52 protein-coding genes and 1 pseudogene (2 of these 53 only partly in view) are annotated in these 57,671 nt (G+C 63.9%); 23 read left to right on the top strand and 30 right to left on the bottom strand.

Annotated features, from left to right (window positions below; translation table 11 throughout):
• The 3 genes from ACZ5IQ_RS07465 to ACZ5IQ_RS07475 form a co-directional block, all read right to left on the bottom strand.
• Positions 1-2,769, bottom strand: partial view of a DEAD/DEAH box helicase gene (locus ACZ5IQ_RS07465; RefSeq protein WP_464481054.1) — the 5' portion only. It extends 318 nt beyond the left edge of the window; only the first 2,769 of its 3,087 coding nucleotides appear in the window; it begins with the start codon at positions 2,767-2,769; its stop codon lies beyond the left edge, outside the window.
• A gap of 243 nt (positions 2,770-3,012) precedes the next feature.
• Positions 3,013-4,283, bottom strand: a protein-coding gene (locus ACZ5IQ_RS07470) for an IS3 family transposase (protein WP_464481055.1) whose coding sequence is annotated in 2 segments (ribosomal slippage) — positions 3,013-4,010 and positions 4,010-4,283 — 1,272 coding nt in all. Because the reading frame shifts where the segments join, the coding sequence is not laid out codon by codon here.
• The gene (locus tag ACZ5IQ_RS07475) at positions 4,228-5,418 is read right to left on the bottom strand and encodes an IS110 family RNA-guided transposase (RefSeq protein ID WP_464481056.1); all 1,191 of its coding nucleotides are present in this window, start codon (positions 5,416-5,418) and stop codon (positions 4,228-4,230) included. Before ACZ5IQ_RS07475 ends, ACZ5IQ_RS07470 begins: the two co-directional genes overlap by 56 nt.
• 795 nt (positions 5,419-6,213) lie before the next feature.
• On the opposite strand from ACZ5IQ_RS07475, the gene ACZ5IQ_RS07480 reads away from it, so the two are divergent.
• The 3 genes from ACZ5IQ_RS07480 (at position 6,214) to ACZ5IQ_RS07490 (ending at position 9,634) form a co-directional block, all read left to right on the top strand.
• Positions 6,214-6,399 (top strand): hypothetical protein, encoded by a 186-nt coding sequence (locus tag ACZ5IQ_RS07480; protein ID WP_464481057.1) that lies wholly within the window; start codon positions 6,214-6,216, stop codon positions 6,397-6,399.
• 122 nt (positions 6,400-6,521) lie between these two features.
• A complete protein-coding gene (locus tag ACZ5IQ_RS07485; protein ID WP_464481058.1) occupies positions 6,522-8,351 on the top strand; it encodes an McrB family protein in 1,830 nt (609 codons plus the stop codon).
• A 23-nt stretch (positions 8,352-8,374) separates the two neighbouring features.
• On the top strand, positions 8,375-9,634 hold the full coding sequence (locus ACZ5IQ_RS07490; RefSeq protein WP_464481059.1) for a 5-methylcytosine restriction system specificity protein McrC: 1,260 nt from the start codon (positions 8,375-8,377) through the stop codon (positions 9,632-9,634).
• A 29-nt stretch (positions 9,635-9,663) separates the two neighbouring features.
• Here the strand turns inward: ACZ5IQ_RS07490 and ACZ5IQ_RS07495 are convergent, their stop codons facing one another.
• Positions 9,664-10,740: an HNH endonuclease gene (locus tag ACZ5IQ_RS07495; protein ID WP_464481060.1), complete on the bottom strand. Its 1,077-nt coding sequence runs from the start codon at positions 10,738-10,740 to the stop codon at positions 9,664-9,666.
• A gap of 399 nt (positions 10,741-11,139) precedes the next feature.
• Positions 11,140-12,375 (bottom strand): IS256 family transposase, encoded by a 1,236-nt coding sequence (locus tag ACZ5IQ_RS07500; protein ID WP_464481061.1) that lies wholly within the window; start codon positions 12,373-12,375, stop codon positions 11,140-11,142.
• 64 nt (positions 12,376-12,439) lie between these two features.
• Between ACZ5IQ_RS07500 and ACZ5IQ_RS07505 the strand changes: the two genes are divergently transcribed.
• Both ACZ5IQ_RS07505 and istB read left to right on the top strand, forming a co-directional pair.
• On the top strand, positions 12,440-13,702 hold the full coding sequence (locus ACZ5IQ_RS07505) for an IS21/IS408/IS1162 family transposase (RefSeq protein ID WP_464481441.1): 1,263 nt from the start codon (positions 12,440-12,442) through the stop codon (positions 13,700-13,702).
• Positions 13,699-14,481 carry an IS21-like element helper ATPase IstB gene (gene istB / locus ACZ5IQ_RS07510; protein ID WP_212812412.1) on the top strand — a complete coding sequence of 261 codons (783 nt, stop codon included), beginning with the start codon at positions 13,699-13,701 and terminating at the stop codon, positions 14,479-14,481. The genes ACZ5IQ_RS07505 and istB overlap by 4 nt, the downstream gene beginning before the upstream one ends.
• Positions 14,482-14,496: 15 nt before the next feature.
• Here the strand turns inward: istB and ACZ5IQ_RS07515 are convergent, their stop codons facing one another.
• Together ACZ5IQ_RS07515 and ACZ5IQ_RS07520 are read right to left on the bottom strand one after the other, a co-directional pair.
• A complete protein-coding gene (locus ACZ5IQ_RS07515) occupies positions 14,497-15,036 on the bottom strand; it encodes a transposase (protein ID WP_464481062.1) in 540 nt (179 codons plus the stop codon).
• Between the two features lie 190 nt (positions 15,037-15,226).
• A pseudogene (locus ACZ5IQ_RS07520) lies at positions 15,227-15,553 on the bottom strand (IS110 family transposase); the annotation flags it as partial.
• 346 nt (positions 15,554-15,899) lie between these two features.
• Between ACZ5IQ_RS07520 and ACZ5IQ_RS07525 the strand changes: the two are divergent.
• A protein-coding gene (locus ACZ5IQ_RS07525) for an IS3 family transposase (protein WP_109557130.1) occupies positions 15,900-17,047 on the top strand; the annotation gives its coding sequence in 2 pieces (ribosomal slippage) (positions 15,900-16,167 and positions 16,167-17,047; 1,149 coding nt in all).
• Positions 17,048-17,321: 274 nt separating this feature from the next.
• On the opposite strand, the gene ACZ5IQ_RS07530 is transcribed toward ACZ5IQ_RS07525, so the two are convergent.
• Together ACZ5IQ_RS07530 and ACZ5IQ_RS07535 are read right to left on the bottom strand one after the other, a co-directional pair.
• Positions 17,322-18,125: an endonuclease/exonuclease/phosphatase family protein gene (locus ACZ5IQ_RS07530; RefSeq protein WP_464481063.1), complete on the bottom strand. Its 804-nt coding sequence runs from the start codon at positions 18,123-18,125 to the stop codon at positions 17,322-17,324.
• A gap of 114 nt (positions 18,126-18,239) precedes the next feature.
• A protein-coding gene (locus ACZ5IQ_RS07535; protein ID WP_109557130.1) for an IS3 family transposase occupies positions 18,240-19,387 on the bottom strand; the annotation gives its coding sequence in 2 pieces (ribosomal slippage) (positions 18,240-19,120 and positions 19,120-19,387; 1,149 coding nt in all).
• Between the two features lie 128 nt (positions 19,388-19,515).
• Between ACZ5IQ_RS07535 and ACZ5IQ_RS07540 the strand changes: the two genes are divergently transcribed.
• Together ACZ5IQ_RS07540 and ACZ5IQ_RS07545 are read left to right on the top strand one after the other, a co-directional pair.
• A complete protein-coding gene (locus ACZ5IQ_RS07540) occupies positions 19,516-21,498 on the top strand; it encodes a helicase HerA domain-containing protein (protein ID WP_464481064.1) in 1,983 nt (660 codons plus the stop codon).
• Between the two features lie 125 nt (positions 21,499-21,623).
• On the top strand, positions 21,624-22,922 hold the full coding sequence (locus ACZ5IQ_RS07545) for a hypothetical protein (protein WP_464481065.1): 1,299 nt from the start codon (positions 21,624-21,626) through the stop codon (positions 22,920-22,922).
• Here the strand turns inward: ACZ5IQ_RS07545 and ACZ5IQ_RS07550 are convergent.
• Complete coding sequence (locus ACZ5IQ_RS07550) at positions 22,919-23,812, bottom strand: DNA adenine methylase (RefSeq protein WP_464481066.1); 894 nt, start codon at positions 23,810-23,812, stop codon at positions 22,919-22,921. The two genes, ACZ5IQ_RS07545 and ACZ5IQ_RS07550, sit on opposite strands and share 4 nt — an antisense overlap.
• A 170-nt stretch (positions 23,813-23,982) precedes the next feature.
• Here ACZ5IQ_RS07550 and ACZ5IQ_RS07555 point away from each other — a divergent pair, with 170 nt between their 5' ends.
• Genes ACZ5IQ_RS07555 through ACZ5IQ_RS07570 form a run of 4 tightly spaced genes read left to right on the top strand, consistent with a single transcriptional unit; the run spans position 23,983 to position 28,114 of the window.
• Positions 23,983-24,333, top strand: coding sequence for a DUF732 domain-containing protein (locus ACZ5IQ_RS07555; RefSeq protein WP_464481067.1), 351 nt, complete (start codon positions 23,983-23,985; stop codon positions 24,331-24,333).
• 17 nt (positions 24,334-24,350) lie between these two features.
• Positions 24,351-25,304, top strand: coding sequence for a metallophosphoesterase (locus ACZ5IQ_RS07560; RefSeq protein ID WP_464481068.1), 954 nt, complete (start codon positions 24,351-24,353; stop codon positions 25,302-25,304).
• A gap of 60 nt (positions 25,305-25,364) precedes the next feature.
• Positions 25,365-27,779, top strand: coding sequence for an AAA family ATPase (locus ACZ5IQ_RS07565; protein ID WP_464481069.1), 2,415 nt, complete (start codon positions 25,365-25,367; stop codon positions 27,777-27,779).
• A complete protein-coding gene (locus ACZ5IQ_RS07570) occupies positions 27,776-28,114 on the top strand; it encodes a hypothetical protein (RefSeq protein WP_464481070.1) in 339 nt (112 codons plus the stop codon). Before ACZ5IQ_RS07565 ends, ACZ5IQ_RS07570 begins: the two co-directional genes overlap by 4 nt.
• Positions 28,115-28,122: 8 nt before the next feature.
• Here ACZ5IQ_RS07570 and ACZ5IQ_RS07575 read toward each other — a convergent pair whose 3' ends face one another.
• A complete protein-coding gene (locus ACZ5IQ_RS07575) occupies positions 28,123-28,521 on the bottom strand; it encodes a DUF4189 domain-containing protein (protein ID WP_464481442.1) in 399 nt (132 codons plus the stop codon).
• Positions 28,522-28,679: 158 nt separating this feature from the next.
• On the opposite strand from ACZ5IQ_RS07575, the gene ACZ5IQ_RS07580 reads away from it, so the two are divergent.
• Positions 28,680-29,300, top strand: coding sequence for a DUF2510 domain-containing protein (locus ACZ5IQ_RS07580; RefSeq protein ID WP_464481071.1), 621 nt, complete (start codon positions 28,680-28,682; stop codon positions 29,298-29,300).
• A 105-nt stretch (positions 29,301-29,405) separates the two neighbouring features.
• Entirely contained in the window at positions 29,406-30,425 is a 1,020-nt protein-coding gene (locus ACZ5IQ_RS07585; RefSeq protein WP_464481072.1) for a hypothetical protein, read from the top strand.
• Positions 30,426-30,618: 193 nt separating this feature from the next.
• Here ACZ5IQ_RS07585 and ACZ5IQ_RS07590 read toward each other — a convergent pair whose 3' ends face one another.
• The 11 genes from ACZ5IQ_RS07590 to ACZ5IQ_RS07640 form a co-directional block, all read right to left on the bottom strand.
• Positions 30,619-31,320 carry an SDR family oxidoreductase gene (locus ACZ5IQ_RS07590; protein ID WP_464481073.1) on the bottom strand — a complete coding sequence of 234 codons (702 nt, stop codon included), beginning with the start codon at positions 31,318-31,320 and terminating at the stop codon, positions 30,619-30,621.
• A gap of 187 nt (positions 31,321-31,507) precedes the next feature.
• Positions 31,508-31,771, bottom strand: a complete 264-nt coding sequence (locus ACZ5IQ_RS07595; protein ID WP_464481074.1) for a hypothetical protein — start codon at positions 31,769-31,771, stop codon at positions 31,508-31,510.
• Positions 31,768-32,190, bottom strand: coding sequence for a hypothetical protein (locus ACZ5IQ_RS07600; protein ID WP_464481075.1), 423 nt, complete (start codon positions 32,188-32,190; stop codon positions 31,768-31,770). Before ACZ5IQ_RS07600 ends, ACZ5IQ_RS07595 begins: the two co-directional genes overlap by 4 nt.
• Positions 32,187-32,663, bottom strand: a complete 477-nt coding sequence (locus ACZ5IQ_RS07605; protein WP_464481076.1) for a hypothetical protein — start codon at positions 32,661-32,663, stop codon at positions 32,187-32,189. Before ACZ5IQ_RS07605 ends, ACZ5IQ_RS07600 begins: the two co-directional genes overlap by 4 nt.
• Positions 32,664-32,703: 40 nt before the next feature.
• Positions 32,704-33,420: a hypothetical protein gene (locus ACZ5IQ_RS07610; RefSeq protein ID WP_464481077.1), complete on the bottom strand. Its 717-nt coding sequence runs from the start codon at positions 33,418-33,420 to the stop codon at positions 32,704-32,706.
• 128 nt (positions 33,421-33,548) lie between these two features.
• Positions 33,549-34,862, bottom strand: a complete 1,314-nt coding sequence (locus ACZ5IQ_RS07615) for an IS256 family transposase (RefSeq protein WP_052536990.1) — start codon at positions 34,860-34,862, stop codon at positions 33,549-33,551.
• Positions 34,863-35,094: 232 nt separating this feature from the next.
• On the bottom strand, positions 35,095-35,625 hold the full coding sequence (locus ACZ5IQ_RS07620) for an Imm61 family immunity protein (protein WP_212812433.1): 531 nt from the start codon (positions 35,623-35,625) through the stop codon (positions 35,095-35,097).
• Positions 35,626-35,647: 22 nt separating this feature from the next.
• Positions 35,648-36,211, bottom strand: a complete 564-nt coding sequence (locus ACZ5IQ_RS07625; protein ID WP_138158340.1) for a hypothetical protein — start codon at positions 36,209-36,211, stop codon at positions 35,648-35,650.
• 15 nt (positions 36,212-36,226) lie between these two features.
• Entirely contained in the window at positions 36,227-38,593 is a 2,367-nt protein-coding gene (locus ACZ5IQ_RS07630; RefSeq protein ID WP_464481078.1) for a TNT domain-containing protein, read from the bottom strand.
• Positions 38,594-38,596: 3 nt separating this feature from the next.
• Positions 38,597-38,884, bottom strand: a complete 288-nt coding sequence (locus tag ACZ5IQ_RS07635; protein WP_212812431.1) for a WXG100 family type VII secretion target — start codon at positions 38,882-38,884, stop codon at positions 38,597-38,599.
• Positions 38,884-39,186 carry a WXG100 family type VII secretion target gene (locus ACZ5IQ_RS07640; protein ID WP_212812430.1) on the bottom strand — a complete coding sequence of 101 codons (303 nt, stop codon included), beginning with the start codon at positions 39,184-39,186 and terminating at the stop codon, positions 38,884-38,886. Before ACZ5IQ_RS07640 ends, ACZ5IQ_RS07635 begins: the two co-directional genes overlap by 1 nt.
• A 274-nt stretch (positions 39,187-39,460) precedes the next feature.
• On the opposite strand from ACZ5IQ_RS07640, the gene ACZ5IQ_RS07645 reads away from it, so the two are divergent.
• Entirely contained in the window at positions 39,461-40,417 is a 957-nt protein-coding gene (locus ACZ5IQ_RS07645; RefSeq protein WP_464481079.1) for a mechanosensitive ion channel family protein, read from the top strand.
• 38 nt (positions 40,418-40,455) lie between these two features.
• On the opposite strand, the gene ACZ5IQ_RS07650 is transcribed toward ACZ5IQ_RS07645, so the two are convergent.
• Positions 40,456-40,761, bottom strand: a complete 306-nt coding sequence (locus ACZ5IQ_RS07650; protein ID WP_406775987.1) for a GreA/GreB family elongation factor — start codon at positions 40,759-40,761, stop codon at positions 40,456-40,458.
• Positions 40,762-41,022: 261 nt separating this feature from the next.
• Here ACZ5IQ_RS07650 and ACZ5IQ_RS07655 point away from each other — a divergent pair, with 261 nt between their 5' ends.
• The 3 genes from ACZ5IQ_RS07655 to ACZ5IQ_RS07665 all read left to right on the top strand — a co-directional run bounded on the left by ACZ5IQ_RS07655 (position 41,023) and on the right by ACZ5IQ_RS07665 (position 43,454).
• Positions 41,023-41,496, top strand: coding sequence for a hypothetical protein (locus tag ACZ5IQ_RS07655; RefSeq protein WP_464481080.1), 474 nt, complete (start codon positions 41,023-41,025; stop codon positions 41,494-41,496).
• Positions 41,441-42,711, top strand: a protein-coding gene (locus ACZ5IQ_RS07660) for an IS3 family transposase (RefSeq protein ID WP_464481055.1) whose coding sequence is annotated in 2 segments (ribosomal slippage) — positions 41,441-41,714 and positions 41,714-42,711 — 1,272 coding nt in all. Because the reading frame shifts where the segments join, the coding sequence is not laid out codon by codon here. Before ACZ5IQ_RS07655 ends, ACZ5IQ_RS07660 begins: the two co-directional genes overlap by 56 nt.
• A gap of 347 nt (positions 42,712-43,058) precedes the next feature.
• Entirely contained in the window at positions 43,059-43,454 is a 396-nt protein-coding gene (locus ACZ5IQ_RS07665; protein ID WP_464481081.1) for a hypothetical protein, read from the top strand.
• Here the strand turns inward: ACZ5IQ_RS07665 and ACZ5IQ_RS07670 are convergent.
• Positions 43,427-44,740, bottom strand: coding sequence for an IS256 family transposase (locus ACZ5IQ_RS07670; protein WP_024455803.1), 1,314 nt, complete (start codon positions 44,738-44,740; stop codon positions 43,427-43,429). The two genes, ACZ5IQ_RS07665 and ACZ5IQ_RS07670, sit on opposite strands and share 28 nt — an antisense overlap.
• A 129-nt stretch (positions 44,741-44,869) precedes the next feature.
• Here ACZ5IQ_RS07670 and ACZ5IQ_RS07675 point away from each other — a divergent pair, with 129 nt between their 5' ends.
• From ACZ5IQ_RS07675 to ACZ5IQ_RS07685, 3 genes are all read left to right on the top strand, one after another.
• Complete coding sequence (locus ACZ5IQ_RS07675; protein WP_464481082.1) at positions 44,870-45,082, top strand: hypothetical protein; 213 nt, start codon at positions 44,870-44,872, stop codon at positions 45,080-45,082.
• A gap of 76 nt (positions 45,083-45,158) precedes the next feature.
• Positions 45,159-45,374, top strand: a complete 216-nt coding sequence (locus ACZ5IQ_RS07680) for a hypothetical protein (protein ID WP_053854134.1) — start codon at positions 45,159-45,161, stop codon at positions 45,372-45,374.
• Positions 45,371-45,754 (top strand): type II toxin-antitoxin system VapC family toxin, encoded by a 384-nt coding sequence (locus tag ACZ5IQ_RS07685; protein WP_212812426.1) that lies wholly within the window; start codon positions 45,371-45,373, stop codon positions 45,752-45,754. Before ACZ5IQ_RS07680 ends, ACZ5IQ_RS07685 begins: the two co-directional genes overlap by 4 nt.
• Before the next feature lie 149 nt (positions 45,755-45,903).
• Here ACZ5IQ_RS07685 and ACZ5IQ_RS07690 read toward each other — a convergent pair whose 3' ends face one another.
• The 4 genes from ACZ5IQ_RS07690 to ACZ5IQ_RS07705 form a co-directional block, all read right to left on the bottom strand.
• On the bottom strand, positions 45,904-47,892 hold the full coding sequence (locus ACZ5IQ_RS07690) for an OPT family oligopeptide transporter (protein ID WP_464481083.1): 1,989 nt from the start codon (positions 47,890-47,892) through the stop codon (positions 45,904-45,906).
• Positions 47,893-47,968: 76 nt separating this feature from the next.
• Positions 47,969-49,585, bottom strand: a complete 1,617-nt coding sequence (locus tag ACZ5IQ_RS07695; protein ID WP_464481084.1) for a peptide chain release factor 3 — start codon at positions 49,583-49,585, stop codon at positions 47,969-47,971.
• 69 nt (positions 49,586-49,654) lie between these two features.
• Positions 49,655-51,466, bottom strand: a complete 1,812-nt coding sequence (locus ACZ5IQ_RS07700; protein WP_464481085.1) for a sulfatase-like hydrolase/transferase — start codon at positions 51,464-51,466, stop codon at positions 49,655-49,657.
• A gap of 191 nt (positions 51,467-51,657) precedes the next feature.
• Entirely contained in the window at positions 51,658-53,481 is a 1,824-nt protein-coding gene (locus ACZ5IQ_RS07705; RefSeq protein WP_464481086.1) for a fatty acyl-AMP ligase, read from the bottom strand.
• Positions 53,482-53,686: 205 nt separating this feature from the next.
• Here ACZ5IQ_RS07705 and ACZ5IQ_RS07710 point away from each other — a divergent pair, with 205 nt between their 5' ends.
• Together ACZ5IQ_RS07710 and ACZ5IQ_RS07715 are read left to right on the top strand one after the other, a co-directional pair.
• The gene (locus tag ACZ5IQ_RS07710) at positions 53,687-54,070 is read left to right on the top strand and encodes a DUF6153 family protein (RefSeq protein ID WP_061004332.1); all 384 of its coding nucleotides are present in this window, start codon (positions 53,687-53,689) and stop codon (positions 54,068-54,070) included.
• 47 nt (positions 54,071-54,117) lie between these two features.
• On the top strand, positions 54,118-54,762 hold the full coding sequence (locus ACZ5IQ_RS07715; RefSeq protein WP_464481087.1) for a DUF305 domain-containing protein: 645 nt from the start codon (positions 54,118-54,120) through the stop codon (positions 54,760-54,762).
• Between the two features lie 152 nt (positions 54,763-54,914).
• Here ACZ5IQ_RS07715 and ACZ5IQ_RS07720 read toward each other — a convergent pair whose 3' ends face one another.
• The gene (locus tag ACZ5IQ_RS07720; RefSeq protein ID WP_464481088.1) at positions 54,915-57,278 is read right to left on the bottom strand and encodes a lysylphosphatidylglycerol synthase domain-containing protein; all 2,364 of its coding nucleotides are present in this window, start codon (positions 57,276-57,278) and stop codon (positions 54,915-54,917) included.
• Between the two features lie 48 nt (positions 57,279-57,326).
• A protein-coding gene (locus ACZ5IQ_RS07725; RefSeq protein ID WP_406775979.1) for a penicillin-binding transpeptidase domain-containing protein crosses the window boundary here: on the bottom strand, positions 57,327-57,671 show its final stretch. It continues 1,437 nt past the right edge of the window; 345 of the gene's 1,782 nt are visible here — the last part of the coding sequence; its start codon lies off the right edge, out of view — the gene reads right to left on this strand; the stop codon is at positions 57,327-57,329.

A 57,671-nucleotide genomic window follows, 5' to 3' on the forward strand; every position in this document is an offset into this window, starting at 1 on the left:
GTCCTTGTGAAGATTGACAAACAGCGCCTCAGTGTTGCCGCTAGCCAGTGCTCCGCCCGCTTGCCCGCGGGGCTTTCGCTCCATAGTCGCGAAACCGATTGCTGCAAGTACTTCTTCGCGTCGGTAGTGGGCGTGACTGAAGAGCGGGCAGTCGTCTGTCAGCCCGGCGACGGCCGTCGGAACATGAGCGATGTTGTCAGTGGCGATGTCGAGGAGCTGGCCGATTTCGGCGCACACTGCGGGGTGGTTGCGCAGATGGCGAAGGCCCGCGTCGTAGGAGTCGAATCCGCCGAGGTCGGACCAGATCGTGAAGAACAGCATCCGTGCAAATGCCTGCTGTCTCGGTGTGAGTTCTTCGTACGGCGGGCAGTCGGGTGCAACGAGTAGTCGGTAGACGGCAATGCGTTCAATGTCATCGATGTGGGCGAGCGACCTAATCCGCTTCAGTAGGGGTTCCTCGTCGGGGCCAGCTTGCGGGGCAGACAAGCCGGCGTCACGAACCAATGGGGTCCAAGCTCGCGTTCCGCTGCCCGCATAGATGTCGGACAGCTCGCCTCGCGTTTCAGCGAGGTATGCGGCGAGGACGGGTTTGCCGACAGCCCGAATATCCGCGACGAGCGCTTTGCGCCTGTTGCTCGGTAGCTGCCGACGGATGGATTCGACCACAATCTCCTGCGACTGCCGGTCCAGAATGAGCCGACTGCCGCCAGGCAGGAAGGGGAATCCGCCTTCGATTTCATCAATGAGGACCTTGCCGCGGCCACCCGTTAACGCGGAAAAGCGTGGCGCAAAATTGAATTCGGCGCGTTGGTGACCAATGAAGTCGAGGACAGTCAGCACGGACTTGGCAGAACTGCGACGTAGGCCTCGCCCCAACTGTTGCAGAAACACGGTGGCGCTTTGCGTGGGTCGGAGCATAAGCAGAGTGTCTACGTCAGGGACGTCAATACCTTCGTTGAAGATATCCACGGCGAACAGGCACTGGATGGTGCCATTCCGCAGGTCGGCAAACGCTTGGGCGCGAGCCGTACCACCAGTGTTGGCATCGATAGATGCTGCGGCGATCCCTTGCGCATTGAACGAATGTGCCATGTAGCTCGCATGTGCGATCGAGACGCAGAATCCCAGCGCGCGCATTCGATGTGGGTACGAGACTCTGTCCCGAATCGCGTTGAGTACGAGTCGTGTCCGAGCATCGTTGCCCGTGTACAAGCGCTCGAGGTCGTTGATTCGGTAGTCGCCCCTCGACCAAGTGATGTTGCGAAGGTCGGTGTTGTCGGCGATACCGTAGTAGTGGAAGGGACACAGCAGATCTTGCTCGAGCGCGTCCCACAGCCGGAGCTCGTAGGTGGCGCGGCCCCCAAACCATCCGAGGATGTCTGTGCCGTCGGACCGCTCGGGTGTCGCAGTCAATCCAAGAAGTTCTTGGTTGGGACCCACGCGCTCGAGCAGAGATCGGTATGTCGCGGCCGCGGCATGATGGAACTCGTCGATGACTACGACGTCGAAATCTTCGGGATGGACTGAGCTGATGCCTTCGGCGCCGGCAAGCGACTGGACGCTGGCGAACACATGAAGCCAATCTGTGGGCCGTCGGCCGTCGACGTAGAGTTCACCAAAATTACCGTCACCCATAACTTCTCGGTACTTGCGCAGCGACTGCTCAAGGATCTCTTTGCGGTGCGCCACGAACAGCAACCGCAACCTCTTGTTCGCCCTGGCGCATAGGTCCTTGTAGTCAAGCGCTGCGATGACGGTCTTGCCTGTGCCGGTCGCCGCGACTACTAGGTTGCGATGTCGACCGTGGACGATGCGCGCCACGTTGAGTGCTTCGAGGATTCGCTCCTGGTGCGGGTATGGGCGTACCTCAAGACCAGAGACGGTGATTGTGTCTCGTGCTGAGCCGGAGCCGCCTGCCTCGGTTAGTGCGCGGTCGAGGAGAGCAGCATCGGTGCTCGGGTTGTAGGGCTTGAACGCGCTGTCACCCCAGTAAGTGTCGAATGTTGCCTCGAACTTGCGGGTAAGGGCCGGCGTTGCGACGCTCGAGATTCGGACGTTCCATTCAAGGCCGTCAACCATGGCTGACCGCGAAAGATTAGAGCTGCCAACGTAACCGGTGTCGAAGCCAGAGTCGCGCCGGAACAGCCACGCCTTGGCGTGCAAGCGCGTCGATGCTGTCTCGTAGCGGATGCGCACGTCGGCGCCGTACTTGTTCACAAGGTCATCGATGGCGCGCCGCTCCGTGGCGCCTCGGTACGTCGTCGTCACGACACGCAGGGGTACCCCTCGGGCCCGTAGTCGTTCGAGTTCTCGGCTAATGACGGCGATGCCGGCAAAGCGAATAAACGCGCATAGCAGGTCGACCCGGTCGGCGCTCGCGAGTTCACGGGCGATCTCGCTCGCCATATTCGGCTCGTCGCGTGTGTTGGTCAGCAGCGCTACGTCCGACAGCGGTGTTGCTGGACGCCGGGGAGCTTCTTGGCCAGCAAGCCGAAGGGATGCGAGGAGGTCGGGTCTCACAAGATCGTCGCCGTCAGCGTCCTGCAGAACGGACAGAAATGAATTGACGGCGGCGACCCGTGATTCGGAATCGCGGATGCCTGTCAGGTGACGTTCGACAGCACTTGCGACATGTCGGGCGAAGATGTGTGGTTCGTCCTCGAGCAGAATCTTGCGGTACTCCGGCTGCAGGTGGCTGCGTTCAATCGCCTTGGAGACGCGCCGAGAGTGCAGTGTTTCGTAGATTCCTGACGGGAGGGGTTCATCCACGAGCTGAGTAGATCATGGCCGGGCGACAGCAATCGCGCCCAGCGCGTTGGCGCGTCATCAGGAATCGCCAGCCTGATGCTCCTATTGGTGTCAAGCAGCTTGGAGCCATGATCTGTATTGATCAGCCAGGGCGTCGTCGCGTTGTAGTCCGCGTTCGATGCGGGAGATGACGGTGGGCCAGACGCCGAAGTGGTTCGCAGCGGCGGTGACGGTGAACCGCCCCGGGTTTGATGCACACCGGTTTTATTGGTGTGCAGCCTCTGATTGGGCTGTCGCTGCAGCGTAGTAGATGGTCTCGTATTCGATCGGCGGGATGCGTCCGAGACGGTGCATGAGCCGGTCAGTGTTGTACCAGTGCACCCAGTCGGCGGTGAGCAGTTCCACGTCGGTGAGCCTGTTCAGTGGCCCTCGCCGAAACGGTGAGTCATCACGGACAGCTTCGGTCTTGTACAGGCCGATGGTGGTCTCGGCCAAGGCGTTGTCGAAGGCATCGCCGACGGATCCGATCGACGGCAACAGCCCGGAGAGCAACAGCGTTTCACCAAACCGCACCGATGTGTACTGCGAACCTGCATCGGAGTGATGAATAGTGTTGCCCGACAATGGGTTACCTTCACGGCGCCGGAGTTCAGCGGCGTGCCGGATCGCCTGGCGCACGAACAGATCTGCCTTGCTGGTCGAGCAGGTCCAGCCCACGATCCGCCCGGCGTACGCGTCGATGGCGAATGCGGTGTAGACGAACACCCCGGTGGCCAGCGGCACGTAGGTGAAATCAGCCACCAACAGCATGTTGGGGGCGGGGACTCGGAATTGGCGGTCCACCAGATCCGGGGCACGCCCGGCGGCCGGATCGGCGATGGTGGTGCGGACCTTCTTGCGCCGGCGCACGCCCTGCCAGCCGTTGGCGCGCATCAAGCGTTCCACTGTGCAGCGGGCTACCGTGATGCCGTGGCGCTGCAGGTGCGCCCACATCTTGACCGCGCCGTACAACGACTCGGGCTTGCGGCGACCGTGCTCATCGGGCTCGTAGTAGCCGGCCAGCACCTCGGTGATGACGGTGTCCCACAAGGCCCGCGCCGACGGCGGTCGAGCCAGCCAGGCGTAGAAGGTTCTCGGGGCGATCTGGCAGCCATGCTCAGAGAGCACGCGGCAGATCGAAGCGACCCCGAACCGAGCACGATGCTCGGCGATGAACGCACAGATCAGCGGCGTCGCGGGTCGCTCTCCCGCGCGAAGAAACTTGTTGCCGCCTTGAGGATTTCGATAGTTTCCTCAAGCTCACGATTCTTGCGTTTGAGCTCCCGTAACTCCCGTGCGGTATCGGACGGGACACCCTCGCGGACCCCAGTATCGACCTCGCCCTGGTTGACCCACCGGCGCAGCGATTCGTAGGACACCCCCAACCGCTTGGCCACCGCGGTGATGCAGGCCGTACGGGTGTCGTACTCCTCGGCATGGTCACCGACCAACCGCACCGCCCGGGCCTTGAACTCCTCGTCGTACTTCTTCGGCATGATGCGAACTACCTTCCCTCGAAAGAAGGTGTGCATCAAACCCGGGGTGATTCACGGTGATGTTTTTGGATTGCCGGGCTGGCCGTAGGTCGTTGTATTCAGGTACTGCGATCTGGCGGGTCAGGAGTTTGAAGACTTCGCGGGCGATGGCCCGTTTGAGTTTGCGCAGGATCTCCATTTTGTTGTGGCCCTTGGCGAGCTGTCGTTGCACGTAGTCCTTGGTCGACTGGTGACTGGACATGCGCACCAGGGCGATGCGGTGCAGCGCGTTGTTGGCGGCGCGGTCACCGCCGCGCGATAGGCGGTGCCGGTTGGTCTTACCCGAGGACGCCGGCACTGGCGCGGTGCCGCACAGAGCGGCGAACGCGGCTTCACTGTGCAGCCGGTGCGGGTTGGCTCCGGCGGTGATCAATAGCTGGGCGGCGGTGTCCGGGCCGACACCGTAGGCAGCGCGCAGGCCGGGGTTGGCCTTGGCGACAAGGGCATCGATCTGCGTTTGCAGGGTTTCGGCTTGGGTTTCGAGGAATTGCACGCGTTGGGCGAGCATCTTGGCCGCGGTGAGCAGCGACTGTGCCCACGTGTCGGCCAGAGTGTCGGGGCGGCAGCGGGCGATGGCCTCGATCAACTTCAATGTTGTTAAGCCACGGTACTTTTCACGCACCGCATCCGGCGCCGATATCAGCATGGCTTTGATCTGGTTGATCACCGCGGTGCGGTGCTTGACCGCCGAACGACGAGCGATGTGCAGGGCACGCAATCCGGTGGTGGCATCGTCTTTGGGGGTGGCCAGGCCCTCGCCGGCCAACACGGTGCGGGCGGCGCTGTACGCGTCGAGCGGGTCGGATTTTCCTTTGAGTCGGCGGGTGGACTTGACCGCTCTCGTCACCTCCACCACCTCGATCCCCGCGGCGGTTAAGGCCCGGGTGAACCCGGCGCCGTAGCTGGCGGTGCCTTCCACACCGATGCGCACAATGTGGCCCAGTGTCATGAGGAATGCGATCGCCGCGGCGTACCCGGCGCCGGTGGTGGGGAACTCCTTGTCGCCGAGGGTGGCGCCGGTCGTGGTGATCGCGGCGACGTGGATGGTGTCGAGGTGGGTGTCCGCACCGGCGACGATGAGCGCAGATTCTGTCAAGATGATGGTGTCCCTTCTGACCAGCGTTGGGCGGGGCACACACCGGCCAGGGCGGGCAGACAAGACATTGATGAGGAACGGCCAGGCTCCTGATTAAGTCATGTCCGTCCTGTCCGGTGTGAACAAGACGCGCACCACACGGGCCGGGCAAATCAGGTTAAAGACAACCCAGTAGGGCGTCAGTCAGTGCCAGAGCCACGACCCGCGCGGTAACGCTCTTCCATCATCAATGTCGGTGCCCTCTGTCATTCTGACCGGCTCGCGCAAAAGCGCCAGCGCCAGGCGACCTGGCCAAGCACAGCTCGGAAGGCGATGCCCCGATGCACTCAATACGAGGCCTTTGCTGGGTTGTTAGGCCGGTGGGCCATAATCGTCAGAAATTAACGTTCCGGGCGGCTAGCATCCGAACCGTGCTCTGTCAGCGTGGGGGAGAGGGGCAGAACATGACTGCCGTGCATGATGCCGACAATGATCGGTTGGTCCGCCGAGCAGTCGACTTGTTCACGTTCTCCGGGCACAGCGCGACGAATTGGATGCTTGATCGTGTCGCCGTGCCCGGACGCGGGTGCGAACCGTTGAACGTTTATTCAGTGGAGCGTGAAATCGATTGACCGGCAAGGAACTTGACGACAAGCTATTTGACTTGATCACAGATGCGGTAGAAGCTGGCACGGTGTTTCTGACGTTGAGCACCAAGAAGCTCAACAGGATCACTGGCGTTGACCGCCAAGGAGTCTTGGTGGAGACCGAACGCTCGCTAGCGCTCGGATCAGGCCCCAAAGGGTGCCCGCGTGGATGATTGCTGCTGCGTGGGACCGTCTGCGGGACAAGGGCGAATTGAGTCAGCAGGAGCTGCTCAACGATCTGAATGTGAAGCGGTCCGCCTTCGTGTGTGCCCTGATTGCGAAGTTCCCCGAGGTTCGCATTCGGTCGACGCGCCCTACTGTTCTCGAACTGCGGGAAGCTTCCGTACAAGGTTGATTTCGAAGGAGTATGTGATTGCGGACTCGCTTATCGCTTGACTTGACGCATAGGGCGAAGACAACAAGCGGATATGTACGATCGTCAATCCGACGCCTCATTGACGCGCTTAGAATGCCTTCGTGGCTCGTTACGTAGATCCAGGTTCATCGCGCAAACTGATCGACTCCGTCGTTGACGAGTGGAAGCAATCGTGCCTGGTCGAGTCGAGGTCGCTGATCTTTCCGGACCGTGCGGTATGGACGGCGGCGCACCTCGAGGAACTCCGGCAGCGCTTGGTCGTTAACCCGATCGTCGGGGCGGATCAGAATTTCGGACAGAAACTTGCTCAGCAACTCGATGCGGCCGACGACGATGTGAAGTGGCTGGCAGTCGAACTTCTGGTCATCTACTTCTTGATATCACGCGGTGGAATCAGCTCCTCGCTGAAGAAGTCCACACTGAAAGCGGTTGCGCCAGAGGGGCAGCCGAATACTCCTGGGTGGCAGCGAGTTGTCGGCGCCATGGATGAGGGGATCGCTAATCCTGGCGTCGGTTACAACATCAATCGGGATCAGCAGCTCGGCTACCTCATCGATTTTGGCCTGAGGTTCAAGGCCGTCGGCGACGATGACAAGAGACGTGAACTGCTTGACGACCCGTGGAAGCTTCGTGACTTCGCAGACGCTGTCAGCGAAGGCATCGCTATCCGCGAGATGCGCAATGTCGTGCTGCACTTGCTACGACCGGACGAATTCGAGCGAATCTCGAGTCGCACGCACAAGAGAAACATTGTCGACGCCTTCGCCAAGGAATTCCTGAGCGAGGATGCAGCCGACGATGTCGATGAACAACTTCTCATGATCCGGACGCGCTTGGTCGAACTGGGGGTGAAGACTGAAAACTCGGGTGGCATCGTCGATTTCTACCGCGCACCGCTGCGTGCGATCTGGGATCCGGGTGCAGAACAGGGTGATGGATCCAGTGATCTCGACCTGTTTCTGTACAAGAAGCAGATGGTGCTCTTCGGCGCGCCGGGCACAGGCAAGACCTATCGGACCCGGCAGCTCGCTGATCGGGTCATTCGGAGGGTGGCTCTGGAAAAATGGGGTGCCGCGAGATTTTTCACCGAGCAAGAGCAGCTCGACATGTATGTGGAAGCCAACACCCACTGGGTGCAGCTGCACCCCGGGTACGGTTACGAGGACTTTATTCGCGGCCTGAGGCTCGCCGGCGACGGCAGCACTGTATTCGTGGAGGGGCTGCTGCCACGGCTGGTCGCCCAGATGTCGGCAGTGCCCGAGGCAGAAAGGCTTCCGGTTGTGCTGGTGCTCGACGAGATCAACCGGTGTGATGTCAGCAGGCTGTTCGGGGAAGCATTCAGCTTGCTGGAGAACCGCGGTGCCTCGGTGCTGCTGCCGGGCATCGACGAGACCAGCGAGCCAGTCGAACTTGCGTTGCCTGACAATCTCTATGTGATCGGGACGATGAACCTGATTGATCAATCTGTGGAAGAGCTCGACTTCGCCCTGCGGCGGAGATTCTTTTGGCGGCCAGTCACGTTCGATTCCACCGCGATCATTACCGTCAACGAACAGCGGTGGTCTTCTCAGGTGCCCAAAAAGTGGGGTTGGGACAGAGCGGCGGAAGATATGGCCAAGCTGGCCCTCCATGCTGAGCTTCTGAACAGGGCGATCAGCTCTTCTCCGCATCTGGGACCCCAGTACGAGCTCGGGCAGTCCTACTTTTTCGACACCGCGTTCTTCGTCGGGAACTGGCTGCGTGGCCGGAAATCACTGACCGGTGGTGTGCTGTGGAAGAAGTCAGGCCCACCGCAGCCCCCGCTGATGGACTTGTGGAGATTTTCGCTGGAGCCTTTGGTGATGCAGTATCTGGCCGGTCTGGATGTCGATGTCGCGACCGCGGAATGTGGTCGACTGAAGGCGGTCCTGATGACCGGCAAAGAGACATGAATTGCCCAGTAGTCCTTCAGGATTTGTCGTCGTACGCCGCCGCTGATAGTGACGAGGATCAATGGCTTGCACGGCTGGCGGACCATCTGATTAACGATGAGCACGTGATCCGGCTGAGCGATGCCATCGGCCGACGTGCCGATGACGAAGACGACCCCGCGCTGTCACGCGGTGCAGACGGCATGTGGTGGACGGGGCGGTATATCGGGGAGCTCCGATTCGAAGACCGTGAACTGAGGATAGAGCCCCGCCTCGGCATCGACGTGATCGGTGCCTGGCTCGCTTATGCAATCAATGTGACTGCGGTGCCAAATACGGCGACGAAAGCATCCGATGGACCGCTGATCGTTCAGATCATCGACCGGGTGTGGGCATCGGCTGTCGCCGACGCGGCCCGGCACGGGACACCCCGGCTGCGCCGCGCTACTCGGCACGACCACCTGTTCGTTCGTGGCCGTCTCGACATCGCCGGCACGGTACGTCATCGAGCGGCAGGCCGCCCGCTGGTAGCGATGGAGCGCCGCGAACGAGACCTGCACAACCCGGTGTCGCGGGTGCTGGTGCTGGCAGACCAGGCACTGAGGTCGCTCCTCGCGAGTAAGCCAACATGGCGTCCGGCGCTCACAGAGAACGTGCTGGCACAGCTCCGTGGAGCGGTTGGCGCACACCCCCAATTGCCAGATCGCGCGGACCTTCGGGCAGTGCGATACATGCCCATCAGCCGCCGCTATCAGCGTGTCGCCGAGCTGTCCTACGAGATTGCCCGCCATCGTGGTCACTTCACCTCGGCGAAGAGTTCCGACGTATCTGGCGTGCTGATCGATGTGGCGGAGTTATGGGAACTATTTCTCGTGCACTGCGCCCGGACCGCTTTCGGCCCGAATCACGTTGAGCACGGCACCGCGGAGCGTGAAGGTTCGTACCTACTGCGATCGAGCTCTGGCGCAGCGTCTTTAGGACGGCTCAAACCCGACATTCTGGTCCGCGATCCGGACGGCAGCCTACGCGCCGTGATCGATGCCAAGTACAAGCGACTTCGCTCTTGGGTGGGTAGCCCCAGCGGAGTCGATCGGGGCGATTTGTACCAGCTCGCAGCATATTTGGCCGGCCACGATGTCCCGCTGGGGGTCTTGGCATATCCGCTCAATGACGCCGATGAAGCGACTGCCCATAGTGCGGGTCCGTGGCTAACGCGTGACGGTCAAACGGCCCGGTTTGAACGGATCGCAGTAACCGCCGCTGAAGCTGGCGAGGATCTGCGTTCAGTTCTTCGTATGGGATAGAACAGCGTCGATGTAGGAGGTCGGCGAATTTAGCCCGATAAAAGACCAATCCAACTCGACGCAAACGCGATGTCGAGCCGCGTGCTTGACTTGTATCCCGACCACGTTGCGACCCCTGCCGGCTGACCTCGGTAGATTCCCCGCGCAGCCGCCGCTACGCGGTTGTATTCAGTGGGCCAACGGATTTCGTCGGCGATCTGCTCCAGCACGCCTCGGTCGCGGCTGAGGACTCGATCCACGATGGTGATCGACGGGAGCGCGTGGCGCTTATCGGTGTTGCACCGCGTGCACGCGAGCACCAGATTGGCCAAACCGTCGATCCCGACCAGTGACCACGGTAGCACGTGGTCGATCGGGTTGTCGGCGGGCAGGTGGGTTTTGCAATAGAAGCAGTGCGGACCGAACGCGTCCTTGAACGGCTCTCGCACTGCGGCCAGTGCGGTGCGATCCCGGCCGAACAGGTGTCCCGCGATATCGGGGACGTCGGCGGTGAGGAACCTGCTCATGCGTCGGACATCGTCAACCCACATGATCTCCAGCGCCGGCTTGAGCAATCCGGCGAGGCGAGCGAGCCCGGTGGCGACTCCCGGCATCAGCTCGATGGAATCACCATGCTCGCGGAGGGCACGACGGGAGACATTCGAGTGCAGAAATCCGTCGTCGTAAAGGAACGGCTCGCTCGTCTCGGCGCCGGGCAGTCGCTGCAGTCGGTAGAGCGGCTGTTGTGCCAGGCACAGACCGATCTCGTCGATACTTGCGCGGTAGATGCCAGGTGCTGACGTCATTGCAATCGCTAACGTCGACCCAGACGAGGCATCTCGTAACGCCCTGACAGCGCGCGGAATTCGCTCGCGTTCCTGGGTTGACTGGCGGAGGTCGTGTCCCTCAAACGGCCGGACCTGTCGCCAGTACAACTCCATGACCCTGTGTGCGAGCGCGGGGATCGGTACCGGAAGCGGGTCGGCGGGGTGCTCCGGCAGGTTCTCGATGCAGTGATCGATCAGTGCCATCAACGTCGCCAACTTGTAGGTTGCGACCCGCACGCCCGTTTCCAAGATCGCGACCACACGCTGCCCAAGCAGCAGAGGATCGATCGGGTCGGGCATGCACTCTTGTTACCACCTCCCATGCGGTCCCGTGCTCAGCTCTCGAGGGCTGCCGTACTTGATGCTCCTATTGATGTCAAGCAGCTCGAAGCCATGATCTGTATTGATCGGCCAGGGCGTCATCGCGTTGTTGTCCGCGTTCGATGCGGGAGATGACGGTGGGCCAGACGCCGAAGTGGTTGACTGCGGCGGTGACGGTGATTGTTGACGACGCCTGAAAACTGACCCCCTGTCGACGGGTGAATTTTGACCCCCGTCATTGATAGGAGGGTGATTTCAGTGGAGCAGTGGGCGGAGATCCGCCGTTTGCATCGCACGGAGCAGGTGCCGATTAAGGAGATCGGTCAAGTCCACGGACGTGGTGTACGACGTCGTCGTGTGATTCTTCGATGTGATGGTTCAGGCGGTCAGTGCCGCTGGGGTGGCCTCCTGTTCGGTCGGGGTGTCGTTGACGGTGCGTGATTTGCTCAGGACGTCGAGTCCGAGGTAGCGCCGGGATTCGGCCCATTCGTCGTGTTGTTCGGCCAGCACTGCTCCGACGAGGCGGATCAGGGCGTCACGGTCGGGGAAGATACCCACGACGTCGGTGCGCCGGCGGATCTCCTTGTTGAGCCGTTCCTGAGGGTTGTTGGACCAGATCTGGCGCCAGATCTGCTTGGGGAACGCGGTGAACGCGAGTAGGTCTGGCCGGGCTGCCTCCAAGTGATCAGCGACCTTGGGCAGTTTGTCGGCGAGCGCGTCGATGATCCGGTCATATTGTGCAGCAACGGATTCCGCGTCAGGTTGATCGAACACCGAGTGCAGCAGCGTGCGTACCCACGGCCACGACGCTTTCGGGGTGATGGCCATCAGGTTGGTCGTGTAGTGCGTTCTGCATCGCTGCCACGTCGCGCCGGGCAGGGTGGCGCCGATCGCGGCCACCAGGCCGGCGTGGGCGTCACTGGTGACCAGTTTGACCCCAGACAGCCCGCGGGCGGTCAGCGACCGCCAGAACGTCAACCAGCCCGCGCCGTCCTCAGCGGTCGTGACGTCGATGCCGAGGATCTCCCGGTAGCCCTCCTTGTTGACCCCGACCGCGATCAGGGCGTGCACGTTGACCACCCGGCCAGCCTCGCGGACTTTGAGCACCAGGGCGTCAGCGGCCACGAACGTGTACGGGCCGGCATCCAGCGGCCGGGTGCGGAACGCCTCGACGGCGGCGTCGAGTTCCTTGGCCATGACGCTGACCTGCGACTTCGATAGCGACGTGATGCCGAGGGTCTCGACGAGCTTGTCCATCCGCCGCGTCGAGACCCCGAGCAGGTAGCAGGTGGCCACCACGGTCGTCAGCGCCCGCTCAGCCCGTTTGCGGCGCTCCAGCAGCCAGTCCGGGAAGTAGGAGCCGTGGCGCAGTTTGGGGATCGCCAGGTCCAAGGTGCCCGCGCGGGTGTCGAATTCGCGGTGCCGGTAGCCGTTGCGGGAGTTGGTGCGCTCAGCGGAGCGCTGGCCGTACCCGGCGCCGCACAGGGCATCGGCCTCGGCACCCATCAGGGTGTGGATGAACGTGGCGAGCAGCTCGCGCAGCACGTCGGGATGTGCGGTGGTGAGTCGTTCGGCCAGCACGGTGGGCAGGTCGATACTGTGGGCAGTGGTCATCGCGTCGATTCCTTTGCTCGAGTGACTTTGGACGGTCTCTCGAAGAATCACGCGATGACCTTCAATCACTCGGCTACGACACGCCGGCACCGCTGATCAGGTCCGACTCGTACACCACTCTGCTGGACGCAACCAGGAGATCGCGCGTCAGCTCGGTGTGGCCCGTAATACGGTGCGGTCGGCGTTGGCGGCCGATGCGCCGCCGCAGTACTCGCGGGCACCGCGGGGTTCGGCAGTGGATGCGTTCGAACCGCAGATCCGGGCGTTGCTCAAGGACCATCCGCGGATGCCAGCGACGGTGATCGCACAGCGGATCGGGTGGACCAGGTCGATCACGGTGCTCAAAGACCGGGTGCGGGTGATCCGCCCGGAGTACCGCGGCCTCGATCCGGCTGATCGAGTGATCTACGAGCCGGGGGCCTGTTCGCAGTGGGACCTGTGGTTCCCCGACTACCGTATCCCGTTGGGCCACAACCAGTTAGCGATCTTGCCGGTGTTGGTGATGACGTTGGCGTATTCGAGGTTCCGGGCCGGGTTGATGATCCCCTCGCGCCAGGGCGGCGACATTCTGGCCGGGATGTGGCAGCTGCTGAGCCGGATCGGCGCGGTGACCGCCAAACTGGTGTGGGACCGCGAGTCTGCGATCGGCGGCACGGGCCGGCCCACGGTGGTGGCCACGTCGTTTGTTGGGACGTTGGGCACCCGCCTGGAGCTGGCTCCACCGGCGGACCCTGAGTACAAGGGCATGGTTGAACGCAACAACAGGTTCTTTGAGACCTCGTTCCTGCCAGGCAGGGTGTTCGGTTCGCCGGCCGATTTCAACACCCAGTTCGAGGCGTGGCTGACCGAGCACGCCAACACCACTCGGGTGCGTTCGATCCGGGCCCGTCCGATCGATCTGCTGGCCGAGGACCTGGCCGGGATGACACTGCTGCCGCCGGTACCCCCGGCGACCGGCATCTGCCATCGGGTGCGCCTGGCGCGGGACTACTACGTGCGGGTCGCCGGTAACGACTACTCGGTGCATCCGGCGGTCATCGGTCGGCTTGTTGATATCACCGCCACCCTCGATCGCGTGATCGTCACCTGCGAAGGGCAGGTAGTCGCCACCCATCAGCGGTGCTGGGCCCGGCACATGACGCTCACCGACCCGCAGCACGTGGCCGCCGCCGCGCTGCTGCGCCGCCACTACCACCAACAACGCACCACCGGCGATAGCGGTCGGGTGCGCACCCACCGTGACGGGCACCTGGTGCCGATCCGTTCCCTGCCCGATTACGACGACCTGTTCGGCGTTGATTTCACCGTCCTGGGAGAACCATCATGAACGACCCAAACATGCACGGCCACAGCGAGATTGGTAAACAGATCGAGTATCTGGCCCGGGTGTTGAAAACCCCGACGATCCGGCGGATGTGGGCTGAGCTGGCTGAGCGGGCTCGCGCCGAAACGTGGAGCCACGAACAATATTTGGCCGCGGTCCTGGAGCGCCAAGTCAACGAACGCGAAGCCAACGGCACCGCATTACGTATTGCCGGTGCCCGGTTCCCGGCGACAAAAACGTTGGAAGACTTCACCTTTGACCATGTACCGTCATTGCCGCGGGATGTGATCGCACACTTGGCGACAAGCACATGGATCGCCAAGGGCGACAACGTGATTCTGCTCGGACCACCCGGGGTCGGCAAAACTCATCTGGGCATCGCTCTGGGCATCAAGGCCGCCCAGAGCAGCTACCCGGTGCTCTTTGATACCGCGACCGGCTGGGCGGCCCGGCTCACCGACGCCCACAACAGCGGCCGCCTGCCACAAGAGCTCAAACGGCTGCGCCGCTACCGACTGCTGATCATCGACGAGATCGGCTACCTGCCGTTCGATTCGGACACCGCCAACCTGTTCTTCCAACTGATCGCCAGCCGCTACGAACAGGGATCGATCCTGATCACCTCGAACATGCCGTTCGGCCGCTGGGGCGAAGTCTTCGCCGACGAGATCGTCGCCGCCGCCCTGATCGACCGACTGGTCCACCACGCCGAAGTCATCACCATCAACGGCGACTCCTACCGGACCAAAACACGCCGAGAACTGGTCAGAACCAGCAAGTAACCACAACCAAGGGGGTCAAAATTCAACCGACGCTACGGGGTCAATTTTCGACCGTCGTTGACAGGTGATGTTTTTGGCTTGCCGGGCTGGCCGTACGTCGGCGTAGTCGGGGACCGCGATCTGGCGGGTGAGCAGTTTGAAGATTTCGCGGGCGATGGCCCGTTTGAGCTTGCGCAGGATCTCCATTTTGTTGTGGCCCTTGGCGACTTGGCGTTGCACGTAGTTCTTGGTCGGCTGGTGGCTGCACATGCGGACCAGGGCGATGCGGTGCAGTGCGTTGTTGGCGGCGCGGTCCTCGCCACGGGAAAGGCGGTGCCGGTTGGTCTTACCCGAGGACGCCGGCACTGGTGCGGTGCCCGACAGCGCGGCGAACGCGGCTTCACTGTGCAGCCGGTGCGGGTTGGCTCCGGCGGTGATCAGCAACTGGGCGGTGGTGTCCGGGCCGACGCCGTTGGCCGCCCGAAGGCCCGGGTTGGCCTCGGTGACCAAGGCATCGATCTGGGCTTCGAGGGTTTCGGCTTGGGTTTGGAGGAACTGCACGCGCTGGGCGAGCATCTTGGCTGCGGTGAGCAGCGACTGTGCCCACGTGTCGGCCAGGGTGGCCGGGGCGGCAGCGGGCGAGTGCCTCGATCAGCTTCAATGCTGTTAAACCACGGTACTTTTCGCGCACCGCGTCTGGTGCGGATACCAGCATGGCTTTGATCTGGTTGATCACCGCGGTGCGGTGCTTGACCGCTGAACGACGAGCAATGTGCCAGGCCCTCAGCTCGGCGGTCGCGTCGTCTTTGGGTGTGGCCGGACTGTCGCCGGCCAGCGCGGTGCGGGTGGCGCTGTAGGCATCAAGCGGATCGGATTTGCCTTTGAGGCGCCGGGTGGACTTGACCGCACGGGTCACCTCAACGACTTCGATTCCCGCGGCGGTCAAGGCTCGGGTGAACCCGGCGCCGTAGCTGGCGGTGCCTTCCACACCGACACGCACAATGTGACCCAGCGCCATGAGGAATGAGATCGCTGCGGCGTACCCGGCGCGGGTGGTGGGGAACTCCTTGTCGCCGAGCGTAGCGCCGGTCATGGTGATCGCGGTGACGTGGATGGTGTCGGCGTGGGTGTCCGCACCGGCAACGACCCCAGTGGATTCTGTCAAGATGATGGTGTCCCTTCTGACCAGCGTTAGGTGGGCACACCGGCCAGGGCGGGCAGACAAGACATTGGTGAGGAACGGCCAGGCTCCTGATTAAGTCATGTCTGTCCTATCCGGCGTGAACAAGACGCGCACCACACAGGCCGGGCAGATCAAGTGATGGACAACCCAGCAGGGCGCCAGTCGGTGGCGGAGCTGGCGTGTTCCCTGTGAATGAGTCCAGCGTGTTTTAGAGTCCCGTGGCCCGGTTTCGGGCCGAGAAGGGACGATGAGATACATGGCTGGACGCAAGCGGCATTCCGCGGAGGACATCGTGCGCAAGTTGCGCCGCGCGGACGAGTTGGCTGCCGAGGGCAAGACTGGCGAGGAGATCGCCGCCGAGCTGGGCGTATCGCCGGCGACGTTGTACAACTGGCGCCGCGCCTACGGCGGGATGGACACCGACGCCGCCCGCGAGCTCAAGGAGCTGCGCGAGCAGAACGCCCGCCTCAAGCGGCTGTTGGCCGAGGCTGAGCTGGAGAAGGACGCGTTGCGGGAGGTTGCGAAGGGAAAATTCTGAGCCCAGCTGCCAAGCGCCGCGCCGTGGACATGCTCAAGGACACCTTGAGCATGTCGGAACGGTTGGCGTGCAAGGCCGTTGGGCTGGCCCGCTCCACTTACAGAAACCTGCCGATGGCGCTGACCCCGTCCGATCCGGACGCCGATATGCGGGTTTGGTTGCGCTCGTACGCCACCAAACACCCGTGTCATGGGTTCCGGCGTGCCTGGGCGGCGTTGCGGTACGACGAGCGCCGTGAGGTGAACAAGAAGAAGATCCACCGGCTTTGGCGCGAGGAAGGTCTGCAGGTGAAGGTCACCTCGCCGCGCAAGCGGTCGGGGGTGTCATCGTGCCCACCGGAGGTCATCGCGGATGCGCCGAAGGTGGTGTGGGCCATCGATTTTCAGTTCGACTCCACCGTCGACGGCAAGGCCATCAAGATCGCGTCGATGCTTGACGAGCACACCCGTGAGTCGCTGCTGAACATCGTCGAGCGGTCGATCACCGCGCAGCGACTGGTGGCCGAGTTGGAGAAGGTGTTCGCCGCGGCCGGCGGGCCGCCGATGGTGTTGCGGATGGACAACGGCCCTGAGTTCATTTCGGCTGCGCTGCAACAGTTTTGCGACGGCAAGGTCGGGTTGTCCTACATCCCGCCGGGCACGCCGTGGAACAACGGCTACATCGAATCGTTCAACAACCGACTACGCAAGGAGTGCCTCAACCGCAATCACTGGAACACCCTGATGGAGGCCCGAGTGGTGATCGGGGACTTCAAGGCTGACCACAACCTGCGGCACCGGCACTCGGCGCTGGGCTACCGAACACCCGCCGAGTACGCTGCCGTCTGTACGTGCAGTCACACCCCGATGGCCTGCGAAATCAACTGAATCTGGATCAACAAACCCGACTCTAATTCCGGGTGGACTCAGAATCGGGGACTCGCCAGAGCCACGACCTGTGCGGTAACGCTCTTCCATCATCAATGTCGGTGGCGGCTGTCATTCTGTAGGGCTCGCAGCCAGCGGGCGCTTTGTAGAAGGACGGAGACCCTGATGACTACTCAGATAAAGCCTTGTGCTAATTCAGGTGAGAGGTATGCGAGCACGTTGTTGACTTGAACATCGCACCCAGGGCAACAGCAAGGAGCTAAGGGGGCCCAGTTCAAGCGAGTTTTGCCGTGAAGGTGAGGACGGCGTGGTCACTCAGCGGCAGCGTTGAGCCGAGGCCAGCGAGCTGGATGCCCTCCGCTTCGTAGCGATAGCGGGCTTCGCAAATCTGCACCCGCGGAGTGTGCAGCACATGATCTATCCTGCTCCGGCTGGTCTCCCTGTGGTTGTTTATATAGCTCCACGGACCTTGCGGCCTCTCAACGCGGAGCTGTTCCGAGCCGTGAAACCTGCGTGATGTGAAGGATTCCGAGACTCCCTTGAATGGGTCTTCATTAAAGTCGCCAGCCATAACAAGGGCGCGGTCACGGACACCGTGAAGTATGCCATCGACTTCACTCCAGTAGGAGCTCTTTTCCGCCGCGGTCTTATAGGCCGGCGCTCGAATGCCGATCAACTCCATCTCAGAGTCATGTAGTCGTAAGTGGAGAAAATTCGCCGTCGCGTGGGAGTCTTTCGCCGGTGGGGCGATATCGCCGATATCAAAGCGAAGCTGGCTCGCAACGAGAACTTGGTTATGTCTGGGTAGTCGCTCAGTTGTCTGGACATAGCCGTAACCGGCAACATCGAGCCTCTTCCGAAGATGCTCCCGACCTTCTCCTTCATCGACGAACTCGGTCAAGAACAGAACGTCTGCTCCGATGTGCTCAAGCGCGTCGCAGAGTGCAGGCGGGAGCGGCTTGCGAGTGGTGCGATGGCCTACGTTCCACGCGGCGACGCTCACGCGATCAATCACACCGTGATTCAACCAGACGGGGTTTTCATCGCCTAGATATCGACGGCTCGATTGGCCGAGCATTGAGCGAATCTCTGGTGGGCCAGCAACTGGGACCGCAAGCAGCAGACCGGGGGCAGTGGCGAGTCCCCGATTCTGAGTCCACCCGGAATTAGAGTCGGGTTTGTTGATCCAGATTCAGTTGATTTCGCAGGCCATCGGGGTGTGACTGCACGTACAGACGGCAGCGTACTCGGCGGGTGTTCGGTAGCCCAGCGCCGAGTGCCGGTGCCGCAGGTTGTGGTCAGCCTTGAAGTCCCCGATCACCACTCGGGCCTCCATCAGGGTGTTCCAGTGATTGCGGTTGAGGCACTCCTTGCGTAGTCGGTTGTTGAACGATTCGATGTAGCCGTTGTTCCACGGCGTGCCCGGCGGGATGTAGGACAACCCGACCTTGCCGTCGCAAAACTGTTGCAGCGCAGCCGAAATGAACTCAGGGCCGTTGTCCATCCGCAACACCATCGGCGGCCCGCCGGCCGCGGCGAACACCTTCTCCAACTCGGCCACCAGTCGCTGCGCGGTGATCGACCGCTCGACGATGTTCAGCAGCGACTCACGGGTGTGCTCGTCAAGCATCGACGCGATCTTGATGGCCTTGCCGTCGACGGTGGAGTCGAACTGAAAATCGATGGCCCACACCACCTTCGGCGCATCCGCGATGACCTCCGGTGGGCACGATGACACCCCCGACCGCTTGCGCGGCGAGGTGACCTTCACCTGCAGACCTTCCTCGCGCCAAAGCCGGTGGATCTTCTTCTTGTTCACCTCACGGCGCTCGTCGTACCGCAACGCCGCCCAGGCACGCCGGAACCCATGACACGGGTGTTTGGTGGCGTACGAGCGCAACCAAACCCGCATATCGGCGTCCGGATCGGACGGGGTCAGCGCCATCGGCAGGTTTCTGTAAGTGGAGCGGGCCAGCCCAACGGCCTTGCACGCCAACCGTTCCGACATGCTCAAGGTGTCCTTGAGCATGTCCACGGCGCGGCGCTTGGCAGCTGGGCTCAGAATTTTCCCTTCGCAACCTCCCGCAACGCGTCCTTCTCCAGCTCAGCCTCGGCCAACAGCCGCTTGAGGCGGGCGTTCTGCTCGCGCAGCTCCTTGAGCTCGCGGGCGGCGTCGGTGTCCATCCCGCCGTAGGCGCGGCGCCAGTTGTACAACGTCGCCGGCGATACGCCCAGCTCGGCGGCGATCTCCTCGCCAGTCTTGCCCTCGGCAGCCAACTCGTCCGCGCGGCGCAACTTGCGCACGATGTCCTCCGCGGAATGCCGCTTGCGTCCAGCCATGTATCTCATCGTCCCTTCTCGGCCCGAAACCGGGCCACGGGACTCTAAAACACGCTGGACTCATTCACAGGGAACACGCCAGCAGGATTTCCCGATTTTGTCGGATGTCGATACTAGGGTTCCAAGTCATGAGTATCACTTCCACCATCCTGGAGTCCTCGCGCGCGTCAACCCCTTTGGCGACGTTGGTCAACGCGGGCTGCAACGCGGTGGGTGGCATCTTCCGGCTGGACTACGCACGCGCGATCGTCCTAACCGATGACTGGCGCAAGACCCAGGCTGGCGGCGTTCCGCACGGCGCCTTCTTGCTCGCAGCAGCTGGTGTGCAGACCGACCAAGGTTTCGCGCTGGACGATGAGGAGCTGATTCTGCTGCGTGTCAGTGGGACCGCCCCGCTTCCGAACGAGTCTGACCTCGTCCAGACGCGACTAGCTGTCGTGCGTGACGCCGGAGACTCAGGTAAGGGATTCGATGAGGTCACCGATGAGCTCACTCGAAACGAGCTCCAGCAGTCTGCCTTTGACTGCGAAGTCATTGGGACCTTTTACACAGAGCCTAACTCAACGCGGATGGAGTTCGGCTCCGATATCGACAATGTGGTCTCATCGGCGAGATATCAGGTTTTCCTTCCTTCGCCTGAGGTCTTGTCATGGATCGCGTCCTACCCGGAGCCGGATGGTGACGACCTGCTAACACTGGGGACTGTCAGGTTCTCCTCGACGCGCCGGCGTGCGCGCGAGTCGGGAACTGATAACGCTGCAGTTCACGTCCACATCGGCGACTTCGTGTCCCGCAAAACGGCTGTCTTCGGCATGACACGCACGGGTAAATCGAACACCATCAAGACCCTCGTCACAGCGATCGCGACCCAGGCGGCTCGTTCCGGTACTTCCGTCGGACAGCTAATCTTCGACCCGCAGGGCGAGTACGCCAACGTCAACGAGCAAGACCAGACTGGATTGCGGCTGCTCGGTGACGAGCGCAGGGTGCGTATCTATCGGTTAGGTGCCGAAGGATCCGATCCGCAGGTGCTTCCGCTGGCCATGAACTTCTTCGATCCGGCGAACTTTGAAGCCGTCGTCGATTTCGTCAACTCCGTGGTCAACAATCAGTTTGGAACCTACGCATACGTCAAGTCCTTCACATCAATTAACTGGACGGAACCCGATCGCGTTGCTGATTGGGGAGATTGGATCACCTGGACCAAGGCGGTTCTGGGCCTTTACGGGCTGCTGGTCGAGTGCGGCTTCTCGGCGCCTTCTTTCGCAGGCCGCGGTCTCGAGTTTGGATGGACGGACTCACTTTTTCAGGCATTCGACACCGCCAACCCTGGCCTCGTGGTGAAGGCGGGACGCGTTTACCGTGCCACGACACCCGAAGCGGCGAAGCGCGTCATGCTTCACATGGCGAACGATGCAGGATGGAATCAACGCTCGACCGGCGGTGACACACCGTTCAAGTTCATCGCTGACTTCAACAACCGTGCCAGCGGAAAGTCAGCGATCCGTCAGTTGCGCGAGTTCCACTCGACCAGTGCTGCCCAGCGCGTTGAGGAGCAGATCTGGGAAGACATGCAGGCCGGACGTTTGGCTATCGTCGACCTCGCCCACGGTACAGGCGACGTCTCGAAGACCATCTCCGAGAATACGGTGAATTACCTTCTCTCTCGAGCCAACGAGCGATTCCGTTCAGGTGACGATGCGGTTGCCTTCCAAATCGTGGTTGAAGAAGCACACAATCTATTCGAACGGGGAGCGAAGGACGTAGCTGGCAATCCGTGGGTGCGGCTGTCGAAAGAGGCGGCGAAGTACCGTATCGGCCTCGTCTACGCGACGCAGGAAGTGTCGAGTGTTGACCAGCGCATCCTGTCGAATACCTCAAACTGGCTGGTGGCACATCTGAACTCTGACAACGAAACCCGCGAGCTCTCTCACTACTATGACTTCAAAACTTGGGCCGACAGCATCCGTAGGGTGGAGGACCAAGGCTTCGTGCGGATGAAGACTTACTCAGGCAAATACATTGTGCCCGTGCAGGTGTCGAAGTTTGACCACGCGATGATTAACGCGGCGCGTGTCGCCTCAGGCCTCCAGCCAGTTGAGGTTGGGTAAGCGTGCCGTACCCTTCCGAGCGAGCCTCGCGGCTCGGACATGTACCTGTCGTCAACAGCCAAGCCGTTCACGACGCGTTCTCGCGTTGGGAAGTCGCGCAAGCCACTCCTGCAGACGAGAACAGGGTGACGTCGCTCTGTCGTCGCCTCGACGCGCTCGATTACCCGGGCATCTCAAGCGCGGTCCGTTTCGCAATCACTGTTGACGGATCAGATTCCGAGGTCGAAGCAACACGTGAGCACCCAACGATCAAAGTCGGCTACGTGCGCGTCGCGGCGTCCTTCATCGACTTCGAGAAGCTGCATGCAGCTGGGGCAGGCGAGTTCGTCAACCCGCGACTTCTCCGTGAGTCGCATCAGCACGCGGCATTCGACAGAGCGTTACCTGGTTCTGGCCTCGTGATCCCAGGGTCGACTGGAGTGGACACCTGGCGGCAGGAACTTGATCGGTTCCTCCAAGAGACGAAGTTTGATCAGGCGTCTGATCAAACGCTCGCAGATATGCTCCTGGCGTTGCACGGGTCCCCAAGTACCCCCTCAACTACCGCACCACTGCGGCGTTGTCCCTCGTGTGGCGCGAAGGATACGCAACTTTCGGGCGGTCAGATCGACGTTCCGAAGGCGGGCGCCACCTGCCCTGTATGCCTAGCCAAGGTCTACCTCGGCGACGTTCTTCGGACTGAAGAGGAGTACATGCCGGAGGGCTCGAATCGCAGTGCGCTGACGCGGATGATGCTGGTCGCCGAACGGTTGACGTTGCTTGGGTACATGCAGTTGCTGTTCGAAGATGTGCATAGTTACGAGGTCCTAGAAAGGACGCTGTTCATCACTGATGGACCTCTAGCTCTGCATGGTACGGTCGCCCCCCTCAAGCGCCGATTCCAGGACTATCTAGGCGAATTCGCCAACGAATGCGCCGCCAACAAACGCCCGGCCGCCCCCCTTGTTGTCGGCGTTGAGAAGTCAGGTGCGTTCGTCGAACATGCACGACTCATCGCGCATCTAATTGAGCCGGGCCAGGTCATGATCCTGACGACGGAGTACATCAATCGGGTGACAGGGCGGCCGCTCAGCAATCCCTACGGATCGGACGAGTTTTACGGGAGGAGGTTCATCTACCGCACAAGGAATGGGGGCATTCTGGTGTTGACGGTTCCTCCCAGGCCGGGCGTTACGCCTTATGGCGACCCGGATGGAGAGCTCTGGTCCAGCTATCCGACACTCCGTCCGATCTGCGAGGTGCTTGACCACGTGCAGACACGGCTCTACGAAAACGCTGTGATCCCTGTTGCTTTGGCGCACTCTGCCGCTGCGTTGCCGTTGGGCGTGGGACAATCCGTCCTGCGGGCACTGGTCCAACAGTCTCTAGGTCTGCCGACGCGGAGTCAGGTTCGTCAGACCGGGCCGTTCGCAGGCCCGCGCTAGAAACCCGAGGTGAGTGCGTCGGAAACCGGATTCGACAGCACTATAAGTTCGCTTGCCGAGGCACGCTTGAGATTGTCCTTTGTGCCGCGCAAGTGCGCCGAGTACAACAGCCGAAACTCAGATGTGTCCCGTGCTTTGTACAAGCTCCGGATTAGGTCGGAGACGTCATAGGTCAGTACCCAGTTGGTGTTGGCGTAGCCATTCAGCACGACCGCCAGCGCCACGTGATCCTCCTCTCCAAAGGAGCTCATGTAGAGAGAGCTGCCCTTCTCGACGTATGGAGGGTCGACGTAGGCGAAGACGTTTTCCTTGGGGAGGTACTCGCGGAGTCGTGCTGCTCCGTCCTGTTTCGTAATCCGGATTTTCCCGCTGAGTTCCGCGAGCTTCTCTATCCGGCCTTTCAAAACCTTCTTGTCGTAGCGGGCGTCGATCTTGTACGCACCCGCTTGCGCAAATCCTCCGATTACCCCGGCCCCGAGGACTCCCGAGCGGCTGGTGCGGTTGAGGAAAAAGGTGGCGAAGCCGAGAGCGAGTGGGTCGACGGTGATGTCGTGACGGCGCCGGTAAATCTCGCGCTGCTGTTTCCATTCATCGACAGTGAGAGGAGTTCGTTCCAGCAACTTGAGAAACGCGTCCGAGTCTTTCACCATCGCCTTCCAGCAAGCGTGAATCGCAGGGTCCAGGTCGTTGATAACGACCATGCCGACTACGCCTTTAAGCAGGAGTTCCAGGCCGGCGCCAGCGCCACCAGCGTAGGGTTCGATATAGGTCGGCTTGCTGAGGCCAAGGGCATCGATCGTCGATTCGAAGAAGTCGGCGAGTGTGGCTTTTCCGCCTGGATACCGCAACGGGCTGGCATGGGAGCCACGGCGCGCGATGACGTCAACCACTGGAGCCAGCCCCCTTTGTCTAATCGGCGACACTCGTTGGGACCATCCTAGGAAGCGCCTACGACAGGATCTAAAGGGGTCTTGTTCGCGATTTTCTGCGACGTCGGTGGCCACTGTCATTCTGTAGGGCTCGCAGGCAGCGAGCACTTTGCAGAAGGACGGAGATTCTGATGACCACTCACCTCAACCGGCTGCTCGCCACCTGCGGCCTGGCCGTCGTCGGGCTCTTAGCCGCAGCGCCGGCTCACGCCGACCAATACGACTTCGTCGCGGACCTAGACAGCAACGGTGTCTTCTACTCGTCGATTACCGATGTCATCGACCAGTGCAAGCTCGCCTGCCGCTTGATGCGATCCGGTGCCGGGGTGCCGGCGGCGCTGAACTTCGTGGCGCGGGGTGGATATTCCGACTACGAGACCGGGATCATTGTCGCCGCCGCGTCGTTCAATATGTGCCCCGACACTCAGCCAGTGGTGCGGGCATTTCTGCACCCCACCGGTAACGGGAATACAAGGACATGAAGTGCGATGATCGGCCCATGCCCGGTTACGACGTCATCGGCGACATCCACGGCTGCGCCGATCCGCTGGAGTCGCTGCTCGACGCCATGGGGTACCGCAACGCTGACGGCGCCTACCAGCACCCGAGCCGACACGCGGTATTCGTCGGTGACCTCATCGACCGCGGGCCCCAGCAGCTACGGGTCCTGAAAACCGTCAAGGCCATGGTCGACGCCGGAAGCGCACAGATCACCATGGGCAACCACGAGTTCAATGCGATCTGCTACGGCATCCCTGCGCCAGACGGCGACTACCTGCGTCCGCACTCGGCCAAGAACGCTCGCCAGCATCAGGCGTTCCTGGAGCAGCTGACCGCCGAGCAGCAGCGGTTCTACCTCGACTGGTTCCGCACGATCCCGCTGTGGCTGGACCTGGGCGGACTCCGGGTTGTCCACGCCTGCTGGCACGAACCCTCGATGAAAATCGTTGAGCAGGAGCTGGGTTCGAATATTTTCACCAGCGACGAGCAGTTCGCGGCCGCGTCGACGAAGGGCCGTCCGCTGTACGACGCCGTCGAGACGCTCATCAAGGGACCCGAGTTGAGCCTCACCGATCACGGCCAGCAGCCCTACCTGGACAAGGACGGTCACGAGCGCGAACAGGCACGGCTGCGGTGGTGGAGCACCGGTTCGACGCTGAACGAGTTGACCGAGATGACAAGCACTTTCACCACACCGGACGGAGCGCCATACCCGGAGCTGCCGTCATTCCCTATTGCCAATGATGACCACGTCTACCGCGGCGACGTACCGGTGGTCTACGGCCACTACTGGCGAACGGGAACGCCCGAACACGGTCTGGATTGGACCGACCGCACGGCCTGCGTCGACTTCAGCGCAGTCAAGGGCGGGAATTTGGCGGCATACCGATGGTCAGGGGAATCGACTGTGCGGCTGGACAATTACTTCCAATCCCCGCATCCATCCGCCTGAGCACACGTCAGCTATGCCAAATTGCTTCTGACTGTCGGTAGCACGTAGTTCAATCACTACGTGGAGGAGATATCACAAAATAAGCCGGGGGCTAGTGAGGAGTCGGTTCAGGACGTCATATTCCGGCTTCTGGACGACGACGAAAAGCTCGACAAGGCAGCCAAGGCGGTCGTGCTGGATGCGCTCGAGTCCGTCGTTGACCAGAGCAGTGGCACCGCCGATCCCGATCGGTCGCCCACGTTCCTCAGCACTATCAAGGTGTCTGGGTTTCGGGGGATCGGGTCGACGGCCAACCTTGATCTGCACCCAGCCCCGGGCTTGACGGTGGTGAGCGGCCGCAACGGCTCCGGTAAATCGAGTTTCGCCGAGGCACTGGAACTGGCACTCACCGGAACCAGCTACCGGTGGGAAGAGCGGCAGTCGCTGTGGTCAGAGTCCTGGCGCAACCTGCACAAGCCCAATCCCTGCGCGGTACGTGTCGAATTCATTCGTGAGGGCACCGGCGCGGTCACGGTCGGTGTGGACTGGGCCGATGACGCTCAACTCGACCACCGTGATCTGTGGACACGGTCGGGCGGAGGCGAGCCGACCAAAGGTATCGACAGCCTCGGCTGGTCGAACCCGCTGGAACTGTATCGGCCGGTGCTGTCCTACGAGGAACTCGGGCGTTTGTTCGACGGCGGTCCCTCGGTGCTGTATGACGCGCTCGCCAAACTGCTCGGTCTTGATGTCCTGACCGCGGTGGAGAAGAAGCTCGCCGCTGATCTGAAGGTGGCCAAGGAATCCCGCGAAGCCGCCGACAGCGAGCGGCGGAAGTTGTTGGCGGCGTTAGGTGAGGTCACCGATGAACGGGCTGTACAGATGGTGACGCTGCTGAGGAAACGGCCGCCGCCGTTGGACGATGTCGTTGCGGGCATTACGGGCGCCGGTTCGCCTGAGCTGAATGTGGTCGCAGCTCTGCGTGATTTGTCCGAGTTCACGGTTCCGTCCATCGATGACATCGCGTCGGCGGCCTCGGAGTTGCGGACCGCTGTCGCCGAACTGCAACGGGCATCAGTGGACGCCGTTGCATTGGTGGACAAGCGCGTCGGGGTTCTGCAAGCGGCTCTGGACTTCCACCAGCATGCCGGGGACACGAGTTGTCCGGTCTGTGGTGGCGGTCAACTTGATGCGGACTGGGTTGCCCGGACCCGGGGAGCTGTCACCGAAGCAGAAACCGTACTCGCGGAATACCGTTCTGCGAGTGCGAAACTCAGGGTCGCCCGACAGTCGGTTGCGGGTGTGATTGGTCAATTTCGACAGGTAGCCTCAGTTTCCGGCGTCGAGTTGGCGGGGCTTGAGGGCTACAACGAAGCAGCAATCAAGGCCGGCGAGGTGCCGACGGACGACCTGGAGCTCGCCGCGCATATGGAATCAGTGCTTGTCGATGCGGTCGGCGCCGCGGAGGTCCTACGGGACCAGGCGGCTTCGGAGTTGTCCCGCCGCGAGGACGTCTGGGCACCTCTGGCGGAGCAGGTTGCCGCCTGGGTACCCAACGAACGGCATGCCCGGGAATCCGACGACCAGCTCAAGGCGCTGACCGCCGCTAAGAAGTGGGTCACCGACAACGGCACCAAGTTTCGGAACTTGAGGCTGAAACCCATTGCGGCCCAAGCACGCCAGATTTGGGGACAGCTTCGGCAGGAGAGCAACGTCGACCTCGCCGAGATCACGCTGACCGGTACCGCTACGAAACGCAAGGCGGTTCTCGGGGGATCCGTCGATGGTCATGACACGCAGGCGCTATCGGTCATGAGTCAGGGGGAGCAGAACGCCGTCGCCCTGGCGCTGTTCCTGCCGCGTGCGACATCAGTCAAGAGCCCGTTTCGGTTCGTGGTGCTCGATGACCCGATTCAGGCCATGGATCCAGCGAAGATCGACGGTTTCGTTCGTATCCTCACGGACATTGCCCGGACCCACCAGGTGGTCGTGTTCTCGCATGACGACAGGCTGGCGTCGGTCGTGCGGCAGACCGGGGTCAATGCCCGGCTGATCGAAGTCATCCGTGAGGCAGGGTCGAGAGTGGCGATTCGTCCGAACGTAGACCCAGCGAGCCGTCTTGTGAGCGATGCGCACGCGATGATTAAGGACGAGAAGCTACCGCCGGCGGTAAAGGATCGGATCGCCCCGAGTCTGTTCCGTATGGCGCTGGAATCGGTTGCGTCGCAAGTGCATTATGCGAAAGAGTCGATCGCAGGGGAGTCGCGCGTTGATGCGGAGGCAAAATGGGAGTCGGCGAAGTCGACGAGAACGCGGCTGGCATTGGCCATTCTGGGTGACCCAGCAGCAGACCTGACCAACTGGCTGAAGGCAAAGTCACATCGCAAGAACGCGCTCGACGTCGGCAACGCCGGTGCACATGGTGTTCGCGGCGTCTCCGACCTCGACGTCAGCGATTTACGGCGGACCGTCAAAGACGTTCTGGCGGAGCAATGAGCGCCGTCGAGCTCCTCGCACAGGCGCAGACTGTCCTGAAAGGCGCGAGGGCGGACGGGCTTTCAGCGCGCATGGCTGCATTCCTGGCCCGCCAGGCTCTTGAGGAGATCATCGACCAGCGCTGCACAAATCTGGACGCGCCGGCGTCGTGGGCGACAACGCGGAGCCAATTGGCTGTGTTGCGCGCCTTGGACACTCAGGATGCAGCGGATCGGGCCGCAATCGCGTGGAGCCGGCTCAGCGTGGCTTGCCATGTGCATGCGTTCGAGCTGCAACCGTCGACCGCTGAGGTCGAGCATCTCTGCGGGATGGTGGCGTCGCTGTTGCCAGCTTGACGAGCTAGCTATCCACGACCAAGGTAATTGCACCGCACTTCTGGGCCATTGGCGAATGGGCCGGCAGCGGCTTCGGCAGCGCTGAGTGCTGCGGCCGGGGTCAATCCGACTGCGCCGTAAGCATTGTTGAGCGGTTCAGCCACATCCCACGCTACGGCTGCGCAACTCGGACCACTGGCGACCAGGTAGCAGTCGGTGGCCCGCTGCAACCGAGCACATTGCTGAAGCGCTGCCACTTCGGCCTCAGCCTTGGATCGGTCGGGGCCGCCGGCCCAGTCCAACGACTCTCGCGATGGTGATTTCGCGACAGCCACCCATCCGCCATCTGCCCGGGCGGGCCTCGCGGCGCCTACCGCCGTGACCGTGAGCAGTCCAGTAACGAGTAGAGACATATGGCAACGGCTCATCACGATTTCCCCCGCTCGTTGGACAAACGTCGCTGGCTGTTAGGCGGAGACTAGCGCGAGGTCCCGACAGGTATTCCTGTGTTGCTCCGACTGCTGCTACTTGTCGGTGGTCGCTGTCATTCTGTTCGGCTGCTTGAAATGCGCCGAGAGGAACCGACATGCCGAATCATAACTATCCGACCCCCGCGCCGGGTTGGTACCAAGACCCGAGCGGCCAGCCCGGCCAGCGCTATCACGACGGCCGACGCTGGACCGAGCACTTCGTACCCACCGCGCCCGCGACGCCGGCACCCGCGGTCGCTGTCGCAGTATCAACCGGCGGCGGACCCAACCACGCGCTGCACGCCATTCTGACCTTCCTGTCTTGTGGGCTGTGGCTGCCGGTCTGGATCCTGGTCGCGATCTTCGGCGGTAGTTCGTCGTCGTCGGTCGCTATTGCGAACGGAGGTAATGGTCTTGGCGCCATGGCCCGGACCCGCAGACGTTCCGGGGTCGGCGTCGCAGCCGTCTTCGGCGGGCTGTTCCTGCTTGGACTGGCTCATGAGCATCCGTGGCTGTACGTCGTGTTGATCGCTTTCGCGGTGCTTTCCGCGTTCGCTGCCTGGACGCTCAAGTCGGCCCAGGCGCGCGACGCTGAGCTGCGCCGGGAACAGTTCGAGCGCGACATGATCGCCAACCGCGCCGACCGCGAGGACCGGTTCTATGTCCAGGGCGATCCGCGCGGCACCTACGGGGGCTATATGCCTCCCGAGTTCCGAAAGGACAACGGAAATGCATGACATGCAACGTGATTGCCCCTTTCGCCGCCACTGTGTGGTCGGTGAGTTGAGGTGAAGAGGTCTTCAGTCCCAGGTGACGGCAATGCGTTGTGCCACGATGGCCGCATGCCGTCCACCAACTGGTTTGAGCGTCTAACCGGCTTCAATGAGGCTGACTACGAAAGCACCCGCTCGCGCCTGAGTGTCGACGGCAACCAGCTCGTCTCCTCGGTGAACGGCGCGAGGTACGGCATCGGGACGCTGCGGACTCCGACCTTGGCGGAGTTGCGAGCGACGGTCACGATTCCGGACCGCGGGCGTACCACCGTCACGTGCACGGTCGGCGACGTCGGCGCCATGCACGGCGCGTCGGAGTTCGAGGGCGCGCTGTTCCAGGTGGCCTCGCAGTTCAATCTGCTGGAGATGACGCATTACATCGTCACTCCCGAGGACGGCGTCACCCGCTACGCCCACGACCACACGCAAGGCCCCGCGTGTGCGATCGCGGCCGGCGCCGGGACCATCTACTGGAACTACTTCGCGCCCGTGAACGGAGTGCCCGGGCAGACCGCGGATCGGCAGCTGAACATGCTCGAGCGCGTCGGGCTTTGGCTGTCCACGCACCTCGGGCGGCCCATCTCGTCGTTGTGGCGGATGGAGAATGGTTACGCCTTGTGCACGGCCGATGGGCTGGCGGCGATCAGCGACTACCTCGCCGCAGCCTCTCCCCAGGCCCGTGACTCCTTGGTGCGTGAGCTGGCGATCGGTCTGCACCTTGGTGTGGAGGTCACAGGGGTCGAGCCGCTTCCGCGAGGGGCCGTGTCGCAGGCGTACTGCTCGGCGTTGCCGGTTGCCTACTCGGATGTGCCGAAACGGTACTGGGAAGGATTCGCTCGCCTGGTACTGGAGTCTGCCTATGAAGCAACTCTGCTGGCGGCTGCCGAATTGGCGGCCAACGGTGGGTCGAACATCGTTCTGCTCACGCGGTTGGGCGGGGGAGTGTTCGGCAACGACGACGAGTGGATCGACACTGCCATCCTCAGGGCACTGAAGATCGTGGAGCCCGCGGGCCTCGACGTACGACTGGTGAGCTACGGCAGTGTCCACCCCAATATGCGTGGCATCGCCGATCACTGGGCGAGCTAGCCCTCTTATGGACGCCCCTGCGGTGTCAAGGTCCGGCAGGTCAACGTCACCACTTCGGCGCCGCGCGTGGAGCGCGTGCCGGCGCGGTGGACGGTGGTCGTCACTCATGTCCGGTGTTGAGCAGACTGTCGATACCGTCGGCGCCGGTGATTCCAGTTCCACCAGCGATGAGAACCGGCGGCACGCCGGCTTTTCACCTCGACCGGGTGAAGGCCAGTTTTTCGACCGGCCCGGACAGCGCCGCTTTGACCTGAACCGAGAGGTCGTCGACCAGCACCTCGGCCGCGCCGGCTTCCAGGCCGTCGATGATGCGTCGGGCCACCTCGGCCGGTGCGAGCTTGGGCGCGTTGATGCCGTCGGTCATGTCGGTGTCGATGTACCCGACATGCACCCCGACTACCTGGGTGTGCTGGGCCTGCAGCTCCTGGCGCAGCGAGTTGGTGATCGACCAGATCGCGGCCTTCGAGGCGCCGTAGGCGCCGGCGCCGCCGAGCCACGACAACACCGAGTGCACGTTGACCAGGGCGCCGCCGCCGTTGGCGGCGAGGATCGGTGCGAACGCGCGCGTCACATGCAGTGGCCCGAACACATTGGTGGCGAAGGTGTCGGTGATGTCATCCCAGCTGCCGGTGAGCAGATCATCCAGGTGGGATACGCCCGCATTGTTGATCACGATGTCGACGTCAGTGGCAACATCCGCCAGTGCGGCAACTGAATCCGCGGAGCTAACCTCTAGGCCGTACGTGGCCACCTCGGGACGGTCGTCGGTGAAGGCCGTTCGCGCGGTCGAGTAGACCTTGCGGGCGCCCCGGGCCAGCACCTCGTCGACCAGGGCTGCGCCCAGGCCCCGTTGACCACCCGTTACCAGAACCACCTTGTCTGCTACGTCGGTCATGTCTCATTCCTCTCCATCTGAATAACGATCTCGTTACTGAGATAGAACCACTGGCACTGGCGAATGTGACCGCTGGCGATGTGTGGTGTTCATGACATGAGCGCTGGGGAATGGCAGTGCGGGGTGCGGTGTTCAGCGGCGCCGCGGCACGACGAGCGCCAGGGGGAGGGGACTTCCGTTCCTCGCCTCAGACAGGCGTCCCGCGGTTGGTACCGGGCTTCAGGATCAACAGATCGTCATGCTGGTGCTGCCGGCAGGCCTCGACAAACTCGATTGCGGCAGTCCTGTCAGCCAGGAACACGTCGGACTGCTCAGCTGAAATCGAGTAGTACTCTTCGTAATCCACCACGCCATTGCTGACCGGAATCGAGACGTAGAGCCGCCCCGAGTCGAGCTCGGCGCCGATCGAGTAGCGGTCTTCTCTCGAGACGAACGTGTCGCTGAATTTCATGGCATGCGCTCGCGGAGTGCCCAACCCGAAATGTCAATCGAGCTGGTTCGGACGTACTCGACGAGGAGCTGCCCGACTTCGTCCGGCATCAGCACTTCGTTCTGGTTCACTTCGACCGCGGTGCCGCCCTTTCGAGCAAGCGAAACCATTGGCCCCTTGCCGCCTAGATGCCCGAGCGTGAACAGCGTCCCATTCTCCATCAGTTCCACGGTCAGGCCGGCCTGAGTGCCGGTTGTCTGGACGAAATTGTCAGCCGGTTCGACGTAGTCCGACGTCTCGTAGTTCTCGGGCAGCTCAAACACGAGCATGAAGAGCTTTCGCTCACCGATGAGCCTGACGAGATGGTTGAGCTGCATCTCCGCTCGTGCCGGCTCGTCTGAGAGCGCGACCGTGGCGAATTCTCTGACTGCGTACGTCACGGCAGCCTCGTCTCCGGTGGACACCGCTCACCTTCGCCGTATTGTTCCGCGACCGCGGTGTCGGAGAACTCGGGCTGTTCGCGCAGACTCCAGCCTTGGGGGACAGTGTGGGTGTCGTAGTAGTGCTGGAACAAGGCGATGGCATCGGTGGCAGTGAGTGCCTCGGAGGGACACACCAGATATGTGTTGTCGCCGTTCTGAATTGGCTCGGTCTCGGCCGATTCGCCTGCACCGCCGGGTGTGCCGATCATGTATAGCCGATGCACGCCTTTTGCGTCGACTTGCTTGATCTCAACCGTGAGCCGATCGGGCGCGACACCAGTGGCCTGCATCCACTCGGTCGGGTGGACATCGTCGTAGATACCTGCGTCTGCGGGCAGGGGATAGATCGACATGTACGTGTACCGGCCGTCACCCAGGCGGTTGATGATCGCGGCGATCTGCCCGGGTATCTCCTCGGGGAAATCGCTCATCCATCCCGACGAACGATTCGTCGCCTGCACGTGAGTGGGTCTATCGAGCCTCATTTGACTCATCCGCGCTCGGAACCCACTGGTTCTCCACCCCACGCACGTCGGCCAAGCGACCGGCGGCGACCACAGCCTCCAACACTCCAGCCTCGACCAGTCCAGCGCCGACGCGCTCGGCATCTGCGGGGTCATCGCTCAGCAGCAGCACCTCGGCGGTTTCACCCGTGCGACGCAGTATGCGTACGGGGACACCGTCGACCTGAGCCGTGAACACCCGTTCGAACACTTCGCATTCCGACAACGGGACGGTCTTGGACCATGCATGGGGGCGAACTGGCTCGAAACCCGTTGGGCCATTCTGGGCGATCGCGGTCAACAACACGGTCTCTGCAATGACGTCGGCGAAGAACTCCCGGCCCTGCCATCGCGCCAACGTGCCCACTATCGGGCTTGGCGGCCGCCAGCGTTTGGCGCGCACCCAGCCGCGGCCCGCCCCCGCGTAGTGCGACAAGCACCTCTGCTCGCCGTCGGAACGGATTCGCCAATACTCGGCACCGTGGGAGTAGCGGGTTCGGCTCATGCTCCATACCGGTGTTAGCGAGTCGCCGAGTAAGAAGCCATGGGGAAAGGTGGGCCACGGACGCTTCGCCTGGCTCGGCCTGGTCAATGTCGCCGCGCGCGGTTGCTCAAATCGGACTACATCGACGAACTCGGGCGCGGCGTCAACGCCATACGCGGCCAACAGTTCTGCGGGCGTCATCAGTCCGAGGGCTCTTGAGGCCTCGGCGACCATTCCGCCGACTTGGTCGAGTCCGGATTCGACTATGGCGTGAGACATCGGCGCCGCGAGGAGTTGAGGAATTGTCAATACCTGTGGATCGGCTTGTTTCAGGCGACCTCCGTTCCAGTTGATTCGGTCGGTGCCGAGTCCGCCGACGGGGTGATGTCGGTGGGTCGCTCGAGCAGTTTGCCTTTGTGGAAGATCGCGCCGGCCCGGACCAGAGCGACCAGGTGCGGTGCGTTGACGGCTCGCCAGCGGGCTTGCGCGGCGTCGATCAGCTTGTAAGCCATGGCCATTCCGGCGACGCGTGAACCCGGCCCCTTGGTCACCTTGGTCCTCAAACGTACCGTGGCAAACGTTGATTCGATCGGGTTGGTAGTGCGCAGATGGACCCAGTGCTCGGCCGGGTACTTATAGAACTCCAGCAGCACATCGGCGTCATCGACGATCTTGGCGACCGCCTTGGGGTACTTGGCGCCGTAGTCCACCTCGAACGCCTTGATCGCCACCTGCGCGTGGTCGATATCCTCGGCGTTGTAGATCTCCCGCATCGCCGCGATCGCCCCCGGATGAGCCGACTTTGGCAGGCAGGCAAGAACATTGGCCTGCTTGTGAAACCAGCACCGCTGCTCGCCGGTGGCCGGGAACACCTCACGCACGGCCTTCCAGAACCCCAGGGCCCCATCGCCGACGGCCAGCACCGGTGCGGTCATCCCGCGACGTCGGCACGACCGCAACAGATCAGCCCACGACTCGGCCGACTCCCGGTACCCGTCGGTGAGCGCGACCAGCTCCTTGCGGCCGTCAGCGCGCACACCGATCATCACCAGCAAACAGAGCTTCTCCTGCTCCAGGCGCACCTTGAGATGGATGCCGTCGACCCACAGGTAGACGTAGTCGGTGCCCGACAGATCACGGGCCTCGAAGGCCTTGGCCTCGTCCTGCCACTGCGTGGTGAGTCGGGTGATCGTCGTGGCCGACAAGCCGGCACCCGAGCCCAGGAACTGCTCCAACGCCGGACCGAAATCACTGGTCGACAAGCCATGCAGATACAGCAACGGCAACACCTCGGTCATCTGCGGCGACTTGCGCACCCACGCCGGCAGGATCGCCGAGGAAAACCGTTGCCGCTCACCAGTGTCCGGGTCAACACGTTTGTCATTGACCCGCGGCGCGGTCACACTCACCGCGCCCGCCGCGGTGAGCACCTCGCGCTCGCGGTGATAGCCATTGCGCACCACCAGCCGGTGCCCGTTCTCATCAAGCTCACCGGCATGAGCCTCGATGTAGGCGGCGACCTCAGCCCGCAACGCTGCGGCCAGCATCTGGCGGGCACCGTCGCGGACAATCTCATCGAGCAACGACCGCGACGAGCCAGCATCCTCGTTGGATGAATCCGCATCGTGAACTACCGTGAGCATGGGCGTACCTTCCCGAACCAGCGCGCCAACGCCGGCTCTTGATCAGACCTTCGACATTCAGATCATCCTCGGGAAGGTGCGCCCTTTCCTACGCCGCCTCGCCGAGGCTCATCCACAGGTTCTGATCATTGCTCCGAGGAGTTTCTGCAGCACCAGACGTCGATGTACTTGTGTGCGAGTCGCTTGTCTGTCGTTCAATGCGTCGGCCGCCATTCGACGTCTAGGAGGTGCGCTATAACTGGTCACGGATCTTGAGCAGTGGTCTTCCGTCTTCCCGTCGAAACGACTCTTCGATCTCATAGACGGGGGCATGGAGAAGCACGGACAAAAGGGTGAGTCGATCGGGCGCCATGAGACGACCGCCGCTGCTTACCGCAATAATCCGATAGGTCGCATCGATCAGCGTATATCGATCGACCCCTTCGAACTCTTGCGAAACTATGCGATAGCCATTGCTCGCTTCTTGGACTGCTACAGGTGTTGCCAAGCTCGGCAACGCGCTGATGCTTCTATAGGTGTTTCCAAACCAACCGAATAGAAATCGCTCTACGACCGCAAGAGAAGCGCCTGAGAATTCAAATTCCTCAGGTGCCATTCTGTCCGAACAGGTGACCTGCGTCCATCCGTCTGCCATCTCGCGGACAAAATATCGGAGTTCGCCGCCCAGATTCCAGAAAATATCGGCGCCGCTACCTGCCGTGTTCCTCGTCAACGAAAACTTGGCAAGGTTCGCCCAGTCTTCCAGTTCTTGAGAAATAGGCATTGGTATCAACTGTCCGTGTCGACTACAGATGGGAAAGGACAGAGTCCGGCATCCCGGCGAGCAACTGGGCGTCCAGCTCGCCGTAGGTCAGTGGCAGTAGATGGTTTACAGGTTGAACGCCGCCGGCCTGCAATATGAAGTACCTGCTGGGATCTGACTTCAGTGAGTACTTCGAAACGTACTTCTCGAGTGATGTCTGTTGTACGCGTGGGTCTAATCCGGCGTCCTCCCACGCCCACATGATTGGGTCCAGTCGACACGACATTCGGAGGGATTCTCCGACGTTCCAAATGACGTACTTCCCAGCATCGTCGGCATCGGTGAAGAATCCAGATAGGCTTTCAAGCGGTTCGTTTCGGCGTTCGGTCGTTGCAGTGAGGACGTTGTATCCGCCGTCGGTCGGCTCGACTATGTATGACGTCCAGTCCGGGTACGGGTATCCCCGCCGTAGGTGCAGACGACCCGCTTCCCATACAGGTGCATCGCGCGCGGGTTGGTCGGCATATGCGTAGATCTGCCGCCACTTGTCATACCGATTGATCAGCTCCTCCAGTTGCGAGTCGGAGCTAGATTCAGTTCCTGTCATGTTCATCCCGTGGCTTCACTCTCCAGTTGTTTCACGAATCAGACGCCAGAGTTTCAGCTCTTCGACTGACACGGGTCGACCAGTGTCCAAGTTGATTACTGCCCATTGCTCGGCCCCGCCAGGTTGTCCGAAGGCTGGTTTGGCGGGACCGTATTCAACTCTCCAATTGAGGCCATCGGGTATCGGCCGCCCGGTTCCGACAAAGGTGTGATAGTCGTTGGCGACTCCAGGCGGCATCGAACGCGTGGAGAGAGGTGCTCCTTCGTCCCCCATGAAACCACCCCCGTTCGAGCCCAGCCTATCGAGTTGATGTCCGGCGGGAATGCGGTCCGAGACAGACGGTGGCCCATCGAACCCGTTGTTGGGTGCTTGCCTGTCCCAATCCCATTGCAGCCTGCCTTTGTCGTCGACTGTGGTGAACTCCCGCTTGAATTCTTCTTCAGTCCGGCCCGCCAGCGGGTCATATCCGTCGGTGACGCTGTGTGGCACGCCGCCTTCGTGAAGCCGGGCGATATCGTCCGCCGGGTTCCTGACGTGCTCAAAGGCGCTCTCGGGTGGGAACCCATAGTCGTGGCCGGCAACGGGAGGGGGAGGAGTCGAAGGTGGCTCAGGCGGCGATGGGTGATTCTCGACCGGGCCTTCGCCGGCGTGGGGGGATTCTGAAGGCGCACCGGCGTGGTGTTCGCTGGGGCTGCTGTGATCGACCGGGCCGTGTTCAACGGGCGCCGGAGTATGGGGCTCGCTAGGCCCCGTCGGCTGCGAGGTATGCGGCGCGGGCGCCTCGTGTGCCGGCGCAGGCTCGGGCTTCGGCACCGGCGCTGCCTCCGGTTTCGGCGCAGCAGCCGGAGGCTCCACCGGTGCCTTCCCCGCAGCGGTCGGCCCAGGCGCGGCCTCGGGCACGCCAACCGTGTCGAGGCTCTTCGTGATGTTTCCGGCCCTGGTTGCGACCTCGTCGGCGGCGGCAGCTGCCGCGCCACCACGAGACGCGACTTCACCCGCATCGCGCGCAACAGTCCCGCCGGCCCGAGCCTCTGCCGCACCGACGCGCGCCGCTCCGCCCGCGGCGTCGGCCGCCGGTGCCGCCTCGCCCACGCCGGGGATGATCATCGATCCGACTTGTGCTGCGTCGTAAGCGAGTCCGCGTAACGGGTGACCGTTCTTGAAATCCTCGACGTCGAGCATCGACTTGCCGAGATTCATCACGTCGTTGCGGATGTGAGGCTCCGCTAGCGCGAACGGAGCGGTCAAGGGATTGCCGACCAGCGCCATTTCGCCCAGCGCCTTGCCAGTGTTCAACCACGCCTTGCCTGCACCTTCTGGGTCGTAGAGGAAGCGGGTTGGATCAAGTTGTTCGAGACCTTCTGCGGTCTGGGCGACGAATTTGAACCCACCTTCAGTGATATCAGCCAGGGCAGTGAAATCCATGGCCAGCACGCCGCCGACCTCCTGCCCGAACACCTCGACGAACTCCTTGTTCGCCCAGGCCTCCAGCTTGTTGGTCAGGCCGTCGAGATCGTTGATGCCTTGGCTGACAGCCTGATCCATGGCGTTGGCTTCACGCTTCATGTTGTTGAGGACGGTGTCGATGTCATGGGCGATCTGCTTGATTTTCTCGATGGGATTGTGGCCCTCGAACATGCCGCCGATGGTGCTGAGAATGCCGCTGGGACTCAACTGGTGGAGCAGATCGCGGATGGCGTTCTGCGCGTTTTCGACAGTGGTTGCGAACGAATCGATCTGGGCGGCAAGCGCTTGGGCCTGTTGGTCGATGTTGGTCAGGCCGCCGCTGATCTCGTTGGCGGCCTTCTGCATCTGTGGCGCTTCGGGAATCTGAAATCCGCCCAAAGTCGTTCCCGCAGTGGTCATTGCGCCCGAACCGCCACTGATCGACGAGCCGTAGGTGCGCCATGCGGCGGCCGTCGCGCGCATCTGTGCGGGATCGCCATCCGGCCACACCCCACCGACAAAGGCCTCGACAATGCCCCACCCGATCGGGGCGGCGATAGCACCGCCGAACACCGACGGCACTGCCGGTGCCGAGAACTTCCCGGGATCGCCCGGTTTCGGCACGGGCGACTCGCCGCCCCCGACCGTTGAGTGGGCGTTCGCGGTGCCGTAGTTGTAGGCGGACATCTGGATGCCTTGCCCCGCACGCCGTGAGGCGTTGACGGCCGACGCTGCCGTGTGCAGCAACGCGTTCGCCGCATTCGTGTAGCTGCGCGAAAACACGAATGCGGCGGCATCATGACCGAATCCGGACTCGTGCCCGGACAAAGCGGCCGTCAGCGTCGAGATGGCGCTGGTAACGGCGTTGGATTCAGCGCCGACCGACGCTCCCGCCGAGTTGAGCGCCGTCGGATCGACCGTGATCGGGCCGGTCACAGGTCAGGACCACATCTGGTGGTTCTTGCTCGCGGCGGACGAGTAGTTCTCGTGAGCGCCCTCAGCGATCTGTCGGAGCCGCGCGAGCGCCTCCCGCATCTCACGGGCACCTTCGTTCCACTGCGCCTGCGCCGACCGTTCCGCTTCGCCGGCGTCGCCGTACCAGCTGGAACCCAACCGGGCGACTGATCCGGCTGCGTGCGCCAAGTGGGCTTCGAGGTCGGAATCGAACGCCGTCATCCGGTCGATGACCGCCGCCAGTGCCGCCGGATTGACGCTGAACTCGCTCATCAGAGGCCCGATCCCGCGATGTGCGCGCCGCCCTCGGCGTCGGTGCTCGTGTACTTGGCCGCCGCCTCGTTGAGCAGCGCCGACATGCGACTCAGGCCGGCGGCCACCTGGGCAGCGCCTTCGTGCCATTCCTTCCACACGCCCGCGTATGCCGAGGCCGCGGACCCGGTCCAGCCGGTGCCCATGAGGCCGGATACCTCGTTGTCCAGGGACGTTATCCCGGTGCGGAGCCCGTCCGCGACGGTGGACAGCTCATGCGACACCGCGACCAGCTCCGACGGTTCGACCTGTAACTCGGCCATGCGATACCCCCAACGCGATTGGCTGACGAAGGGAGCTTACCGAGGGTGCCAGGGGGTCGCCGACGCGAATTTCCTTGCCGCTCACAGGTTTTAGACAGGTTCCTGCCAGATTGCTGGCAGGAACGTGCCTCGACGGGCAGCGCGCCTGTGACCCAGGCCACGACCAGCCTCACCCTCCGGCCGGATCTCACCGCGCCCCAAACCCGCTGGTCCAGGCTGCAGCCGGGAATCGCCGTGGCCAGGGGCTTCGACGCCCTCTCGTAGGGTCGAACCCGTGCATGTCTACCAACTGGCTTTCGAATGGACCGAAACGAACCGACACTGGCTGCTCGAGGTGCCGATCCGGATCGTCTCCTACGGCGTCATCGCCCTGATCGCGCGGTTGGCCCTGCACCGGGTTATCGACCGCGCCACGACCGGGCGCGCCGGCAAGACCATGGCCGTCGATGAGGAATCGCAGGCCAACCGTCCGCCCTTGTTGCGCTACCTGCGCGACCGCGCGGCCTCGTCGAACGCCCGAAAGGCCGCCGAGCGGCGCCGTCAGCGCGCCCAGACCATCGGCTCGGTGCTGAAGTCGACGGTGTCGATCCTGCTTCTCCTGTGGCTGGTGCTCGCGATCCTCAGCGTGCTGGGCGTCAACATCGCGCCGTTCATCGCCTCGGCCGGTGTGGTCGGTCTCGCGATCGGCTTCGGCGCGCAGAACCTGGTCCGCGACTTCGTCAGCGGCATCTTCATGCTGCTCGAGGATCAATACGGTGTCGGCGACAATGTCGACCTCGGCGAGGTGACGGGCGAGGTGCAGAGCGTCGGCCTGCGCATCACCACACTGCGCGGCGGCGACGGCACCCTCTGGTACGTCCGCAACGGTGAAATCAAGCGCGTCGGCAACATGAGCCAGGACTACGCCGTTGCGAACGTTGAGGTTCCGGTCGCCTTGACCGCAGACCTCGACCGCGCCGAGCTGGTGGCCATCGAAGCGGCCGAGGACGCGATCATCGATCCGGCGATCGCTGCCGATGTGTTGGGTGATCCGGAAATGCTTGGCGTGCAGGAGCTCTCGCCTGATCTGGTCACCTTGCGGATGTCGGTGAAAACCCGGCCGAACATGCAGGGCGCGGTGCAGCGCCGGATCCGCCGCGCGATTCTGCGCGCCTACGACGAACACGACATCGCCTTGCCGTACCCGCAGGGGCGGATTCACGCGGTGGTGGGCGGTCGGGCCGCGGAGTAGGGCCCTGGGCTCCCCGAACAACATTGGTCGGGGAGCGGTCAGCGTCCGGCCGTCTCCTGCGGATTCACGCTGTCGACGGCCAGAACCGTGATCGCCATGCTCCGCCCGGATTCTGTCACGTATCTCCGGGTTTCGCCGACGTGCGAGGCGACGAGTGCTTTGCCCAGCGGGCATTCCACGGAGCAGGTGTCACCCAGCGGCTTGGCGTCGGCGGGCAGGACGAGCTGGAAGACGTCCGTGTCGTCGGGGTCACCGTTGAACGACACGGTGACCCAGGCGCCCGGCACGGCCTGACCTTCGAGAATCAGCTCGTCGCGGGCGTCGATTGTGTTGGTGGATGACATTTCTCGCGGGTGCCGGTCTGCGATGACCGCACCGTGCTGTTCAGCGGCATTCGATGACACCGGGTGTGGGGGCGAAACCCTTGACGCGGTGTTCGGGTGAATTACAGCGTCCACGGTTGTCACTATCCGCCGTGGTGCCGTCGACGATGATGCACGCGAGCTTGTTTGCCGTGTTGTCACGTGATGTACGTCCGTGGGTCAGACGGAGGGCGAAAAGCGGCCGCGGCGTACTTGTCGGGGCCCGGGCGTAGCGTCCGCGACATGACCGACAAACGACGTTTACGGAGCCTCAAACAGGCTCGACGCGATGTGCGGCGAGCGAAGAAACGCAAAGCCGGGAATGCTCTCGACCGACAGCTGAAAACTGTAACCGGACAGCTGAAAGATTTAATCGGGCAGCTGAACGATGCAACCGGACAGCTGACAGAAATAGTGCGGCCCAGGGTCGATCAGCATCCGGTCTATCTCGTCAGCATGGCCAGCCGCGCGATCAACGTAGGGAACCTCAACCTCACTTCGCTCGATGCCAGCAGGCCGGACGGCGAAAAGCTGTATCGCCTGTTGACCGGCCTTATGTCGACACGCAACCGGCCGGTCACTGCCTTACTCGCTGTAATCGCGGAGCTGAATCACCCCGGGTTTGATGCACACCTTCTTTCGAGGGAAGGTAGTTCGCATCATGCCGAAGAAGTACGACGAGGAGTTCAAGGCCCGGGCGGTGCGGTTGGTCGGTGACCATGCCGAGGAGTACGACACCCGTACGGCCTGCATCACCGCGGTGGCCAAGCGGTTGGGGGTGTCCTACGAATCGCTGCGCCGGTGGGTCAACCAGGGCGAGGTCGATACTGGGGTCCGCGAGGGTGTCCCGTCCGATACCGCACGGGAGTTACGGGAGCTCAAACGCAAGAATCGTGAGCTTGAGGAAACTATCGAAATCCTCAAGGCGGCAACAAGTTTCTTCGCGCGGGAGAGCGACCCGCGACGCCGCTGATCTGTGCGTTCATCGCCGAGCATCGTGCTCGGTTCGGGGTCGCTTCGATCTGCCGCGTGCTCTCTGAGCATGGCTGCCAGATCGCCCCGAGAACCTTCTACGCCTGGCTGGCTCGACCGCCGTCGGCGCGGGCCTTGTGGGACACCGTCATCACCGAGGTGCTGGCCGGCTACTACGAGCCCGATGAGCACGGTCGCCGCAAGCCCGAGTCGTTGTACGGCGCGGTCAAGATGTGGGCGCACCTGCAGCGCCACGGCATCACGGTAGCCCGCTGCACAGTGGAACGCTTGATGCGCGCCAACGGCTGGCAGGGCGTGCGCCGGCGCAAGAAGGTCCGCACCACCATCGCCGATCCGGCCGCCGGGCGTGCCCCGGATCTGGTGGACCGCCAATTCCGAGTCCCCGCCCCCAACATGCTGTTGGTGGCTGATTTCACCTACGTGCCGCTGGCCACCGGGGTGTTCGTCTACACCGCATTCGCCATCGACGCGTACGCCGGGCGGATCGTGGGCTGGACCTGCTCGACCAGCAAGGCAGATCTGTTCGTGCGCCAGGCGATCCGGCACGCCGCTGAACTCCGGCGCCGTGAAGGTAACCCATTGTCGGGCAACACTATTCATCACTCCGATGCAGGTTCGCAGTACACATCGGTGCGGTTTGGTGAAACGCTGTTGCTCTCCGGGCTGTTGCCGTCGATCGGATCCGTCGGCGATGCCTTCGACAACGCCTTGGCCGAGACCACCATCGGCCTGTACAAGACCGAAGCTGTCCGTGATGACTCACCGTTTCGGCGAGGGCCACTGAACAGGCTCACCGACGTGGAACTGCTCACCGCCGACTGGGTGCACTGGTACAACACTGACCGGCTCATGCACCGTCTCGGACGCATCCCGCCGATCGAATACGAGACCATCTACTACGCTGCAGCGACAGCCCAATCAGAGGCTGCACACCAATAAAACCGGTGTGCATCAAACCCGGGGCGGTTCAGAGCTTCTGGTCGATGACCCAGCTCTGCAATTCGAATGTCGAGCGGAACTCGCACAGCGCCACGAGCACCTGCCGGGATGGATCCACTCGCTGTCGCAGGTGAACGTGCACCGGGCTGTCCGCCGAAGTGATGCCTTCGGTGATGTCGATGAGATTGCCATTGGTGCTCGACTAGTCGGTGGTCATGGGCTGACTGTGGTCGTGCGGGTCGACCACAATCGGTTCTCGGGCGTCACCGACATCGCCATTGTGCCGGGAGCTGATCGACGAGGTGCTTGCACGGATTGCGGAACCGGGTTCCGAGTCTGTTGTCGAAATGGACCTCGCCGAAGCGAGGGCGTGGATCGAAGATGCTTTCAAGAAGCCAATGTTCGCGCGAGATGCCAATACGTGGATGCCAAACCGACCGCTGGTTAGGTGGCTGATCAGTCGGCTCCCGGAAGGCGGTGAGGGCCGCACACCGTCCATGGATTGGGCTTCCGCCGAGCAGCTGTGCGAGTCGTTCTTCGTCAGCAGTTCGTCTGCTCCGTTCAACGGCCCCGGCTACCGGGAGCAGCTGCTGGAGCTTTTCGAGACCGGTACGGAAGACCCGCTGCGGTGGAGTGAAACACGCGTCCGAGACGTGTTGCGTAACCCGTCCTATTACGACTGGAGCAATTGTCAATACCTGTGGATCGGGGTGTTTCAGGCGACCTCCGTTTCGGTGTGCTGATCGCCGTCTGACGGTGGTGTCGGTGGGGTGATGTCGGTGGGTCGTTCGAGCAGTTTGCCTTTGTGGAAGACCGCTCCGGCGCGGACGAGGGCGACCAGATGTGGGGCGTTGACGGCCCGCCAGCGGGCCTGCGCGGCGTCGATCAGCTTGTAGGCCATGGCCAATCCAGCGGCCCGCGATCCCGGACCCTTGGTGACCTTCGTTCTCAAACGCACTGTGGCGAAGGTACTTTCGATCGGATTCGTGGTACGCAGATGGATCCAGTGCTCGGCGGGGTAGTGGTAGAACTCCAGCAGGACATCGAGGTCGTCGACGATCTTGGCGACCACTTTCGGGTACTTCGCGCCGAAGGCAACCGCGAAGGCCTTGACCGCGACCTGAGCTTTGTCGATGTCTTCGGCGTTGTAGATGTCCTTGATGGCCGCCAGCGCGGCCGGATGCGCTGACTTCGGCAGCCCGGCCAGGACGTTGGCCTGCTTGTGGAACCAGCAGCGCTGCTCCTTGGTCGACGGGAATACCTCCCGCACCGCCTTCCAGAACCCGAGCGCGCCATCGCCGACGGCCAGCACTGGGGCGGTCATGCCGCGGCGTTTGCAGTCGCGCAGCAGATCCGCCCACGACTCGCATGACTCCCGATAGCCGTCGGTGATCGCCACGAGCTCTTTGCGGCCGTCAGCGCGCACGCCGAGCATCACCAGCAGGCACAGCTTCTCCTGGTCCAGGCGGACCTTGAGGTGAATGCCGTCGACCCACAGGTAGACGTAGTCGCTGCCGGACAGGTCCCGGGCAGCGAACGTACGGGCTTCGTCTTGCCACTGCGCGGTCAGACGGGTGATCGTGGTGGCCGACAACCCGGCACCCGAGCCGAGGAACTGCTCGAGTGCGGGCCCGAAGTCGCTGGTCGATAGGCCGTGCAGATACAGCAGCGGCAGCACCTCACTCATCTGCGGAGACTTGCGTGCCCAGGCCGGCAGGATCGCCGAGGAAAACCGCTGCCGCTCACCAGAATCGGGGTCGACACGGCGATCGTTGACCCGCGGCGCCTTCACCTGCACGGCACCGGCCGCGGTCAACACCTCACGCGGCTGGTGATAGCCGTTGCGGACCACCAGTCGGTGACCGTTCTCGTCGAGCTGATCAGCGAATGCGGCGACGTACGCGGCGACCTCGGCCTGCAGTGCAGCGGCCAACATCTGCCGGGCTCCGTCGCGGACGATCTCGTCCAACAACGACCGGCCGGCCTCGCCGCCGTTGGCCTCCTCGGCATCGTGAACTACGGTGAGCATGGGCGTACCTTCCCAACCAGCGCGCCAACGCCGGTCTTGATCGAATACCTGATTCCGTGATGATCATCCTCGGGAAGGTGCGCCCACTTTCAGGCCGCCTCCCCGGGCCTCATCCACAGGTATTGATCATTGCTCTATTACGACGATGACACGCCGCTGGAGGTCGCGCTCGACATTCCAGACCTGCTTCGTGCGTTCATCCCATATGCGCACGCGCAGAGCGGGATTGGCGACGAGCTGACCTCGCGATCTCTTGCCGTGATCGACGAGCTGAGGTCGAGCTATCGTCGCGAACTCATGCGGGAGGCGCACGAGTTCTGGGGGTACGACGATGTGGGCTGATGGCTCCTCAAGTCAGCTCGGACGGGTTGCTAGCAGATTGCAAGCGAGAAGCATGCAATCTGGGTACAGTGGTCGTATGCGGACTCTGCACCTCCGTAACGTCCCTGATGACGTCATGGATCGACTCGAACGGATGGCGCGTGCAGCGAGCACCTCGGTGACAGCCGTCGCGATCCGTGAACTCGATGCCGCGACTCGTCGAGTCGACAATGCCGCATTGCTGGCCACGCTGCCCGATCTGGATATCCCGACCGAGACCATCGTCAAGCAGTTGGAGTCCGAACGCCGGTGATTGTCGTCGATGCGTCGGCGGCAGTCTCTGGGCTTCTGCACGATGGCCAAGCACGTCGACTACTCGCTGCCGAATCGATTCACGCGCCGCACTTGGTGGATGCGGAGGTGGCCAGTGTCTTGCGCCGGCAAGTGGCGTCCGGTCGGCTTACCTCTGCGGAGGGCCGGCAGGCTTTGAATGTCTGGAGCGGGCTCGGGCTGATCCGCTACGCCGCTCCACCTCTCCTGGAACGCATTTGGGAACTTCGTGAGGCTGTGACGGCCTACGACGCGATGTACGTCGCCCTCGCTGAGAACCTGGACTGCGCTCTGGTGACCGCGGATGCTCGGCTGTCAGGAGCGAATGGCCCACGATGCGCCATCACTGTCGTCCCGCGCTAGGAGAAGCATCCTCTCAGCGTTGACAGTGTTGCAGCACAGGCGATTTGGAGCCGCCAAGGAAACTTGACGGCTCCAAATCGCACAAGTCAGGAGAGGCGGCCCCGCCGCAGCGTGCGCAGCCACCATGAAATCAGCGGCAGCCAGGCGCCTCAGCGCTCGGCCGCGACCGGCTCGCTACCCGCAATAACTCGCGTCCGCTTGTACATCCACCCGAGTACCGCCGCGAAGGCCACGACACCGATCAGTTCAGGAACAGACCCACCGAAACCAGAGAACAGCGCGAACGGCTCATCGGAACCAGTGCCGGCCACAAAACCCGCGAACACCACGCCGTAGAGACTCTCGCCAACGATCATGCCCGTCGCCAGCAGCACGCCGATCCGCTTCTTGCGCTCGACGTCGCCGCCGGTCCGGTCGGCCCAGCGGTTGTAGAACCAGCCCAGCAGCGCACCCAGCGGAATGATCAGCGTCAGGCTCATCGGCAGGTACATCCCCATTCCGACGGCCAGCGGCGGCAGCGCGAAACGTGATGTGCGGGTGAGAAACTCGTCAACCACAATCGCGACAACCCCGATGACGGCACCCAGCCCGATGAGCCCCCAGTTCAGCGACCCGCCGAACACGCCCTTGGCCAACGACGAGATCAGTGCGGCCTGCGGCGCGGCCAGGGCATGATCGCCGGCCCCGGGCGCGCCGAGGAAACCGAACGCCCGCTGCATCAGGTTGAGGACCGGCGGAATGATCGCCGACCCGAACGCCACGCCAATCACCAACGCCACCTGCTGCTTCCAGGGCGTCGCCCCGACCAGCTGGCCGGTCTTGAGGTCCTGCAGATTGTCGTTGGAGATGGTCGCAACACCGAACGTGATGGCGGCCGCGAACAGCGTGAACGCCACGAGTGCGGTGGACTGGCCACTATCGGCCCGCCCGAACACCACCTTGATCAGCACCGCGGCGATGAGCACCGTCAGGATGCCGACGCCGGAGATCGGGCTGTTCGACGAACCGATCAGCCCGGCCATGTAGCCGCACACCGACGCGATGACCAGCCCGATGACGAAGATGAACACCAGGCTCGCCGCGATGATCCCGGCCGAATGCCCCTGCAGCACAGTGCCGCGACTGAAATCCCACAGCAGCACTGCGATCGGCAGCAGCATCACCACGACGGTGCCGACGACCATGGGGAAGGGGATGTCGCGCTCGGTGAGCTCGACCACCTGACCCTGCCGCCGGTCACGTGCCGAACCCAGCGCAGCGGTGACGCCTTTGACGATGGGGCGCAGGATCTTCAGCAGTGTCCAGATCGCCGCGACGGCAATGGCTCCGGCGCCGACGAACCGCACCTCGTGCACGAAGATGCCGTCGATGATGTCGCCGATCGGTTCGCTACCCGTGAGCGCGCCGTTGGTGCGGATGGGCAGCAGCACCCCGTACGAGATCACGAGCCCGACGAGCATCGCGATGCCGACGGTCATGCCGATCAGGTGCCCGACGCCGATCATCGCCATCGACAGCCCGGCGGTGAACATCGTGCCGCCTGCGCCGATACGGGTATATGCGGTAACGGAATTGGCGAGCACCTTCATATTGGCGAGCAGCCCGAAAACGGCCGACACGACCGAACCGAACGTGATGACCTTGAGCCCGGTGCGGTTGGCTTCGACGCCTTCGGTGCCGTCACCGACCTTGAGTACCTCGGCGGCGGCGACGCCTTCGGGATAGGGCAGGTCGGTTCCCGTCACGAGTGCGCGCCGGAGAGGTATGGAGTACATGACGCCGAGGGTGCCGCCGACAGCGCACACCGCGACGGTGGTCCAGTAGGGGAAACCGGTCCACCAGCCGATCATGATCAGCCCGGGCAGCACGAAGATGATCGCCGACAGCGTGCCGGCCGCCGACGCGACGGTCTGCACGATGTTGTTCTCGACGATCGAGTGGTTGGCGAAGCTGCGCAGCACCGCCATCGAGATCACGGCGGCGGGGATGGCGGTGGCAAACGTCAGGCCGACCTTGAGTCCGAGATAGACGTTGGCGGCGGTGAACACGAGCGTGATGACACCGCCGAGCAGGATGCCGCGGACGGTCAGTTCACGCAGCGTCGGGGTGGCGGGGGTCGCTGGAGTGGCGGTGGCCAACTCTCGTCCTCTCTCTTGGGTGCTCTACACCGTAAGCGCTGAGCGCCGAGGTGTGCCCGCTATCGAGAGGGTCGCGTCAGCTTTCGGCCGCCGCCACCAACGACCGCAGCTTGATCGACGGGTTGTCCCGCTGGAACCCCTCGAGGCGCCACGGCGTCGAAAACAGCACGAGCATGACGCCGTCGGTGCGGGTCAGCACCTCGCAGGACACCTGCTTGCTCATGAACTCGGCATCCTCGGGCTCGACGACCCGCGCCACCTGGTACGGCAGCGACTCGAGCGAGATGGCCGCGCCGATCTCGGTCGCCATGCGGTGCGCGGCGACCTCGAACTGCATGGGGCCGACGGCCGCGAAGACCGGCGCCTGCTCACCGCGCTTGTCCGAGCGCAGCACCTGGACGACACCTTCTTGATCGAGCTGCTCGATGCCCTTGCGGAACTGCTTGTGCTTGCTCGGGTCCTTGCCGCGGACCACCGAGAAGTATTCGGGGGAGAAGCTGGGGATCGGCGGAAACTCCACGGGCACATCGCGATACAGCGTGTCACCGGGGCGCAGCGCCGCCGCGTTGGCCAGACCGATCACGTCACCGGGCCACGCGTCGTCGAGCGTCGAACGCTGCTGCCCGAACACCGACTGCGCGTATTTGGTCACGAACGGCTTGCCAGTCCCGGCGTGCGTCAGCACATCGCCGCGCTCGAACGTGCCCGAGCACACCCGCGCGTAGGCGATGCGGTCGCGGTGCGAAGAGTCCATGCCGGCCTGCACTTTGAACACGAACGCGCTGAACGGCGAATCCACCGGCCGCGGCTGGCCCGTGACGTCGACGATCGCGCCGGGCGAGGGCGCCAGGTCGACCAGCACGTCGAGCAGCTGGTTCACACCGAAGTTCAGCGCGGCCGACGTGAACAGCACCGGCGATGACTCACCGGACAGAAAGGTCTCGCGGTCGTAGTCCGAGCCGTCCATCGACAGCAGTTCGGACTCTTCGACGGCGGTGTCCCAGTCACCTTCGGCGGCGTCGTGCGCCTTGTCGGCGGGGATGTGCTCCTCCGGCGCGGCGGTGGCGCCACCGGCGGTGCGGGTGAAGCGGATGTAGTGGCCCTTGCGGCGGTCCATCACACCCTTGAAGTCACCGGCGATGCCCACCGGCCAGGTCAGCGGCGTCGTCCGCAGCCCGATGCGCTCGTGGATCTCGTCCATCAGCTCCAGCGCGTGCCGGCCCGGGCGGTCCCACTTGTTGATCACCGTGATGATCGGGATGCCGCGGTGCTTACACACCTGGAACAGCTTCAGGGTCTGCGGCTCAAGGCCTTTCGCGGCGTCGATGAGCATCACGGCGCAGTCGACGGCCGTCAGCACCCGGTAGGTGTCCTCCGAGAAGTCGGCGTGGCCGGGGGTGTCCAGCAGGTTGATGACGCAGTCGCGGTACGGGAACTGCAGCGCCGTGGAGGTGATCGAGATGCCGCGGGCCTTCTCCATTTCCATCCAGTCCGACACCGTGGACTTGCGGCCCGCCTTGCCGTGGATCGCGCCGGCCTCGGTGATCACCCGGGCGTGCAGGGCCAGCGCCTCGGTCAGCGTCGATTTACCGGCGTCAGGGTGGCTGATGACGGCGAACGTACGGCGACGGGCGGCTTCGGTCGCGACCCGGCTGGCGGAGCGGGTATCGGTGGCGGGGGCGGTGTCGGTCATGGCACCAGACATGCTATTGGCCGACCAGGCAAAACCTGTAATCGCGACGGCGTGACCTGCAGGTTTTGCCTACGGGCGGAACCGGCACAGCAACCGGCGGACGGCACTGCCCGGCTCCGGTGGCCGCCGGCTCACATATGGCCACGGATCGTTGCGCTCGGGCACCGACGCCGTCCGGACCAGCTTGAGCTGCGTCCGCAGATGCCGGCGCAGCTCGTGCAGGCTGGGATCGGCCCAGCGGTTGACGGCCTCGATCGGGTCCGAGGTCAGGTCGTAGAGCTCCCACTGGTCGTCGAGCGGGTCGGTGCGGTACGTGTCGCCGCCGCGGCTGTTGGCCGCCAGGTGGCGCACGCCAGGTTCGGTCCAGGTCGCCGGATCGTCGAAGGTACGGACCAGCTTCCACAGGTGCCCCGAGCCGCCGGCGGCCTCGGCGTTGGTGACGCGCGAGACCAGCCCCTCGAAGTTGGCCGCGACGTTCGCGGGCACCTTGATCCGCAGCAACGCAGGCGGATTGGTGTTGGCGCCGATCGCCTGCGCCGCGCCCGACGCCCCGGTGTCGCCCTCGAGGATGTTGTCGCGCGTCATGAGGTAGATGGTCCGATCCTGCTCGGCCGCAGCACCATTCACCACCGGCATGAGGTCGCGGCCGGGCAGCGGATGCACCTCGGTGAACGCCGCCGCCAGGGTTACGGCGGTCGCGGCGACGTCGACGCCGGCCGCGCCGAGCAGCGTCGGCACCAGGTCGACGTGGGAGGTGGGCGCGTTGACTTCGCGCGGGGCGGTCGCGTCGGCGCCGATCCGGGCGATGACGAACGGCACGCGCGTCGCCTCGTCGTACAGGTTGAACCACTTCTGGTGCAGCCCGCCGTGCGCGCCGAGCAGGTCGCCGTGATCGGAAGTCCGCACCAGCACGGCGTTTTCGGATCCGTTCTCGGTGACGGCGCGGCGCACCCGATCGAGCGGGCCGTCGACCTCGGCGTGCAGCCGGTAGTAGAGGTCGCGGTACTGCTGGGCGTTGCGCCGGTAGGTGCGTTCGATCACCGCGGCCGGGCCGTAACCGGAGTAGTAGGCCTCGCGGAAGGCGGCCTGTGCGGCCGGCTTGTCGCTCAGATCCTCCGTGGCGGTCGGCGCCGCAGGCACGTGCGGCGGCTCGAGGACGGGGTAGTCGAGCAGCGGACTGCGGCGCACCCAGGCCGGGAACAGCACGATGTCATGGGGATTGACGAAGCTGGCCACGAGCAGGAACGGCCGCAGCGCCTCCGGGTCGCCGGCGCGTCGCCGCGCGTAGCGGTCTTCGAGCCAGGCGACGACGCGGTCGGCCACCAGCGGGTCCCGCCGAAAACCGCTGTTGGACATGGCCGCTCCGTGCGGTTCGGGCCCGACCCAGCCGGAGAAGCCGTACGGCCCGAGCGGATCGGCGTCGAGGTAGGCCTGCACGGCCACGGGGTCGACGACACCGTCGGCGTCGTTGGTGGCGAGCGGCTTGCCGGTCTTGGGGTCCTCGAGGTCGGCGTGCGAGATGTGCCACTTGCCGTCGTAGTGCGTGTCGTACCCGGCGGCGCGCAGCCAGTTGCCCAGCGTCGGCACCTCGCCCTGGCGCAGCCACCGCAGCCGCGAGTCGTCGTACCGCTTGCCGAGGCCGTCGGTCTGCGTGACGCCGTGCAGGTCGGGGTACTGGCCGGTGAAGAGCGTCGGCCGGCTGGGCGCACACGCCAGCGAGCCGGTGTAGTGCCGCGTGAAGCGCACGCCGTTCTCGTCGAACCACCGCCGGCCCGTGAGGGTCCGGTGACGCCAGTCGAGAACGTCGTCGGTTTCGTACGGCGGGATGGCGCGCTCTTCGTCGGTCATGAGGATGACGATGTCGGGGCGCTGCTCCGTCATCTCGGTGCTCCCATCGGAGGAATGGGCCCCTACTGAGGGGCTACCCCGATATCCAACACGAGCGGCGACCACGGCGACGCAAATTGGCGCGATCGACAAATAACGTTCTGTTAACTCTCATGACTCGCGCCCCAATGGGCTGCGGCAGTCCCAAATCGGAAGTGCCGCAACAGCGCCCGGCGCGCCGATCGCTAGTCGAATTGACCGGCCAGAAACTCCGCCCGCGCGGCGCTGCGGGCCAGCTTTCCCGACGTCGTACGGGGGATACGACCGGCCGCGACCAGCCGTACCTCGGCGACGCGCACCTGGTGATGACGCGACACCGCGGCACGCACCGCCTCGGCCACGGGCCCCAACTCGGCGCGGCCCGCGCCCACCGCGCGCTCGGCCACCACGACCAGTTGTTCACCCGAATCACCAGGCACAGCAAAGACTGTCACGTAGCCGGAGCGCACGGCGGGCGACGCCTTGCTGACGGTCGCCTCGATGTCCTGCGGGTAGTGGTTGCGCCCGTCGACGATGACGAGATCCTTGATGCGGCCGGTCACGAACAGCTCGCCGCCGACGTAAACGCCCAGATCGCCTGTCGCCAACCACAATGCGTTGTCCTCGGCGCCGTCGGCGTGGCTGACGGTCTGGCGGGTCTGCAGCTTGTTGCCGAACACCCGCTCGGACTCCTCGGGCCGGCCGAAGTAACCGCGACCGATGTTGTTGCCGTGCAACCAGATTTCGCCGACCGTGCCGTCGGCGGCCTCATCGCCGTCGGGCGTCACGATCGTCACCCACTGGTCGGGGATGGCCTGCCCACACGAGACGTGGGGGACGGCGCCATCGGCGTGCTTGCCCACGACGACAGCCCGGCCCGCCGCGAGCTCCTCGCGGTCCAGATATGTGGCGCACGGCTTTTCGTCGGCGCCGATGCTGGCGACCGACAGCGTCGCCTCGGCCATGCCGTACGACGGCTTGACCACGGTCTCGGGCAGCCCGTAGGGCCTGAAGGCCTCCATGAACTGCTCGATGGACGGCAGCGTCACGGGCTCGGAGCCGTTGAGCAGCGTCACCACATTGCTGAGGTCGAGCGGCTCACCGGCCGGCGGCAGGCCACGCTGCGCGCACAGCTCGAACGCGAAATTGGGTGCGGCCGCGAACGTCCGGCCGTGGGCGGCCTCGTCGGCGAGGCGCCGGATCCACCGGTAGGGCCGGCGGACGAACGCCATGGGATCCATCAGGCTGATCTGGCCGCCGCACAGCGCGGGGAACATGATCATGATCAAGCCCATGTCGTGATACAGCGGCAGCCAGCTCACGCTGCGGATGTCGGTGTCCAGGCCGCCGGCCAGGATCATCTGAATGACGTTGGTGCACACGTTCCGATGCGTGATCTCCACGCCGGCCGGGGTGCGCGTCGAGCCCGAGGTGTATTGCAGGTAGGCCACGTCGTCGGTGCGGGCGTCCGGGGCGACGTACATCTCGGCGAGGGTGTCCGGAACGGCGTCGACGGCGATCACGCGCGGGCGCTCGGCGGCGGGCAGCGTCTTGATGAACGTGCGGACCGCTTCGGCGGCCGCGGTGGTGGTGAGCACCGCGGACGGCTTGGCATCGGCCAGCACCGCGGCGAGGCGCTCGGTGTGGCCGGCGAGGGCCGGCGCGAACAGCGGGACGGCGATGTTCCCGGCGTGCACTGCCGCGAAGAACGCCGCGACGTAGTCGACGCCCTGCGGCGCGAGGATCGCCACCCGGTCGCGCGGCGCGGTGACCTGCTGGAGCCGGGCCGCGACGGCGTTGACCTGAGCCCAGAGGCCGTTCCAGCTGAGTTCGACGATCTCGCCGTCGGGATTCTGCGCGTAGTCGATGAACCGGTACGACGGACTGTCGCCCATCGCCGCGCGATTGCGCTCCAGGAACGACGTCAGCGTGATGCCGTCAGGTATGACGATCCGGCCGTCCGGCTGAACGTATTGGTCCAGCGATTCAGCTGCGCCAATAATGCTGTGACTCAAGGCTTCCCGACCCATATGTCGACACTAGTAGCGGGGCTAACTAACCGACGAGTCCAATAACGGTGAAAGTCGCCACTGCGGGAATGGTGATGTGACGCGGCCCACCGACGATGGGCGCCCGATCGCGGTCTGGTCGGCGGCGACCGCGAGATTTATTCCCGCAGATATACCCCCACCGGGTACTATGATTTGCAGACCGATACTTGAACCGGAGGCCGACGTGACGCATCGCAGCACGCGATTACACGTCGTCGGCGTGCTTGCTCTGATCGCGGGCATTATCGGCATGCATTCGCTGATCGTCACGTCGGCACACGGTCCGTCGCATCATCCGCAGACGGCTGTGCATCAGCAAGCGAGTGTCCCGGCGGTGCAAACGTCCATGTCGGATGCCTGCGACTGCAACGGACACAACGGTTTTCACGCCTGCGTCTTCGTCATGACCGAGCTGCTGACCATCCTGGGTCTGGCTTTGCTGTACTGGCTCGGCGTCGCGCCCGAGCGCAGCGTGCAGGCCCGTATCCGACAGGCGTTGCGGCGCAGGCAAAGAGCCCCGCCCTGGACGGTGCTCACTCTCGCGGAACTGTCGCTCCTTCGAATCTGATGGGCCGCGCCCCGCGTCAACCCATCCAATCTTCAAGGAGTTCAACCATGTTCAAAATCGCATCTATCGCTGTCGCCGGAACCGCTGCTGCCATCGCACTCGCGGCCTGTAGCCCGCCGAACGAGCAGGCCTCGACGGTCTCCGCCACCACCTCGTCCATGCCGATGTCGGGCCACGACATGCCCGGGCACTCGATGCCGGGGATGTCGGGTTCCAGCACCAGCGCTGCGCCGGCCGCCACCTTCAACGACGCCGACGTGATGTTCCTGCAGATGATGTACCCGCACCACGCGCAGGCCGTCGAGATGGCCAAGCTGGTCCCGACCCGCTCGCAGAACCAGCAGGTCAAGGACCTCGCCGCTGCCATCGAGAAGGCGCAGGCGCCCGAGATGCAGCAGATGACGACGCTGCTCGCCGGCTTCGGCAAGCCCGCGCCGTCGGCCACCATGAGCCACTCGATGCCGGGCCTGATGACCCCGCAGCAGATGACCGAGCTGACGGGCCTGTCCGGCGCGGCATTCGACAAGATGTGGCTGCAGATGATGGTCGAGCATCACCAGGGCGCCATCACCATGGCCAATGACGAGCTGAAGAACGGCACCAACGCCGACGCCAAGGCCATGGCGCAGGCGATCGTCACGGCGCAGCAGGCCGAGATCACCACGATGAACGGCATGCTCGCCAAGATGTGACGGCGGTGCCGGGGCCACTAGCCGGTTTCGGCCTCGGCACCTTTCGCTGGGAAGCGTCAACTTTCCCTGACCCAGTCAGGGAAAGTTGACGGCTTCAGATCGCATGTGTCACAAGGCCGCCCGACACCCCGATCGCGACACGCCGCAAGGGCCTAGATCATCTCCTTCTCGGTCAGCCAGCGCATGACGGGCCAGCCGATGAACACCGGCAGCCAGCACGTCAGCACCCGGTAGAGCAGCACCGACGGCACCGCGACAGCGGCGGGCAGGCCGAACGCGGCCAGACCACCGATCAGCGCGGCCTCCACGGCGCCCACGCCGCCGGGGGTCGGGGCGGCCGAGGCGAGCGTCCCACCGATCATCGTCACGACGCACACCGTCACGAACGACGTCGACCCGCCGAAGGCCTCGACGCTCGCCCACAGGGCCAGTGCCGCTCCGAGAGTCGTTGCCGCGCAACCCAACACGATCAGCCCGAGGCGCCGCGGTTCGCGGGCGAGGTTGACCAGGTCGGCCCACACCTCGGTGAGGCGCGGCCGCACCGAGGTGCCGAGCCAATGCCGGGCCCGCGGCACCAACATGAACGTGCCGACCACACCCAGTGCCGCACCGGCGATCAGATACAGGACCGTCGACGACGGCACGAAGTGCGACAGATCGGCTGACGCGCCTGCCGCCGCACTGAAGAAGATCAGCAGTGCCACGTGCGTGAGCACCTGAACCGACTGCTGCAGCGCCACCGCGGCCGTCGCGCGCAAGGCGCCGAGCCCGGCCTTCTGCAGGAACCGCGTGCTGAGCGCCAGGCCACCGACGCCGGCGGGCGTCGTCGTCGCGGCGAAGGTGTTGGCCACCTGCATGATGGTCAGGTTCTTGAAGCTCACCGCCTCCGAGGCGCTGGCCCACAACGCCGCCGCGGCGCCCACGTACGTCAGCGCCGACACCGCAAGGCCGAGCAGCGCCCACCACCAGTTGGCGGACCGCAGCTCGGAGAAGAAGGTCGGCACCGTGCTGATGAACGGGTAGGCGACGTACACCAGCGCGATGAGCAGGACCAGCTGGATGACCTGGTTGCGGGTGAAGCGGGTGATGGTCTCGGTCTGGATGCGGTCGGCGCCGGTCTGGTGCTTCACCTCGTCGCGGGCCGCGGTGATCACGGCGCGCGAATCGGGGATCGACTCGCGCAGCCGCAGCGGCATCGCGGACTTGGTCAGCCGGCGCGACGCGGTCAGCACGGTGTCCTCGCCGAACTGCTCGATAGCCGCGGCGACCGCCTCCTCGGCGTCGTACATGGCCGTCGTCGTCACCAGCAGCTGCGCGACGTCGGATTGCAGCTGTACGTCGGACGCGCCGTATTCGGAGTTGCCCAACCCGCCGAACAGCACGGTCCGGTCGTCGACCGTCAGCTCCGACGCCCGCAGGTCGCCGTGCGAGATCTGGTGGTGGTGCAGCGCGCCGAGCGCACGCCACACCTCGGCGACAGCAGTCTCGTTGGTCAGCGGAGCGCCGCTCGCCGGCGTATGCGCGAACATGGTCCAGCCGCGGTCGAGGGCCGCGAGCGCGATGGTCCGGGTGTTGGCCAGGTCGAGGTCGCCGACGGCGATGGTCATGAGCGCGCGGTGTTCGACGGCGCGGCGCATCGAGGTCTGCAGGGGAGCGGTCTCGTCGTTGCGCAGCGTGATCTTGCGCCAGAGCTGGCTCATGGCGCCGCCGACGCGCTGGTTCGGCCCGTACAACTCGACGACGGCGCGCGTGCCGTCGGCCGAATCGGCGCTGAGCACCAGCGGTCCGGCGCCGGCCGGCCGGATGACCGTCAGCGCCGACACCTCGAACTGGCGGCGGGCCAGCGCCTGGACCCCGCCCGCCAGCGGAACCTCCAGCGCCGGGGTGCCGCTGACCAGCACCACCAGCGCGCCGACGAACCACCCCACGGCCAGGCCGAGCAGCGACCGCGCCGGCACGATGGCGCTGACCACGAGGTGGATCGGCACGAACGCCAGCAGCAGCGTCCACCACCAGCGGCGCAGCCGGGCGGGCTGCCACGGGCCCGACACCGTCAGCACCGCGGCCAGCAGCGCAATCCAGCGTGGGTCGTCGAGGAACTGGGAGAAGACGGTGTTGAGGCGGTCGGAAAGGTCGAAATGCCACTTCGGTGCCGCGATGCCTTTGGAGTTGATGGACAGAACCAGCACCGCCAGCAGCCCGGCTGCGGCGTACGGACCGAGCAGCTTCCACTGCCGCGTGACCAGCAGGCTCAGCAGGATCACGAAGGGCAGCGCCAGGATCGCGATGGCGTACGCGATGTAGACCAGATTCGACTGCGTCGGTGTGAGCACGCCGACGATCCGGGACACCGACCGTTCCAGCCGGACCCAGTCGTTGCGGGTGATCAGCGAGCTGGTGACGACGGTGATCAGGAACGCCGTCGCGGCCACCAGTCGCAGGATGTCGTTGGTCCGGCGGGTGATCGGTTGCAGCAGGCTGCCCGAGACCGCGACCTCGCGTCCGTCAACCCGCATCAGCCAAGAATCCCAAGTGCGGGGCCCGTTGGCGAAATTGGCACGCCGTTACCCGGCCAGCGCGGCACGCAGGAAGTCCCCGCTGACGGCGACCGCGGGCGCCGACGAATCTCCGCCGACCACCAGCGTCGCGAACGCGAGGTCGCCGACGATGCCCGCGAACCAGCCGTGCGAGTGGGTGTTGTCGCCGAATTCCGCGGTCCCGGTCTTCCCGCCGAGGCCGTCGATGTCCTTGAGTGCGGACGCGGTGCCGTCGGTGACGGTCAGCCGCATCATGGCGCGCAGGGCGTCGGCCGTCGGCTGGTCGATCGGGGTCGACGGGGCGCTGGCGGTGGTCTGCTGGCCGGGCAGCAGCGTGGGCGTGATGGTCGACCCGTGCGCGAGGCTTGCCTC

It is taken from the genome of Mycobacterium toneyamaense (assembly GCF_055384815.1).

Coding starts and splice junctions, on each gene's coding strand:
- ACZ5IQ_RS07480 (WP_464481057.1), top strand. CDS start 6,214: ATGATTGCTGCTGCGTGGGACCGTCTGCGGGACAAGGGCGAATTGAGT.
- ACZ5IQ_RS07495 (WP_464481060.1), bottom strand. CDS start 10,740: ATGCCCGACCCGATCGATCCTCTGCTGCTTGGGCAGCGTGTGGTCGCG.
- ACZ5IQ_RS07500 (WP_464481061.1), bottom strand. CDS start 12,375: ATGACCACTGCCCACAGTATCGACCTGCCCACCGTGCTGGCCGAACGA.
- istB (WP_212812412.1), top strand. CDS start 13,699: ATGAACGACCCAAACATGCACGGCCACAGCGAGATTGGTAAACAGATC.
- ACZ5IQ_RS07515 (WP_464481062.1), bottom strand. CDS start 15,036: ATGCTCGCCCAGCGCGTGCAGTTCCTCCAAACCCAAGCCGAAACCCTC.
- ACZ5IQ_RS07530 (WP_464481063.1), bottom strand. CDS start 18,125: ATGCTCGGCCAATCGAGCCGTCGATATCTAGGCGATGAAAACCCCGTC.
- ACZ5IQ_RS07540 (WP_464481064.1), top strand. CDS start 19,516: ATGAGTATCACTTCCACCATCCTGGAGTCCTCGCGCGCGTCAACCCCT.
- ACZ5IQ_RS07555 (WP_464481067.1), top strand. CDS start 23,983: ATGACCACTCACCTCAACCGGCTGCTCGCCACCTGCGGCCTGGCCGTC.
- ACZ5IQ_RS07560 (WP_464481068.1), top strand. CDS start 24,351: ATGCCCGGTTACGACGTCATCGGCGACATCCACGGCTGCGCCGATCCG.
- ACZ5IQ_RS07570 (WP_464481070.1), top strand. CDS start 27,776: ATGAGCGCCGTCGAGCTCCTCGCACAGGCGCAGACTGTCCTGAAAGGC.
- ACZ5IQ_RS07575 (WP_464481442.1), bottom strand. CDS start 28,521: ATGAGCCGTTGCCATATGTCTCTACTCGTTACTGGACTGCTCACGGTC.
- ACZ5IQ_RS07580 (WP_464481071.1), top strand. CDS start 28,680: ATGCCGAATCATAACTATCCGACCCCCGCGCCGGGTTGGTACCAAGAC.
- ACZ5IQ_RS07585 (WP_464481072.1), top strand. CDS start 29,406: ATGCCGTCCACCAACTGGTTTGAGCGTCTAACCGGCTTCAATGAGGCT.
- ACZ5IQ_RS07590 (WP_464481073.1), bottom strand. CDS start 31,320: ATGACCGACGTAGCAGACAAGGTGGTTCTGGTAACGGGTGGTCAACGG.
- ACZ5IQ_RS07595 (WP_464481074.1), bottom strand. CDS start 31,771: ATGAAATTCAGCGACACGTTCGTCTCGAGAGAAGACCGCTACTCGATC.
- ACZ5IQ_RS07605 (WP_464481076.1), bottom strand. CDS start 32,663: ATGAGCGATTTCCCCGAGGAGATACCCGGGCAGATCGCCGCGATCATC.
- ACZ5IQ_RS07610 (WP_464481077.1), bottom strand. CDS start 33,420: ATGACGCCCGCAGAACTGTTGGCCGCGTATGGCGTTGACGCCGCGCCC.
- ACZ5IQ_RS07615 (WP_052536990.1), bottom strand. CDS start 34,862: ATGCTCACGGTAGTTCACGATGCGGATTCATCCAACGAGGATGCTGGC.
- ACZ5IQ_RS07620 (WP_212812433.1), bottom strand. CDS start 35,625: ATGCCTATTTCTCAAGAACTGGAAGACTGGGCGAACCTTGCCAAGTTT.
- ACZ5IQ_RS07625 (WP_138158340.1), bottom strand. CDS start 36,211: ATGACAGGAACTGAATCTAGCTCCGACTCGCAACTGGAGGAGCTGATC.
- ACZ5IQ_RS07635 (WP_212812431.1), bottom strand. CDS start 38,884: ATGAGCGAGTTCAGCGTCAATCCGGCGGCACTGGCGGCGGTCATCGAC.
- ACZ5IQ_RS07640 (WP_212812430.1), bottom strand. CDS start 39,186: ATGGCCGAGTTACAGGTCGAACCGTCGGAGCTGGTCGCGGTGTCGCAT.
- ACZ5IQ_RS07650 (WP_406775987.1), bottom strand. CDS start 40,761: ATGTCATCCACCAACACAATCGACGCCCGCGACGAGCTGATTCTCGAA.
- ACZ5IQ_RS07655 (WP_464481080.1), top strand. CDS start 41,023: ATGACCGACAAACGACGTTTACGGAGCCTCAAACAGGCTCGACGCGAT.
- ACZ5IQ_RS07665 (WP_464481081.1), top strand. CDS start 43,059: ATGGACCTCGCCGAAGCGAGGGCGTGGATCGAAGATGCTTTCAAGAAG.
- ACZ5IQ_RS07670 (WP_024455803.1), bottom strand. CDS start 44,740: ATGCTCACCGTAGTTCACGATGCCGAGGAGGCCAACGGCGGCGAGGCC.
- ACZ5IQ_RS07680 (WP_053854134.1), top strand. CDS start 45,159: ATGCGGACTCTGCACCTCCGTAACGTCCCTGATGACGTCATGGATCGA.
- ACZ5IQ_RS07695 (WP_464481084.1), bottom strand. CDS start 49,585: ATGACCGACACCGCCCCCGCCACCGATACCCGCTCCGCCAGCCGGGTC.
- ACZ5IQ_RS07700 (WP_464481085.1), bottom strand. CDS start 51,466: ATGACGGAGCAGCGCCCCGACATCGTCATCCTCATGACCGACGAAGAG.
- ACZ5IQ_RS07705 (WP_464481086.1), bottom strand. CDS start 53,481: ATGGGTCGGGAAGCCTTGAGTCACAGCATTATTGGCGCAGCTGAATCG.
- ACZ5IQ_RS07715 (WP_464481087.1), top strand. CDS start 54,118: ATGTTCAAAATCGCATCTATCGCTGTCGCCGGAACCGCTGCTGCCATC.
- ACZ5IQ_RS07720 (WP_464481088.1), bottom strand. CDS start 57,278: ATGCGGGTTGACGGACGCGAGGTCGCGGTCTCGGGCAGCCTGCTGCAA.